Raw genomic sequence first — 55,908 nt, 5'->3', positions numbered from 1 at the left:
GTCTGCCGCCCTCACTTGGCACCCTGCCCGAGTTGCTGCGCAGCCTGCAGATGGCTGCGCAGCGTCACGAGCGTCTGCTCGGCGAACGCGCGGATGTCGGGGTCCTGCCCTTCCTTCGCCTCGCGCTCGAACAGCGCGATCGTCTTCTCGTGCGCGGACACGCCGAAGCGCTCGATGAACGCATGGTCGAATTCGGCGCCGGAGAGCTTCGCGAGGTCGTCGAGCTGCGTGCGCGCGTCTCCCTCGATCGTCTCCGCTGCGGTGATGCCCTTCGTGCTCGCGAGCTGCGCGAGCTTCATGTTTGTCGCGGAGTGGTCCTTCTGCAGTTGATCGCCGTACGCCTTCACCTGCGGATCGCCGGCCTTTTCGGCCGCCATCTTTCCGGCCTCGGCTTCGACGACGCCACTCGTCATCGCTTCGGCGACGAAGGAGCGGTCGGATCCCGCGACCGGCCCGGCCGTCGCGTCCATTGGCGGCGGCGTGGGGATCGTGCCGCCCGGCGCGGCGGTCCCGCCCGGGGGCGGAACGGATTCGGGAACCGCCGGCGACGGCAGCGTCGGGGTCTCGGTCGGCTGCGGAGGGGGCGTTTCTTCGTCGCGGCCGCAGCCGGCAATGCCGATGGCGATTGCGAGGGTCGCAGTCAGGACGGGAATGGGGCTTGTTCGCATGGGTGCTCCTTTTTCCAATTCGCGCCGCTCGGGGTCCGCTTGCACCCCGGAGACAAAGGATCGCCGCGGCTCCCCGCCTGCGCGGGTCCGACCTGCCGTTCGGGGGAAGCGCAACGCTTGCCGGAGCAGCAAACGCGGCAGGTTTTCGCGGCTTCGCCAGCCGGCCGTTCCGGCTTCCCGACACGGCACAGCAGGGCATCGACAAGCAGTCGACGTGCCCGCGCGGTGTGGAACGCTTCGGCGCCCGTCGCGCGGTTCCGCGCCGCCCCTCCGGTGTCCGTGCTTCGTCTTTCCCGTTTCGCGACCGAACCCCGCACGTTCGTCGCAATTTCGGCGAACGTTCGCAGCCGCCCACAGGCCTCGTTGCGCGCGCAATTCTTACTGACGCCCTGTAAAACGTTCCGGCAAAACCATCGCCGTCCGGACGTCAAAGCCTTTGGTCTACCGGCGACCGCGTGCTGGCACGGCTCTTGCGCAACGCCTCGACGGTACAGCAACCGATCGCGACGCCGGCCTCGGCCCGCTCCGCCCCTGCCGGTTTCGTGCCAAAGGAGATCTGATGACTGTCGGAATGGAGCTCAGGCTGCGCCAGCATCTGGCGATCACGCCGCAAATCCAGCAAGCGCTGCGCCTGCTGCAACTGTCCTCGCTGGAGTTCGCGCAGGAAGTCGAAGAGGCGGTATCGAAGAATCCCTTCCTCGAGGAAGACGGCGACGCCGCGCCGGCGCGCGCGGGGGCTCCGGAGTCGGAATCGGCCGCCGCGGAAATGCCCGAGCCGCCGCCCGGCGGCAACGACGAGCCCGGGCCGAGCCACATCTACGAGGACATCCGCGGCAGCGCGCCGCGCGACGGCGAGAGCGACTGGACCGAATGGACCGAAGCGCCGGTCAGCCTGCGCGAGAACCTGCGCGCGCAGTTGCGGCTGTCGCCGATGAGCGATCGCGACCGCACGCTCGCGCACATGATCGTCGATGAACTCACCGACGCCGGCTACCTCGAGACGCCGCTGTCCGAACTCGCGGCGCTGATCCTGCCCGAGGAAGGCGTCGAGGAACGCGAATTGAGCGCGGCGCTGAAGCTCGTGCAGCAGCTCGACCCGCCCGGCATCGGTGCGCGGAGCCTCCAGGAGTGCCTGATGCTGCAACTCGCGGTGCTGCCCGACGACACTGCCGGGCGCAGCGTCGCGCTCGCGATCGTCTCCGAGCATCTCGACGTGCTCGCGCGGCGCGAGTTCACGCGCCTGCAGCAGCTCGTCGGCTGCGACGAGCGCGGCCTGCACACCGCGCGCGCGCTAATCCGTACGCTCGACCCGCGGCCCGGCCGCTGCTTCGCGCCCGACAACACGCGCTACGTCGTCCCCGACATCATCGTGTCGTCGTTCCGCGGCAAATGGATCGCGACGCTGAACCCGGCGGTGCAGCCGCAGGTCCGCCTGAACCGCGCGTACGCCGACATCGCCGCCGGCCGGCACGGCTGCGATGCGTCGTTCACACGCCTGCTGCAGGAAGCGCGCTGGCTGCTGCGCAACGTCGAGCAGCGCTTCTCGACGATCCAGCGCGTCGCCGACGCGATCGTCAGCCACCAGCGCGTGTTCTTCAATTACGGCGAAGTCGCGATGAAGCCGCTCGCGCTGAAGGACATCGCGCGCGAGCTCGGCCTGCACGAGTCGACCGTGTGCCGCGTGACGAACGGCAAGTACATGGCGACGCCGCGCGGACTTTTCGAATTCAAGTATTTCTTCTCGCGCCAGCTCGCGACCGACGACGGCGGCACGTGTTCCGCGATGGCGATCCGCGCGCTGCTGAAGGAGCTGATCGGCGCCGAAGACCCGAAGAACCCGCTTTCCGACGCCGAACTCGCGCGCCTGCTCGCGGACCAGGGGCTGCGGCTCGCGCGCCGCACCGTGACGAAGTACCGGACCCTCATGCGCGTGCCGAGCGTCGAGCTGCGCCGGGTCGCGACCCGCCCGCTCGCGCCGAGGGCAACCGTCGGGCACGCGTGACCAAGGAGAACTGCCATGTCCACGATCATCGTCGGCCACTTCGAGCACGTCGAGCAACGCGACAGCGCCGTCGCCGCGCTGGCGCGCCACGGCTTTTCGGGCGATGAAGTCAGCGCCTTTTACCTGAACCCGCCGGGCCAGCACGGCTTGCTCCGCTTCGGCGGGGACACGTCGAGCGACGAGGGCGCGAGCACCGCCGGCAAGGGCGCGACGGCTGCGGCGGTGGTCGGCGGCGCGGCGGGGCTCGCGATCGGCAGCGTCGCCGGACCGATCGGCGCGCTCGCGGGCGCCGGCGTCGGGGCCTATGTCGGGTCGCTCGCCGGCGCACTCGGCAAGACGCACGAGCCGCACCTCGAGGACGCGACGGCCGAACATCCGGTCGTGCCGCCCAGCGGACCGGCAATCGCCGTCTGCGTCGATCGCAGCGGGTCCGAGGCGGGCGCGGTAGACGTGCTGAAGGACCACAACGCGCGCCAGATCGAGCGCGAGCATGGCACCTGGGCGGACGGCGAATGCATCGACTGCGAGGCGCGCACGCCCGCCGACATCCTGTTCTCGCGCGCGCCGGAGACGATTCCACGGCCGCGCGTCGAACCGTAGCGCCGCCTCGCAGTCGTATCGCCGATACCGCCCGACACCGGGCGCGTGCGACCGGCAACGGAGAGGGTTGATGCACGTATCGGATGTGACGATGTTCTACGCTTCGCAGAGCGGCGGCATTCGCCGCTACCTGCAGGAAAAACGCCGCTGGCTCGAGGCGCGGCCGCCGTACCGTCATACCCTCGTGCTGCCGCGGCTCGCGGTCGAACGCGGCGAATCCGCGGTCGAGCTGCCGAGCGTGCCGCTGCCGTTCTCCCAGGGCTACCGGCTGCCGCTCGCGCGCCGCCCGGCCGTGCGTGCGCTCGCCGGCCTCGCGCCCGACATCATCGAGGCCGGCGACCCCTACCATCTGGCGTGGGCCGCGATCGACGCGGGCCAGGTGCTCGGCGTTCCGGTCATCGGCTTCTACCACTCCGACCTGCCGCGCGTCGTGCGCAAGCTCTGCGGCCCGCGCGGCGAGAGGCTCGCGGAATCCTACGTGCGCCGCCTGTATTCGCAGTTCGACCTCGTCCTCGCGCCGAGCCAGTGCATGGCAGACCGCCTGCGGCGACTCGGCGTCGCGCGCGTCGCGCGGCAGGCGCTCGGCGTCGATACGCGGACTTTCTGCCCCGAGCGCCGCAGCCCGACGTGGCGGCTGAAACTCGGCGCGAAGCGCGAGGACCGGCTGCTGGTGTTCGTCGGCCGTTTCGCGCCGGAGAAGAATCTCCCCGACCTCTACGACGCGATGGACCGCCTCGGCCCCGGCTACCTGCTGGTCCTCGTCGGCGCCGGCAAGACGCTGCAGCGTCGCAGCGACGTGCGTGTCGTGCCGTACATCTCCGACGCCGAGCGGCTCGCGAGCCTGATCGCGAGCTGCGACTGCTTCGTCCACGCCGGCGACCAGGAGACCTTCGGGCTCGCCGCGCTCGAAGCGATGGCCTGCGGCGTGCCGGTCGTCGCCGCGCGCGCGGGCGGGCTCGCGGAGCTCGTCGATGACGAGGTCGGCGCCGCGGTGTGCGCCGAGCCCGGCCGCGGTCTGGGCGCCGCGCTCGCCGAAGCCGTGACCGGACTCTTCGCCCGCAACCTCGCCCCGGTCCGCGCCGCCGCGCGGCGCCGCGCGCGGCAGTACGACTGGGAACGCGTGCTGCCCGAGATCGTCGCCCGCTATGCGGCGCTGCGCGGCGGCGCGATGCCCACGCGGCCGAGCGGACCCGCGGTGGCGATGCCGGCGCCGTCCGCGCAAACCCGCCGTTGAAGCCCGCCGCTTTCCCACCGCCGGCCGTCTGCGTCGCGATGCACGACGTCGCGCCGGAGACGTGGCCGCGCTGCGAGCGCCTGCTCGAAGCGATCGCGCGCGTCGCACCGGTGCCGGTGACGCTGCTCGTCGTGCCGAACCATCACCTTCGCAACCCCGGCGTGCCGGCCTGGTACCGCGACGCGCTCGCCGCCCGCGTCGCCGCCGGCGACGAGCTCGCGCTGCACGGCTACTTCCACGTCGACGAAGGTCCGCCGCCGGCGACGCTCGCGGACTGGTTCCGACGCCGGATCCTGACCGCGAGCGAAGGCGAGTTCTCCGCGCTGCCCGCTCCGATCGCGCGAAGACGGCTGTACGGCGGACGCCAGTGGTTCGAGCGCCAGGGCTGGCCGGTGCACGGCTTCGTCGCGCCGGCCTGGCTGATCGGGCGCGGCGCGTGGCACGCGCTGTCGAGCTCGCCGTTCGTCTACACGACGACGGCGACGCACTTCCACCTGCTGCATCCGTGGCAGGGCATCCCGGCGCCAGCGCTCGCGTGGAGCACGCGCAGCCGCCTGCGCCGCGCGCTGTCGCTCTCGTGGCACGGCCTGCGCCCCGTTCCCCACGACCCGCCGCTCGTCCGGCTCGCGCTCCACCCGGACGACGCCCTCCACGCGGACGTCGTCCGCCAGGCGCTGCATCTGCTGGAACTGCTGCTGCGCGACCGCAAGGCGATGACGAAGCTCGCGTTCGCGACCGCGCTGCGCCCGCCGCAGGTCCTGGCCCGACCGCGCGTCACGCACGCGGGTCCGCCGCCCTCCCCGCCGTCCGCCTCGGCGCGCTCCTCGCGCGCCCCCACGCGAACCTCGACGGTCCCGCCGCTCGCATCGCGCGCGCGGCACAGCGCCGGGGTCGTTCAGGGCACCGGCAGCGCGACGAGCGACAGGCCGGCGATGCCGCTCCCGATCACGACCCCGGCGAGCACGTCGCTCGGGTAATGCAGCCCGAGCACGACGCGCACGACGCCGGTCAGCACCGCGAACGGCACGAGCAGCAGCGCGAGCGGCGGGAAATATGCCGAGACGATGATCGCGAACGCGACGGCGTGCTGCGTGTGACCGGACGGAAAACTGAACTCGTCGAGCGGCCGCGCGCAGAGTTGCAATTCCTTCAGATGCACGTAAGGCCGCGCCCGGCCGGCCCGCCGCTTGGTCGCGAGATAGACGAGCAGGCCGCCGCCCGCCGCCGCCGCGAGATGCAGCGCGCAGCGCGCGCCGGCGCCGTCGTGCAGCAGCGCGAGCACGAGGATCAGCCCGACCCACAGCTCGCCGTCGCCGAGCCGGCTGATCGCGCGCGCCAGCAGCAGGCAGGGCCGATGCGCGAGCGCGCGATTGAGCGCGACGACGCACGCGCGGTCGTACGCGAGCAGCCGCTCGACGCAGTCAGCCCGCCGTAGCGACATCGGTGGTCGCGAGCGGACGGCTCACCTGCAGCGCGAGCCGCGCTTCGAACTGCGCGAGGATCAGCGGCCACGCGAGCCGTTCGGCTTGCGCGCGCGCCGCCCGCCCGAACGACTGGCGCAGCGCTTCGTTGCCCGCGAGCGCGCACGCGGCGTCGATGAACGCGCGAGCACCCGGCGGCGTCACGACGCTCGCGCTGACGCCGTCGACGAGATGCGCGCGCGCCGCGCCGGCGTCGAACGCGACGAGCGGCAGGCCGCTCGCCATCGCCTCGACGACGACGTTGCCGAAAGTGTCGCTGAGGCTCGGGAACAGGAAAAGATCGGCCGACGCGTAATGCGCGGCGAGCGCTTCCCCGCGCTGCACGCCGGCGAACACCTGCCCGTCGGCGTCGCGCGCGAGCGTGTCGCGCAGCGGCCCGTCGCCGACCCAGACGAGCTTCGCGGCCGGGAAGTCCACCCGCAGCGCGCGGAACGCTTCGAGCACGACGTCCGGGCTCTTCTCGGGTGCGAGCCGCCCGACATAGAGCACCGCGAGGTCGCGCTCGCCGACGCCCCAGCGCTCGCGCAAAGCCGCGCTGCGCCGCGCGGGCGAGAACAGCTCCGCGTCGACGCCGCGGCCGACGCATGCGAGATTGCGGTAGCCGAGCGCCGCCATCTCGGCCGCGAGCGCGGGCGTCGCGACGAAGGTCGTGTCGGTGCGGTTGTGAAAACGGCGCAGCGCGCCGTTGATGACATCGGCGAACACGCCGAGCCGGTAGAACCCGCTGTACTTCTGGAAATGCGTGCGGTAATCGCTCGTCACCGGCACGCCGAGGTGCCGCGCCGCGACGAGCGCCGACCACCCGAGTGGCCCTTCGGTGACGATATGGACGACGTCCGGCCGCGCGCGGCGCCACTGCCGCACGAGTCGCAGCGGCGCCGGAAGCCCGAACTGCAGGCCGGGATAGTGCGGCAGCGGCAGGCCGCGCGTCAGCAGCAGGTCGCGCCGATCGACTGCGCCCGTGCCGTCGTCGACGTCGCCGGCCTGCCGCGGACGCACCAGCGACACGCGGTGTCCGCGCTCGCACAGGAAGCGGACGGCGCGCTCGACGGTCAGCGACACGCCGTTCAGCTCCGGCGGATAGGTTTCGGTGATGACGGCGACCGACAGCGGCAATGTCATGAGGGCTCCTTCACCGCGCTCCCGGTCCACGCAACGCGCGCGAAACCGGCCCGGCAGCGACGCGACGGGGCAAGGCACGTGCCCGGATGGAATAGTGTCGCCAACAAGTTGAACTATCCGTCTTGGAGCAAATGAATGGTCCGCTGGCCTCCGTCCCCGTCTCCATCGTCGCAATCCTGCCGCCGCTACCTCCACCCTTTTTCCCGCCGCTCGCGGCGTTCGTCTCGCTTCGTCGCAAGGGGGCAGGAACGCCGTTCGCATGCAGCTCGGCGGGGGCTCCGAAAGGAAGAGGATGGCCCGGCACCGAGGCATGCCGCATCCGCGCTGCGGGCGCGGTACGAGCCCGGCCCTCCTCCGGCCTTTCGGTCGCCCTTGATTCTTGTCTCCGTGTATCTCCCCCTTTGCGCCGGCCCCTCGCCGGCGCTCTTTTTTGTGCGCGCCGGCGCGAGGCGCCGCTTGCGCCGGAAGAACTTACACCGGGGTGTTAAAACTTCATCCGGATCGGCAGCGCAGGCAAAGCCCGCGCGCGGTCGGGAGCGGCACAGGGCTTGCTGTTCTCCGGAGACCCCATCGTCGGCAAGGAGCCGCTCATGACCATCCAGCCACAGCCGCCACAACCCCCCGTCACGCCGGGTCTGTCCGACGTCCGCACGCTGCGCGAACGGGCGCGGCGCCACATCGAGGAAGGCGCGCTGACTGAAAACTATTCGGCCGACCGCGAGACGATCCTGCGGCTGCTCAACGAAGCGCTCGCGACCGAGATCGTCTGCACGCTGCGCTACAAGCGTCACTACTTCACCGCCAAAGGCCTCGCGTCCGCGGGCATCGCCGCCGAATTCCTCGAGCACGCGCACGAGGAAGAGGAACACGCGGACCTCTTCGCCGAACGCATCTCGCAGCTCGGCGGCGAGCCGGACTTTTCGCCGGACACGCTGACGACGCGCAGCCATGCCGAGTACATCCCCGGCGAATCGCTGATCGAGATGATTAAGGAAGACCTCGTCGCCGAGCGGATCGCGATCGAGAGCTACCGCGAGTCGATCCAGTACATCGGCACGTCGGACTCGACGACGCGGCGGCTGTTCGAGAGCGTGCTCGCCGTCGAGGAAGAACACGCGGACGAGCTGCTGAGCCTGATCCAGCAGATCGGGGACCGCGACCGGGGGGTCTGATGGGTTCGTCGCTGCAGCCGACCGTGACCGTCGACCTCGACGAAGGCCACAGCGAGGAATGGGTCGGTCGCCCGAGCCTGTTCGACCCGGAGCGCAACTGCTGCACGGTCGCGAACGCGGGCCACGTCGCGCTCCTCGTCGATGGCGAGGCGTATTTCCTCGCCTTCATGGAGGCCGCCCAGCGCGCGACGCGCTCGATCGTCGTGCTCGCGTGGGACTACAACAGCAACGCGCGGCTGTGTTTCGACGCGCGTCAGCCGAACGGGCCGCCGGAGCGCCTCGGCGACTTCCTGAACTGGCTCGTGAAGCGCCGCCGCGGGCTCGAGATCCACATCCTCGACTGGGACTACCCGCTCGTGTTCGGCGCCGACCGCGAGCTGCCGCACCGCTTCGGGCTCGGCTGGAAGCCGCACCACCGCGTGCATGTCGCGTACGACAACACGCATCCGGTCAGCGGATCGCACCACCAGAAGATCGTCGTCATCGACGAGGCGATGGCCTTCATCGGCGGCTTCGACCTGACCGAGCGGCGCTGGGACACGTGCGCGCATCGCCCCGACGACGAACGGCGGCTGTGCGGCGACGTCCGCTATCCCCCCTTCCACGACCTGATGATGGCCGTCGACGGCGAAGCCGCACAGGCACTCGCCGGCATCGCCCGCAGCCGATGGCTGGCCGCGACCGGGCACAAGCTGCCGCCGGTTCCCGCGCTCGCCGGCGACCCGTGGCCGCCGCACCTGCGCTCCGACCTCACCGACGTCGATGTCGCGTTCGCACGCACCTTGCCAGAGTCGACGACCGCCCCCGGCGTCCACGAAGTCGAAGCGCTGTACCTCGACATGATCGCGGCCGCGAAACACCGCATCTACGTCGAAAACCAGTATTTCACCGCATACGGCATCGGCGAGGCGCTCGCGCGGCGGCTGGCCGAAGCGGACGGCCCGGAGATCGTCGTCATCGTCCGGCTGTTCAGCCATGGCTGGCTCGAAGAGCACACGATGCACGTGCTGCGCACGCGCCTGATCCAGCGCCTGCGCGAGGCCGACCGCTACGGTCACTTTCACATCTATTACCCGCACATCGACGGGCTCGCCGACAACATCTGCATCGACCTGCATTCGAAGCTGATGATCGTCGACGACGAGATCCTGCGCATCGGCTCGGCGAACCTGTGCAACCGCTCGATGGGCTTCGACAGCGAGTGCGACGCCGCAATCGAGGCGCGCGGCAATTCGCGCATCGCGGCGGCGATGCGCCACTTCCGCAACCGCCTGCTCGCCGAGCACCTCGACGCCGAGCCGCAGCAGGTGGAAGCGGCGGTGCAGCGCGCCGGCACGCTGCACGGCGCGATCGACGAGTTCGCCGGCAAGTGCCGCACGCTGAAGCGGATCGAGCAGTTGCCCGACTGGCCACAGGCCGTCATCGAACTCGCGAGCGTCGGCGACCCCAGCGGGCCGGTGCTCGTCGACCAATTGATCGAGGACTTCAGCCCGGAACTCGAGCACCAGGAAACCGGCTACGTCGAGCGGAAGGCCGGCCGGATGGCGCTCGTCCGCCGGGTCGCGGTGAAAATCGGCCTGTTCTTCCTGATCGTCGGCGCGCTGACCGCGCTGTGGCGCTACACGCCGCTCGCCGAATGGGTCGACGGCGAGGTCGTCACCGCGTGGGCGCGCGAATTCGCGAACCGCTGGTGGGCGCCGCTCGTGATCCTGCTCGCCTACACGCCGGCCTGCATCGTGATGTTTCCGCGCCCGCTGATCACGCTCGCGGCCGTCGTCGCGTTCGGCCCGTATCTCGGCTTCGCGTACGGGATGTCGGGCATCCTGCTCGCGGCCTTCCTGTCATACGTCGCCGGCTTGCGGCTGCCGCGACACCGCGTGCACAGCCTTGCCGGGCACAGCCTGCACCGGGTGCTCGAAACCTTGCGACGGCGGGGGCTGATCGCCATCACCGCGCTGCGGCTCGTGCCGCTCGCGCCGTTCGCGGTCGAAGGCCTGGTCGCCGCGGCGATCGGCATCCGGCTGTGGCATTTCATGCTCGGCACCTTCCTCGGCATGCTGCCCGGCACGCTCGCGACGACGATCTTCGGCGACCAGCTCGAAGCGGCGCTGCACGACCCGGCGCAGATCGACTACAAGCTGCTCGCCGCGGCGGTCCTGTCGGTCACCCTGCTGACGCTCGCGGTGCGGCGCTGGCTCGTCAATCAGCAAAGACAATACGTTCCCCATGGCCACACAGACCACCGGGCTGGCTAGCTGGCGCAACCTCGACCACGTGCTCGGCGCCGATTGCCTGCGGATCGCGTCGTACAACATCCATCGTTGCGTCGGCAACGATCGGCGCATGGACGCCTCGCGGGTCGCGCGCGTGATCGCCGAACTGAACTGCGACACCATCGGACTGCAGGAAGTCGACAACCGGCCCGAAGGCGGGCACGACTCGATGCAGCTCGACTTCATCGCCGCGGTGACCGGGATGACGCCGATCGCCGGCCACACGATCGTCCGCCACGAAGGCCATTACGGCAACGCGCTGCTCACGCGCCGGCCGGTCCTGTCGATGCGGCAGCACGACCTCAGCTATCGCCGCCGCGAGCCGCGCGGCGCGCTCGAGGTCGCGCTCGATGTCGAAGGCGAGACCGTGCGCGTGATCGTGATGCACCTCGGCCTGATGCCGGCCGAACGCCGCTACCAGGTGCAGAAGATGCTCACGCTGCTGCACGACCTCCCGGTCGAAGAGACCGTCGTCGTCCTCGGCGACATCAACGAATGGCTGCCGCTCGGCCGGCCGCTGCGCTGGCTGCACGGCATCTTCGGGCACGTGCCGGCGGAGCGCTCGTTCCCGGCGTGGCTGCCGATGTTCGCGCTGGACCGCGTCTGGGTGCGGCCGCGGCACAACCTGCTCGCGTTCGAAACCCACCGCACGGCCGACTCGCGCATCGCCTCCGACCACCTTCCGGTCAAGGCGATCATCGCCGCCGGACCGCACCCGACGCCGCACCAGCGCGCCGTCCACGACGCGATCGCGCACCCCGCCGCGAAACGCCGCGCCGCCGAACAACCTGCCGAGATCTGAGGCCCCATCATGCCGAGACGCCAGCAAGACAATCTGCCCGGAACGCTGAAGCGCTCGCCGCCGAAGGCGCAGCGGACCTACGCGAAAGTGCTCGAAAGCGCCGAAAAGGAATACGGCCCCGGCGAGCGCGCGAGCCGCACCGCGATCGCCGCGCTGAAGCACAGCTTCGAGAAGGTCGGCGACCACTGGGAAGCGAAAGCCCGCCCCGGCCCGTCGGACCCCCGCGCCCGGCAATCGACCGCCGACAAGCGCGGCGGCAAGGGCGAGACTTTCGGCGGCGTCGACATCCTCGGCCACACGCGGCAGGAGCTCTACGAGCGCGCGAAGGAACTCGACATCCGCGGCCGTTCGAGCATGAGCAAGGAAGAACTCGCGCGCGCGATCAGCAAGAAGCAGGACTGAGCCCGGCCGCGCGGGCGGCCTTCGCCTGCGGCTCACGCCGACCTACGCGCGCGCCGGGGGAGAACGCGTACTTTTTTCGGCGGCTTGCAAATCTTGCTCCCCATCCTGCGCGGACCGAAACATCAAGCCCGCGCAAACCTTTGCCCGATCCCGCGCCCCTCGCGGGATGCGGGGAAACACGTCCCTTCCGGCGGCGCGCTGGCCCCGATGTTGCTTCGCAGCAGAACCCCCACGCGGGGTTCCGAGGGTGCAAAAAGAGGCCTGCGACGATCCCGGAAACGACCGGGAAGCGGTCTTTTTTGCTTTTCAAATCTTCGTGACAGGAGTGGAACGATGGCACAAGGACGACAACCGAGCGAACGCAACGCTGAACAGGACACGCGCGGCATGGAACGGGCGGACGAGGTCCGCAGCCGGGCGCAGGGCCAATTCCAGGAACGCCCCGAGCAAGGGCCCCAGGCCGAGCCGCGCGCGCAGGGCAATCAGGCCGCTCAGCCAAACCAGGGTAACCAGCGCCAGCGCGCTTCCAGCCAGGGCCGGCCGACGCTGGGCGTCAACTTGACGGCGACGACGATGCGCAGTCTCAGCCAGCTGTACGACATGCAGGCGGCCGCCGCCCGGGTCGTCATGCGAGCGCAGGCGCGTGCCTACTCGGCATGGGGGTTGCCGGATTATTCGCAGCTGTTCGAAACCGCGGACGACCGCACGATGCGGATGTTCTCGACCGCCACCGAGACCGTGCTGCAGTCGATCGACCATGCGAGCCGGACCAACGGCGAGATCCAGCAACACCTCGGCCGCCTCTGGGAGCAGCAGTCGATGGACATCACCGACACTTGGCGCCAGGGGCTCGAAGAGCTGCAGGCGCAAGGGTCGGAGAGCCTCAACGAGCTCAAGGAGCTGGTGCGCCAGCAGGCCGACGAAATGGCGATGGCGACCGAGTCGCTGACCGACGTCACGCGCGAAACCTTGCGCGAAGGCGGCGAGCAGTTCCGCGCGACGGTGCGCCAGGGCTTCGAGCGCAGCCGCGACGTCGTCGGCCGCCAGACCGAAGCCGCGCGCCGCGAGGCGGAGCGCGTCGGCGAGGCGACGCGGCAGGCCGGCGAAGAGATGCGCGGCGCGGTGGCGGAAGGCGCCGACCGCACGCGTCCGAACCGGGCGGCGTGAGTTTCCGCGGAGGACCGGAGGTCCGCGGATGAGGCGGACCCGCGGCGGGACGCGACGAAAAGCCCGATCGCAGCCGGGAAAAGGAACAAGGCCCGGCTGCGATCGGGTCGACAAGGAGCAACGGTAAAGGGCCGGGCGTGGCGGACATCGCTGCGCCCGACCCGACTTACGGGGCCGCAGTTTGGGAGTGCCCGACACGCAAAATTGCGTAGGTCGGCGTCAGCAGAGCGAAGGCCGACGCTGAGGCTGAGGCTGAGGCTGCGCAAAGCTTAAGATGTCGAACATTCGCCTCAGCTCGCAGGGCGGCGCAGGCGTCGGGCTTCGAATACCGTGGAAGGGACGACGACGCTCGAGCGTCGTTTTTTTTGTGCAGTCGTCGTCGGCGCGCCGAACCCGACCGACGCGAGCGCCCACCACAGCGACAGCGACGTGAACGGGCCGGACCACACCGACGGGGAAGCGAGGAAGGAGACTTCGCGCGCGTCGCGAGCGAGCCACGAGTCGCCTGCGCGGAAGATCACGGTCACTTCCTCGTTCGGCACGCCGGCTGCCGCGAGCCTCTCCATCGCGCGCTGCACCTCCTCGGCACGGCTGACGAGACAGTAAACAGAACAGGGCATGACAGTCCTCGCGGCTCGCGCCCGGCGCAACCGGGCTCCGGTGTCGACTTCCCGCCTCCCGCTTTCCGGCCGATCCACCCTTCGGCGATCGCCGTTTCGAGTTGCGGCGACATTTCCACCGGGACTATAAGCAGGAATCGATCCACCCGTTTTTTCATGTTGCGGGCAAGCGACAGAAATGACCGTCGACGATCGGGAACTCCAACGGTGGCGCGGCTTTTCGCCAGAGCCCAGGCACCGTCCGGCAGAATTCTGGCCGCCGCGCACCTCCGCTCCATGTGTCGTATTTCCGTCACATCGACCAGCAGATTGAAAAATTTTCCCGCGCCCCGAGGCAGGAATGGCGTTTGCCCCGTCAGCGCAACGCAGTGCCACGACGGGGAAAAAGCGGTGACGATGACTGTCGGAGACTTCCTGCTCGATCGACTCGCCGGCTGGGGCGTACGCCGCATCTACGGCTACCCGGGCGACGGCATCAACGGGATCATGGGCGCATTCGGCCGCTTGAACGGACGCATCGACTTCGTCCAGGCGCGGCACGAGGAACTCGCGGCTTTCATGGCCTGTGCGCACGCGAAATTTACCGGCGAAGTCGGCGTCTGCCTCGCAACCTCGGGTCCCGGCGCGATTCACCTGCTCAACGGGCTGTACGACGCGAAGCTCGACCATCAGCCCGTCGTCGCGATCGTCGGCCAGCAGGCGCGCGCGGCACTGGGCGGCGATTACCAGCAGGAAGTCGACCTGTTGTCGCTGTTCAAGGACGTCGCGCACGAGTTCGTCCATATGGCGACGACGCCCGAACAGGTGCGCCACCTCGTCGACCGGGCGATGCGGATCGCGCGCGACCGGCGCACCGTCACCTGCATCATCTTTCCCAACGACATCCAGGACATGCCGGCGGCGGAACCGCCGCGCGAGCACGGCACCGTGCATACCAGCATCGGCTACCCGTCGCTGCGCAGCGTGCCGCCGGCGGACGAACTCGGCCGCGCGGCGCAGATACTGAACCGTGGCGAGCGCGTCGCGATGCTGGTGGGCGCAGGCGCGCTGCACGCGACCGACGAAGTCATCGAAGTGGCCGAGCTGCTCGGCGCCGGCGTCGCGAAGGCGCTGCTCGGCAAGGCGGCGGTGCCCGACGACCTGCCGTTCGTGACCGGCGCGATCGGGCTCCTCGGCACGAAGCCGAGCTGGGACCTGATGGAGCGCTGCGACACGCTGCTGATCGTCGGCTCGGGCTTCCCATACTCCGAGTTCCTGCCGCGCGAAGGCCAGGCGCACGCGGTGCAGATCGACATCGACGGGCGCATGCTCGGCCTCCGCTATCCGGTCGAACTCGGGTTGATCGGCGACAGCAAGGCGACGCTCGCGGCGCTGATTCCGCTGCTCGTGCAGAAGGCGGAGCGAGGCTGGCGCGAGGTCATCGAGAGCGACGTCGACCGCTGGTGGCGCGTGCTCGAGAGCCGCGCGATGAACCGCGCCGATCCGATCAACCCGCAGCACGTGTTCTGGGAGCTGTCGCCGCGCCTGCCGGCCGACTGCATCCTGACCTGCGACTCCGGGTCGGCGGCGAACTGGTATGCGCGCGACCTGAAGGTGCGCCGCGGGATGATGGCGTCGCTGTCCGGCGGGCTCGCGACGATGGGGCCGGCAGTGCCTTACGCGGTGGCGGCGAAGTTCGCGCATCCGGACCGGCCGGTCATCGCGCTCCTCGGCGACGGCGCGATGCAGATGACCGGCATCAACTCGCTGATCACGATCGCGCGCGAATGGCGCCGCTGGCGCGACCCGCGGCTCGTCGTCATGGTGCTGAACAACGGCGATCTCAACCAGGTCACGTGGGAGCAGCGCGCGATGGAAGGCGACCCGAAGTTCTCGACCGCGCAGGACGTCCCGGATTTCCCGTACGCCGAGTACGGCCGGATGCTCGGCCTCGGCGGCATCCGCGTCGCCGATCCGGCCGAAGTCGGACGCGCGTGGGACGCGGCGCTCGCGGCCGACCGGCCGACGGTGCTCGAAATGGTGACCGACCCGAACGTGCCGCCGCTGCCGCCGCACATCACCACGAAGCAAGCGCGCGCGTACCTGTCGGCGATGCTTCATGGCGACCCGGACGCGGCGAAAGTCGTCATCGCGTCGGTGAAGGAAACCTGGGACAGCCTGTTCCCGGTCGGAAACGGTTGAACGCGACCGCGGCAGGACTCGCGAAAGGGGGCATTTTCGATGCAAACGGAATTCATGAACTTCGGGGCGATCCCCCTGCTGCGCCAGCCCCGGCAGCCGCCCGCGCCGCTGATGCACTTTCTCGGCACGGCCGGCGACGACAACCTGCCCGAGGACGAGGAGCACGACGGCAAGTCGACGTCCGACCTAGCGCCGGCCGGCGCGACCGCGAGCGCCGCGCTGCCCCGCATCCTGATCGTGGGCGGCGGCGCCGGCGGGCTCGAGCTGGCCGCCCGCCTCGGCAATACGGCCGGGCGCCGGCGCGAAGCGGAGATCGTGTTGGTCGATGTCGTCGCGACCCATCTGTGGAAGCCGCTGCTGCACGAAGTGGCCGCCGGGACGCTGGCGCCGCGCGACAACGAGCTCGACTTCCTGCAGCAGGCGCGGCAGCACCATTTCCGCTTTCATCTCGGCCGGCTGCAGGACGTCGACCGGCGCGCGAAGCAGATCTGGCTCGCCCCGCTCGTCGACGACGACGGGCTCGAAATCGCGCCGCGGCGGCCGCTGACGTACGACACGCTGGTCATCGCGATCGGCGGCACCGACAACGACTTCGGCACTCCCGGCGTGCGCGAACATGCGATCTCGCTGAACAGCCCGGCCGAAGCCGAGCATTTCCACCGCCGCCTGCTGTCGCTGTGCACCCGCGCCGAGCTGACGACCGGGGTTCCGGTCAACATCGTCATCGTCGGCGGCGGCGCGACCGGCGTCGAACTTGCGGCCGAGCTGACCGAGGCGGTGGAGGAGATCGCATCCTACGGCTCGCAGCTGCAGCAAATGAAGCGTCCGGTGCGGATCTGCGTCGTCGAAGCCGGCAAGCGGCTGCTCGGCGGACTGCCGCACGAGCTTGCCGCGCGCGTCCACGACGACCTCGTCGGTCGCGGCGTGGACGTGCGCCTCAATCACAGCGTCGCCAAAGTCGAACGCGGCCGGGTCATCCTGCGCAGCGGAGACGTCATCGGCGCAGACGTGACGGTGTGGGCCGCGGGTGTTCAGGGCCCGGAAGTGCTGAACGGCCTCGGAGGCCTCGAGACGAACCGGCAGCGCCAGCTCGTCTTGCGGCCGACGCTGCAGACGACGCGCGACGCCGACATCTTCGCGATCGGCGACTGCGCGAGCTTCACGCCCGAGGGCGGCAAGCCCGTTCCCCCGAAAGCCCAGGCCGCGCAGCAGGAAGCGAAGCTCCTCGCCCGCTCGCTGCGCCGCCGCCTCGCCGGCAAGCCGCCGATCGAGTTCAGCTACAAGGAGCGCGGCGCGCTGATCCCGCTCGGCCAGGACGAAGCCGTCGGCAGCCTCAACACGCCGGCGGGCGGCAAGCGCCTGAGCGTGGGCGGCAGCCTCGCACGCTTCAGCTACTGGGCGCTGTACCACCGCCACCTCGCGGTGCTGCTCGGGGGGCTGCGCACCCTGCTGATCACCTTCGGCCAGTGGCTGACCCACCGCTCCCAGCCGCGCGTGAAGCTGCACTGATCACGCCCCCCACGCCGAATTTTGCCGGCGAGGGGAGCGCGACTCGTAGTAATCCGCAGGTCGGACCGAGCGCAGCGATGTCCGACGTCCACGCTTCCGGAGCCTCCGCGTCGGCCTTCGCCTGCGCCTCACGCCGACCTACGTTGGATCCGCCCAGGGAACACACCCGAATCGCATTCAACCGACGAGCAGCAAGCCCGGCAGCAGGCCGAAGACGACGATGAACAGCGCGAGTCCGACGTAGAACAGAAAGTCGGACATCGCCGCTAGAACACCATCACGCCGAGCAGGACACCGAACACGAGGACGATCAGGAAGATCGCGAGCGCGATGAAGAACAGCACCTTCGCGATGCCGCGCGCGCCGGAGGCGACGCCGGTAAAACCGAAAATCCCGGCGATCACGGAAATGACGAAAAAGATGATTGCCCACTTGAGCATGGTTTCGACTCCATTTGCGTGAACGACCGGTGAAATCGGGAGGAATTACCGCAGGCTGGAAGTTTTTCAATGCCCGGGGGCCGAGTCTGCACCAACGCGGGGGCCGGACCCACAGAACCGACACCGCCACCGCGACCTGCGGTTTCGATGACCCTCACGTCCTGACCCTCACTTGCGTAACCGTCACTTCCGCGGCCTCACTACCATCTCGTTCTTGACGTCGCGCACGCCGTCGATCTGCCGCACCGCGATCATCGCCTCTTCGTTCGCCGACTGCGAAGCGACGAAGCCGGTGATGTGCACGAGGCCGTCCCGCGTTTCGACCTTGATGTCGGCGGGCTCGATGCCGTTCACGTTCGCGAGCGCGGTCGTCACGCGGGCGTTGATGATCGTGTCGTTGATGTACTCGCCCTGCCGTCCGGCATCGCGATGCGCCTGCCCCTCGGGCTGGCCCTCGCTCGGGCCGCCTTCCGCGGCGTTCGCGGGGAACGGAAGAACGAGCGCAACCGCGCCTGCCAGCAGCGTCACGTGCAGGAATCGCCGTGTTTTCATGCTGCACCTCCTGTCGATCGTCGAAGAATGCCGAGGCCGCCAATCAGTAGGCGTGCCATCGGCATAAGCGCGGCCCGTCCCTATCGGGGCCGCCGCATTCCACCAGCAAAACCACCAGCAAAACGCATTCCCGTCGACAACCGGGCGCTTGGGCACGGCGCTTGCAACGCAGATATCCGAGTGGGGTTGAATGGGAGACGTTGTCATGAACGCACTGTCCGCCACGACCGTCGCCGGCGCGATGTCTGCCGCCGCGTTCGCGGGCGCGCTCCTCGTCGCGATGCTGTCGCGCCCCGCGCCGCTGCTCCCGGAATCCGAACGACATTCCCCGCGGCTCGCGCCGCTCGGCGCCGTGACCCTCCTGCCCGCAGCGCCGATGCTCGACGAGTGCGCGCCGTTCGCGCCTGCGCCGCTCGCGCCCGCCATGTCGCGGCGCCCCACCCTGCTCGCGTCCGCAAGCGGCGACGCCTCGAGCCCGCCGGGGGACGCGGCGGCGCCCAACGACCGGAGCGACCTGGACGACGGGGGGTGCGACCCGGAGGGCGGAATAGGTTCGGGACTCGGCGCCGACATCGGCGGACTCGGATCGGGCTGGATCATCAGCGCGGACGGCGTGATGCGGATGAACCCGTACAGCCTCTCCGACGCGCATTCGATCGCGGTGCGCCCCACGGAGCCGCTGCTGGAATTCAAGGGCCGGGTCATCGGCCTCGGTGGCGCAGCCACCATGCCGCAGGCCGCGCAGGGGGCGAAGCCCGCCCAGGAAGGAAACGAGCGCCGGCCGCTGCTCGTCATCCGCGATCACGTCGTCCATACGACCGGCGCGCAAGCCAGTGTCGTCGGCGTCCGGGGCGCCGGGGACGCGGACGCGCATCCCGCCGGCTTGGCGGCGACGTTCGCCTTCGCCCCGGTCGGGGCGGACGCCGCCACTTTCCGACAGGATCGCGTTTGATCCCGCGCCCGGCCCCACAGCCCCGCCCGCGGCGGTTTGCGCGCGGGCGTGACGTCCATTCCGCGGCCGGTAGACGGAAGCCCGACGACGACGCGCAACGCCACCGGCGCTCGCTCGCGACGATGGCGACCGTGTTCCTGCTGATCGCGGTCGGCCTTCTCGTCTGGGCGTTCGCGAACGTGCTGCTTGTGATCTTCGCCGGGGGCCTGGTCGCCGCGTTCCTCACCGGCCTGTCGGGCGGCGTCCAGCGTTACCTCGGTCTCGGCGAAAAGACGTCGTATGTCGTGGTCGTCGCGGCGCTCGCGGCGATCCTCGGGTTCGGCGGCTACTTCCTCGGCGCCGAGATCGCGACGCAGTTCGACCTGCTCGGCCCGCGGATGCATCAGGCATGGGAAAAGATGCTCGACGAGGTGTACCGCTACGAGTGGGGCCGGATCGTGTTTTCGGAGACCAACCTGAGCGCGCTGCTCCCCGAGGACAGCAAGTGGGTCGAGCGCGTCACCGGCGCGTTCACGATGACGATCGGCGCGATCGCAGGCTTCCTGATCGCCATCTTCATCGGCCTGTATGGCGCGGCGACGCCGCACGTCTACCGTCGCGGCTTCCTGCTGCTGTTGCCACCCGAAGTGCGGCCCCGCACCGGCGCCGTGCTCAACGCGATCGGCACGACGATGCGCTGGTGGCTCATCGGCACTTTCGCGCGGATGAGCGTCGTCGGGGTGCTCGTGACCTTCGGCCTGTGGCTGCTGGACATCCCGCTCGCGCTCGCGCTCGGCCTGATCGCGTTCGTGCTGGACTTCGTCCCGTACTTCGGCCCGCTCCTCGCCGTCCTCCCGGCGCTGCTCGTCGCGCTGACCGGCGGGACGGCCGAGGTGTTTTCGGTGCTGCTGCTGTACCTCGCGGTGCAGTCCGCGGAGAACTACATCGTGACGCCGCTGATCGACCAGTACAGCGTGAGCTTGCCGCCCGCGTTGACGATCAGCGCGCAGGTTCTGCTCGGCGCGATGCTCGGTGCCCTCGGCGTGGTCTTCGCGACGCCGCTGACCGCTATCGCCCTGGTGATGGTGCAGACGCTTCGCGCGGACGAGGAGTCGCTGCCAGCAATCTCCACACGAGCCATACCCCCGCTGCCAGATAAAAACCGCCCCCCGGCACCCACATGACGAGCCCCGCGAGCTGCTGGTTCTGCAGCCCGGCTTCGCCGTAGAGCGGCACGCGCGCGAAGCTGAGCAGCGCGCCGAGGAGACCCGTGTGGATCAGCGTCGAGAGCAGCGCGAGCAGCGCCTGCGGCACGCGCTCCCGCCCGGCGTGCAGCACCGCCCACCAGAAAAGCCAGCCGCTCGCGACGAAGCTCGCGTGCTCGAGCCAGTGCCACCACGCATTGTCGAGCGCGAGCCGGTACGGGCCCGGCGCGTGCCACAGCCAGATCGCGACGCCGTGAACGACCGCCATCGCGAGCGGCCGCCGCCCGCAAGCCGCGAGCGCGTTCCACACGCGCCGCCAGCGGTCCGGCAGCGCCGCGCGGAACTGCGGCAGCGGACCCGCGAATGCGCCGAGCGGCGCGACGACGACGATCAGCAGCATGTGCTGCACCATGTGCAGCCCGCTGTTCGTTTCCGCCCAGCGATCGAGCGGCCCGAACACCGCGGCGACCGTCAGCAGCATCGCCGCATGGAACGCGGCCTGCGCCGCGCGCGAGGCGCGCACGCGACCGAGCCCGCGCAGATACAGCCCCCACCCGCACGCAAGCACGAGCGCGCCGAACAGCGCCGGCGCGAGCGCGGCGGACCCCGCTTCGGCGAGCGCGGCGATTTCGTGCGCGGCCGCCGGGCCGGCGATCGGCAGCAGCGCGGCCGCCGAAAATCGGCCCACGACGGCCGGTTTCACACCGGTTTTCATACGCATGGCGGCAGCCCCAGCAGCGGCACACCAATGAAAAGCGTCGCCGCGAGCGCGATCAGGTGGACCGCCGCGCCGACGCGCGCGACGAAGCGCTCGCGCGGCGGGCGCTCCGGCTCGCGGCGCAGAGCCCGCAGGCAGGCGGTCGCGGACAGCGCGAGCAGCCCCGCGGTCGCGAGGGTGAAGAGGCCGAAGCCGACGTTCAGCGCAATCGGCCCGCCCGCGCCGGGTGCCTGCGGCGCGCGCTCGCACGCGACCGCGAGGCCGGCGTAGAGCGCGACGAACCAGACGCTCCAGACGACGAGCCCGAGCGAAATCTGCACCGGATGGAATGGCGACGGCTTCACGTCGCACGCCACGCCGTCGGAAACAGCCCCAGCGCCGCGTAACTGCTCCACGCGACCGCGGCGGCGTAATACCAGAGCCGCGCGACGACGAGCGGCTCGTACGGCATCCCTGCACCGACGTAGCCCGCCCGCACGCGCGCCACCTGCAGCGCGGTCGCGAGCGCGGCGAGCGCGCAGTGGAACAGGTTGTAGCCGAGGATGAACACCACCAGCGCGTCGTGCGCGGTGGCCGTCGGCGCGAGCCGCGGATCGCGCAGCGCGAAGACCAGCAGGCCGGCCGATGCGACACCCGCCGCCGTGACCGCGGCGAGCCCTCCCGCCGTCCCCGCCCCAATCCCTTGGCGCAGCCGCAGCACGAGCCGACGCAGCGTGATCGACGCGACGGTCAGCAGCACCGCGCTCGCGAGCAGCAGGCCGCCCCCCCGCGCGGCACCGCCCGCCGGCAGCTGCCACGCCGGCGCGACCGTCCACAGGTAGAACCAGCTGAACAGCAGCGAAAGGTAGAGCGCGCCGTCGGCGAGCAGCGTCAGGTTCATGCCCCACAGGCCCGGCCCGTCGCAGGTCCGCGAATGCAGCGGCGGATGGTCGGGCGGGGTCGTCGCGTCGGGCGCGGCGCGGGGATGGGCGCCGTTCTCCCACGACCAGCGCAGCATGCCGACCGTCGCGGCGAGCGCGAACGCCGCCGCGGGCAGGTAAGCCTTCGCGAGCAGGCCGATGCACACCGCGGCGAGCAACACCGCGACGACGAGCGGCAGCAGGGTGTTGCCCGGCAGATGGACGATCTCGCGCACGCGCCCGCTCAGCGGTTCGACGCCCCAGGTCTCGCGCCGGCCGTGCGCGATGCCCGGCAGGCCGTGCTTGCCGTGCGCGATCTCGTCGGCGAGGCCGTCGCGCTCCCACAGCGGGTGGCGCGAATCGATCTCGGGCAGGCTCGCGAAGTTGTACGCACCGGGCGGCAGCGACGTCGCCCATTCGAGGGTATCGGCGTGCCATGGATTCGGGGTCGCGCGCCGGCCGAAGCGGAAGTGCAGCGCAATGTCGACGAGCACCGTCGCGACGCCGATCGCCATCACGAAACTGCCGACCGACGACACGAGGTTCGGCAGGTCCCAGCCGAGGCCTTCTTCGTACGTATAGACCCGCCGCGGCATCCCGAGGAGCCCGGTCCAGTGCATCACGAGGAAGGTCAGGTTGAAGCCGACGAACACGAGCCAGAAACCGTAGCGGCCGAGCCGCGCCGACGGCATCCGTCCGGAGAAATGCGGCAGCCAGTAATACACGCCGGCGACGAGCGGAAAGAACATCCCGCCGACGAGCACGTAGTGCAGATGCGCGACGACGAACTGCGTGTCGTGCACCTGCCAGTTGAACGGCACGAGCGCGAGCATCACGCCGGTGAGGCCGCCGGCGACGAACACGAACAGGAAGCCCGCAAGCCACAGCATCGGCACCTTCCACAGCGGCCGCCCGAGCCACAGCGTCGCGAGCCACGCGAACACCTGCACGCCGGTCGGCACCGCGACGAGCATGCTCGCCGCCGAGAAGAACGCCTGCGCGAGCTGCGGAATGCCGACGGTGAACATGTGGTGCACCCACAGCGCGAAGCTGATGAAGCCGGTCGCCAGCACCGCGAGCACGACCGGCGTGTAGGCGACGAGCGGGCGCTGCGCGAACACCGGCAGCAGCGTCGAGACGATGCCCGCCGCAGGCAGGAAGATGATGTAGACCTCGGGGTGGCCGAACAGCCAGAAGAGGTGCTGCCACAACACGGGATCGCCGCCGCGCGTGACGTCGAAGAACGCGAAGTCGGCCGCGCGTTCGAGCTCGAGCAGGATGCTGCCGAGGATCAGCGGCGGAAAGCCGACCACGATCATCATCGCCATCACGAGGATGTACCAGGCGTAGAGCGGCATCCGGTCGAGGGACATGCCGGGCGCGCGCGTGCGCAGGACCGCGACGACGAGCTCGACGCCCGCCGACACCGCCGAAATCTCCGCGAACGTGATGCCGATCAGCCAGAAGTCGGGGTTCGGACCGGGCGAATGCGGCACCGAGGACAGCGGCGTGTACATGAACCAGCCGGTATCCGGCGCGACGCCGAGCACGACGCTCGACAGCAGGATCAGGCCGCCGAAGAGATAGCACCAGTAGCCGAACGCCGACAGCCGCGGGTACACGAGGTCGCGCGCGCCGAGCATTTTCGGCAACAGGTACACCGCGAGCCCTTCCATGACCGGCACCGCGAACAGGAACATCATCACCGTGCCGTGCATCGTGAACGCCTGGTTGTAGAGTTCCGGCGTCAGCACGTCGAGCCCCGGCAGCGCGAGCTGCACGCGCACGAGCATCGCGAAGAGGCCGCCGACGAGGAAGAACGCGAGCCCGGTCAGCATGAAGCGCAGGCCGATCGTCGTGTGGTTGACGACCGTCAGCGTCCGCCAGCCCGGCGGCGTTCCCCACACCGCGTCGAAGTCGGCGTGGACGCGATCGGCCTCGGGCGTGTGCGGCCGCGTCACCGGGAAGCGGCCTCGAGCCAGCCGGCGAACGCGCCCGCTTCCATCGCGGTGACGTGCAGCACCATCAGCGCGTGTCGCGTGCCGCAGAACTCCGCGCACTGGCCGCGGTACTCGCCCGCCTCGTCGGCCTGGAGGCGCACGACGTTGGTTCGGCCGGGGATCGCGTCGATCTTGCCGCCGAGCCGCGGCACCCAGAACGCGTGAATCACGTCGAGGCTCCGCACATGCACGTCCACCGGCCGGCCCGCCGGCAGCCGCAGCTCGTTGATCAACGCCGCGCCGCCGCCATAGCGGACTTCCCAGCGCCACTGGCGCGCGAGGACGTCGACCCGCAGCGGCGCCTCGCCCGCGAGCGGCAGCGGCAGCATCCGGTGTCCCGCGGCGATACCGAACGCGAGCAGCACCGCGATGCAGGTCGAGGGCAGCAGCACGCCGCCGAGCACGATCCAGCGACGCACGACGCGCTTCTCGCGCGCGTCGTCGAGCGTCGGCGGCCGCCGCCCCATCCCGACGAGCCACGTCGCGGTGACGCCGAGCAGCACGACGACGGCGACGACGAACATCCCCCACCACAAGCCCGCGACGTCCCGCGCTGCCGGGCCCGCCGGATCGAGCATCGACTGCGGCCCGGTACAGGCGCCGAGCCCGGGAACTGCGAACACGAGCGCGGTCCACGATGAAAGGAACGATCTCGACGGGCGCGCCCCGCGCCCCGATCTGCGCCGGAGGAGTTTTCGATGCAGCCAGCCGTCTCCGAACCGATTGCGAGCCGCGCGTCGATCGGCGGCCACCCGATCCACCCGATGATCATCCATTTCCCGGTCGCCGCGCTGCTCGGCCTCGTCGCGACCGACGCCGCCTACTGGGTCACCGCGGACCCCTTCTGGGCGCGCGCCGGGCTGTGGCTTGCCGGCATCGGCTCGATCGGCGGCTGGGTCGCGAGCATCGCGGGCCTCGTCGACCTGCTGACGGTGCCGCGCATCCGCCAGAAGATCACCGCGTGGTGCCACAGCATCCTCGCGGTGATGATGCTGTCGATCGCGACGCTGAACTGGCTCGTGCGCTATGTCGACCATGTCACCGAATTCTCCGCCGGCGGCCCGCTGCTGTCGGTGCTGACCGCCGTGCTGATCGCGCTGACAGCGCTGATCGGCGGGCAGCTGGTGTACGAGCACGCCGTCGGCGTGCGCGCGACGAAGTGAGCCCATTTTCCTAAACGCCCGGCTTCGCCAGCACCAGCCATAGCGCCGCTCCGATGAAGGCCGCCGAGACGATTCCGGTGAAGACGCTCAGCCAGATGCCCGCGGGCGGCTGGTCGAGTTCGAGGTGGCGTTCGATGCGCAGGATCAGCCCGCCGCAGCCGATGTGGCAAACCGTCATCCCCGCGACCGCGACGAGCTTGAGCACCAGCCACGGTGCAACGATGCCGTCGCGCAGGAACAGCGCGGTGCCGGTGCCGATCGCGATCAATGCCGCCGGCGTCGCGAACGCGATGAAGAGCTGCCGCGCCATCCACGCGCGATCGACGCGGTACTGCGAGTTCTCGTCGCCGGCGGCGGCGACCAGCGCCGGGAGATAGAGCAGCGCGCCGCACCAGCAGATCAGCCCGGCGAAGTGGAGGAGTTTCAGCAGCGGCATCGCCGGCCGGCGCGTCGGCTCACAGCAGATATTCCCAGCGGCGCGCGAGCCATTCGAGCACGCGCGCCTTCAGGCCGCGGTTCTTCCACTCGACCATTCGCACCTCGTGCGACGCTTCCTCGTCCATGCGAAACAGCGCCTCCATCTCGCGGGCGAAATCGCCGTCGAGCACGAGGATGTCGGCTTCGTAGTTATGGACGAAGCTGCGCCAGTCGAGGTTCGTCGACCCGACGCTCGACCAGACGCTGTCGATGACCGCGGTCTTCGCGTGCAGCAGCGCGTCGCGTCGCTCGAACACGCGCACGCCGGCGCGCAGCAGCGCGTCGTAATGCGAGCGGCCGGCGTGGAACGGCGCCCAGAAATCGCTGAAGCCGGGCAGCACGAGGCGCACGTCGACGCCCCGCGTCGCGGCCTCCTGCAGGGAATTCAACACGCGGTCGTCGGGCACGAAGTAGCCGTAGGTGAGCCACACCCGCTCCTTCGCGTGTTCGACCGCCGACAGCAGCGCGACATAGAGCTCGCTGCGCTGCGACGCCGGGTCGGACACGACGACGCGCATCGCCATGTCGCCGGCCGGCGCCCCGCGCGCCGCCGCCGGCAGCGCGACGTCGTCGTCGCACGCCTGCCCGTTCCACGAATTTGCGAAGAGTTCGTCGAACTGCCGGACGATCGGCCCGCGCATCATCACGTGCGTGTCGCGCCAGCCTTCCTCGCGCGACGGCGCCTTGCGGCTGCGGCCGAAGGATCCGGCGCTGTAGACGCCGCTGATGTTGATCCCGCCGGTGAAGGCGACGCGGCCGTCGACGACGAGGATCTTGCGGTGGTCGCGATTGTTGATGCCGAGGTCGGCGTCGCCGTCGAGCTTCAGCGGATTGATCGGGTTGAACTCACAGACCGCGATGCCGGCGGCGCGCAGCCGCTCGAAATACTCGGGCGGCGTCGGGCGCGACCCGACACTGTCGTACAGCACCCGCACCTCGACGCCGCGCGCGCGCTTCGTGGCGAGCAACTCCGCGAGGTCGCCGCCGATCTTGCCGGCTTCGATGATGTAGGTCTCGAGGTACACGCGGCGCTTCGCGCGGTCGATCGCCTCGAACATCGCGCTGTGCGTCTGGGGCCCGTCGACGAGCAGGTGGGCGTCGTTCCCGAGCACGAGCGGCGACTCGATCGCCCCTTCGACCTGCCGGAGATGATGGGCGAGCAGATCGGTCGGCCCTTCCCGCTCGATCCGGCGCGCGGCCTTCGTCGACACCGCGCCGTGCTCGTTGACGACGCGGATGTGGCCGTCAGGCGAACGGCTCGCGGCGACCGGCACATGCACGACGCCGCCGGTCGCACACGCAGCGAGGAGCAGCGAACCGGCGAGGCCCGGCAACGCCCTGATCGAGCGCGCGACCATCATGCACCTGTCCAGCTCCGGAAGCCGCAGCCCGAACGCGCGGGGATCATGATGGCGGCTGATTCAGCGGTTCGGCGGGCGTCAGCGCATTGATCACCTCGGAGACGCCTTGCACGCTTCGCGCGATCGCATCGGCTTTCGTGATCTGCGCCGCCGGCACGGTGCCGCTCAGCGTGACCTCGCCCCCGGACGAGCTGACCGAAATGTCGCCGCCGTTGACGCTCGCATCGCCGACGAGGGCCGACTTCACCCGCGTCGTCAGCGCGGCGTCATCGACGGCGCGGGCGAACTTGCTCGACGGCCGGCTCTGCGCTTTCGGGTCGGTCGTGGTCGCCGCGTCGGCGGCCGGATCGTTCGCCCGCTCGGGCGTCGTCCCCGCCGTCGGCTCCGGAGAGCACGCGACGAGGGCGAAGCCGATCGCGATCGGGACGAGTAGCCGCGGGAAATCCATCATCGGAACTCCCGCTACCTCTGTATTAGCCCGAGGACCAGGGACACGAGCGCGACGACGATGAAGATGTAGAACAGGATCTTCGCGATACCGACGGCACCGCTGGCGATCCCGCCGAATCCGAAAAGCGCGGCGACCAGTGCGATCACCAGGAATATTGCTGCGTAATACAACATGGCACACCTCCATGGCGGGATGAATGGAACAGCCCTTCGTAGCGCTTTCCTCGCTGCAATCGTCGTGCCGCCCTTAATTGCTGGGGTTTCGCGCCCCATCGGCCAGAGCGCCTACCGATGCCATGACGAAAACGGGCGGAAGCGGTAAATATTTCACCCTCCTGCCCGTGCGTCTGTCCCCGCGTCCGGGCACGAAAGCTGCCGATGAGGCGGTACCGCGGCGATGCCGCATCCCGAAGGACGACCATCATGGCGCTATCGACGATCCTCATCATCCTGCTGGTGCTGCTGCTGATCGGCGCGCTTCCGTCGTGGCCGTACAGCAGCTCGTGGGGGTACCGCCCGAGCGGCCTGCTCGGCCTCGTACTGGTCATCGTTCTCGTGTTGCTGCTGGTCGGATACCTGTAGCGCGTCGACGAATGGCCCCGTCGCTCAAGCCCGCCTGCGACGCGAGCGGACCAGAGCGCGCCGCCGCGACACCGGGCGGAAGAAATGAAAACCGGGCGAACGCCCGGTTTTCTTGTGGAAGCCGGTACGGGCGTGCCACCTCCCGCACCGCGGCGGTTTGCACCGATCAGTGCGTGCGCGAACCCGCCGGTTCGGAAATGCCGCAGACCGCCTCGCCCGCGGGGTCGGCCCCTTCGGTGTTCGCGATGTCGGCCAGCGCGACGATGCCCACGAGCTGCTTGTTGCGATCGAGGACCACCAGGCGATGCACCTGGATGTCGCCCATGTTCCGCGCGACGTGCGCGATGTCCTCATCCTCGAAACAGTACTTAACGTCCTTCGTCATGATGTCGCGCACGTGGGTGTCCGGGGACTTGCCCTGCGCGACGGCGCGGATCGTGATGTCGCGGTCGGTCACCATGCCGACGAGGCGCCCGCCTTCGTCGATCGGCAGCGAACCGACGTCGCATTCAGCCATCAGTCGGGCGGCCTCCTGCAGCGTCTGGTCCGGGTCGAGCGTTCGTACGTCGGTCGTCATTGCTTCGCGTACTTGCATGATTCACCTCCTTCGAGTCACAGGGTCATCCTGCGTCAGCTCACCGGTGCAAGAGCGATGCCCGCGCGAGTCCGCCTCGCGTCTCGCGCGCCGCGCCGTCTGCGGCGGGCCGTCGGGCGGCAGCGCTTGGGCCGCGCGACGCGCGCCTCGTAAAGATTTCCGATGCTGGTAAGAACTGCCCGCCGCGCACAGCCCCGCGGAAGCGGCGCGGTCCCGATCTCCAAGCGCGCCAAGCGGCACGCGCTTTGCTGAAACCTCGATCGGGTCAATACGGAAAAGCGGAGGACAGAATGAAATCTGCATTGTTCGCGCTCGGCGCGCTCGCCCTCGGGGCGAGCGCTTACTACTACCTCGATCCGAAGCGCGCGCGCGTGCCGGCAGGCGGCAGTCGTCGCGGCTCCTGGCGCCCGCCGGCGCTCGGTGCGAACGAGGCCAACGTCGAACCGGGCGAGATCGAGGAGATCGCCGGCAGTCCGGCCATCGCGCCGACCGCCCGGACGGCATCGAGCGAGTTTGCGCCGGGAACGTCCGGCCTCAGCACGCCCGGCGCGCCGACCTCCGGCACCGGCGCGTACGGCCTCGCCGCGAGCGAGCCGGGCCACGCCCCGTCGGGCGGGGGCTTCTCCACACCGCCGCAAAGCCGCTGACGCAATAACGGAGCATCGATGCTGCCGGCTTCGCTGCGACTGAACGTCGACATGCTCCCGCAGCCGACCGAAACGACGTGCGGGCCGACGTGCCTCCACGCGGTCTATCGCTACTGGTCGGAGGACCTTTCGCTCGACAGCGTGATCGGCCGCACACGCGCGATGGCGCACGGCGGCACGATCGCGGTGTTCCTCGCATGCGACGCGCTCGCGCACGGATACGAGGCGACGATCTATACGTACAACCTCACGATGTTCGACCCGACGTGGTTCCGGCGCCGGATGGACATCGCCGAGCGGCTGCACGCGCAACGAGAAGTCAAGGACGACCCGCGACTGCATCACGCGACCGAGGGCTACCTCGACTTCCTGCGCCTCGGCGGGCGCCTGCGCTTCAGCGACCTGTCGCCGCCGCTCGTGCGCGGGTTGCTGCGCCGACGCTACCCGATCCTCACCGGCCTCAGCTCGACCTTCCTGTACCGTGCGGCGCGCGAACACGGCCCGTCGGACATCCCGGACGACGTGCGCGGCACGCCGTCGGGGCATTTCGTGATCATCTCCGGCTACGACCGCAAGGCGCGCCAGCTCCTCGTCGCCGACCCATACAGCCCGCACCCGTACGGCGGCACGCGCGAGTACTGGATCCGCATGGACCGCGTCGTCAACGCGATCCTGCTCGGCATCGTCACGCACGACGCGAACCTGCTGGTCATTTCGCCCCGCAAGGGACCCCGGGTGGCCGATCCGCCATGAACACGATGATCGTCGTCGAAGACCCGGGGGACTGGCCGTTGGGCGGGCTCGGCCTTCCCGTCGTGCCCGCCCGCAGCTATCTGACCGATTCGACTTACGGCGAGGACCGCGCCGCGCGCGTCCTTAACCTGTGCCGGTCGTTCGAATACCAGAGTCTCGGCTACTACGTCTCGCTGCTCGCCGAGGCGCGCGGCCACTCGCCGCGCCCGCGCGCCGGCACGATCGAGGACCTGCAGTCGCGCACGCTGGTGCAGGTGCTCACGAGCGAACTGTCGCAGCTCGTCGAGCAGACGCTCGCACCGCTGAAGTCGAAGCACTTCGAGCTCTCGGTGTATTTCGGCCTCAACGTCGCGCAGCGCTACAACGTGCTCGCCGGACAGCTTTTCAAGCTGCTCGAAGCGCCGCTCCTGCGCGTGCAGTTCGAGCGCGAGCAGGGCCAGTGGCAGATGCGCGCAATCGACCTGATCGGCCTGCGCGAAGTCCCCGAAGAGCACCGCAGCTTCGCGTTCGACGCCGCGAACAGCTACCTCGCCGGCCGTGCCCGGCCGAAAAGTGGCGACCAGCACTACGACATCGCGATCCTGCACAACCCCGATGACGAGGATCAGCCGTCGAACGCCGGCGCGCTCGAGAAGTTCGCTGCCGCGGCGAGCGCGCTCGGGATGCGGCCGCATTTCATCCGGCCGTCCGACTACGAGCGGCTGCCCGAATTCGATGCACTGTTCATCCGCGACACGACCTTCGTGCACCACTACACCTACCGCTTCGCGCGGCGCGCGAAAGCCGAAGGCCTCGTCGTCATCGACGACCCCGATTCGATCCTGAAGTGCAACAACAAGGTCTATCTCGCCGAACTCCTCGCGCACCACAATCTGCCCGCGCCGCGGACGCTGCTGATCCACCGCGACAACATCGACCAGATCGTCCCGCTGCTCGCGCTGCCGTGCGTGCTCAAGCAGCCCGACAGCTCGTTCTCGATCGGTGTCGACAAGGTCGAGGACGAGCGGGAGCTGCGCGCGAAAGTCGCCGAGCTGCTGCAGAAATCCGACCTGATCATCGCGCAGGAATGGCTGCCGACCGAGTTCGACTGGCGCGTCGGCATCCTCGACGGCCGCGTGATCTTCGTCTGCAAGTACTACATGGCGACCGGCCACTGGCAGGTCATCGACCACCATAGCGAGCACGGCCGCTGCGAAGGGCCGACCGAGGCGCTCGCGGTCGGCGAAGCGCCGGAGGAAGTCGTCGCCGTCGCGCTCGAAGCGGCCAAGCTGATTGGCGACGGCTTCTACGGCGTCGACATCAAGCAGACCGGCAACCGCTACTGCATCATCGAGATCAACGACAACCCCAACGTCGATGCCGGCAACGAGGACGGCGTGCTGAAGGACGCGCTGTACCGCGAAGTCATGGGCGTGTTCCATCGCCGACTCGAACGGCGCCGCGCAGGAGGCAATCCCGCATGACCGATACAGTCGTCCTGCCGGCGTTCGCAGGCTACGGGTTGGAAATCGAATACATGATCGTCGACCGCAAAACGCTCGACGTGCGCCCGCTCGCCGACCAGGTGCTGTGCCAGGCCGCGGGCCACCCGGCGAACGACGTCGAGCGCGGGCGGATGGGCTGGTCGAACGAGCTCGCGCTGCATCTGCTGGAGATCAAGAACCGGATGCCGGACCCGTCGCTCGACGGCCTGCCGCACGCATTCCGCGAAGAGGTCGCGGCGATCGACGCGCTGCTCGAACCGATGGGCGCCCGGCTGATGCCCGGCGGGATGCACCCGTGGATGGACCCGACGACGGAGACGCGGCTGTGGACGCATGAAAACAGCTCGATCTACCGCGCCTACGACCGCATCTTCGACTGCCGTCGCCATGGCTGGGGCAACCTGCAAAGCATCCACCTGAACCTGCCGTTCGGCGACGACGCCGAGTTCGCGCGCCTGCACGCGGCGATCCGGCTCGTGCTGCCGCTGCTGCCGGCGCTCGCGGCGAGTTCCCCGTTCGCCGAAGGTCGCGCGACCGGCTTCATGGACTACCGGCTCGAGGCCTATCGCGAGCACCAGAACCTGCTGCCGTCGTCGGTCGGCGAGTGCATTCCGCGGCCGAGCGCGTCTCCCGCCGAATACCGCGCGCAGATCCTCGCGCCGATGTACCGCGAGATCGCCGAGTACGGCGACGGCGGCGTGCTGCAGCACGAATGGCTGAACGTGCGCGCGGCGATCCCGCGCTTCGAACGCAACGCGATCGAGATCCGCATCCTCGATGTGCAGGAATGCCCGACCGCGGACATCGCGATCGCCGCGGCGGTCGTCGCGCTCGTGCGCCGGCTCTACGACGAAATGCCGGACGAGCCGGACGTCGACGCGACGAACCACACCGCGACGCTCGCGCGCATCTTCCGCAACTGCATCCGCGACGGCGAGCGCGCGATCATCGAAGACGACCGCTACCTGTCGCAGCTCGGGCTTGACGGCGGACGCTGGCGCGCCGACGAGGTGTGGACGGACCTCATCGACCCGCTCGCCGCGACCGGCGCGCTCGCCGCGACCTGGGAGGCGCCGCTGCGCCTGATCCTCGAGCGCGGCCCGCTCGCGCGTCGCCTCGCCGCCGCGGTCGGGGACACGCCCGACCCGCACCGGCTGCGCGACGTCTACCGGGAGCTCGCACAGTGCCTGCACGACGACAGGGCATTTCCGGGACCGGGCTGATCCGGCCGCCGCCCGCGCCGTCCGCCGACGGCCGCGCGCTCGACATCGTCGTCACCTGCGAACATGGCGGCAACGACGTCCCCGAGCGCTACCGCGAACGCTTCGCGGGCCGCGAAGACCTGCTGCAGACCCACCGCGGCTATGACGCGGGGGCGCTGCAACTCGGCCGCGAAATCGCCGACGCCGTCGGCGCACCGCTCTTCGCGAGCACGACGACGCGGCTGCTGATCGACCTCAACCGCTCGATCGGCAACCGCGGCCTGTTTTCGGAATTCACCGCCGACTTGCCGCACGAGGCCCGGGAGGAACTCCTCGCCGGGCACTACCGGCCGTACCGGCAACCTGTCGAAGCCTTCGTCGAGCGCTCGCTCGCGGCAGGCCGCCGGGTGTTCCACCTTTCGAGCCACAGCTTCACGCCGGTCCTGGACGGTGAAGTGCGCACCGCCGACATCGGACTGCTGTACGACCCGCGCCGGCCGCGCGAACTGGAACTGGCGATGCGCTGGTACGCGGCGCTGCGATGTGCGGCGCCGCAACTGACGGTGCGCCGCAATTACCCGTACACCGGCCGGTCGGACGGTTTCTGCGCCGGTCTGCGCCGGCGCCTGCGTACGGACGACTACATCGGGCTCGAACTGGAAGTGAACCAGCGCCACGTCCAGCAGGGCGGGCCGACGTGGCACGCGTTGCGCGCCGCCGTCGTCGCCTCGCTGAAACGAGCGCTGGAGGACGACTCCGCGCGGACCGATCAGCCCGCGGTCGGAACCTGACGCCGCACGACGCGCGTCGTGTCGCCGGTGTGACGGCGCTGCAGGTGAGGCGTCGCGCGGCGCTGCGCACCATGCGCGCCCATCAGCCCGCCACCGGCCGCCGCGAGCAGCGACAGCAGGATCGCGGCGCTGAGCCACACGCTTGCCGCGGTCGCGGCCTGCGCGGTGTCGGTCACTGCCGCCGACTCGGTGCCTTCCGGCGCCCTGGTGCGTCCGATCATCGTCGCCGCCTGGTCGGCTGCGCGGTTGGCCTGCTCGGCCGTCATGCCGAAGCGCTCCTGCAGCATCTGCACCGTCGTGGCGCGATCGCCGCGCTGAATGCTCGACAGCAGTTCGGGGATGCTCGCCTCGGGGCCGCCCGGCGTCGCGGCCGCCTGCGTCGCGGCGGTCGTCGTGAACCCGAACAGGCTGCCGAGCGCATTTCCCGTGACCGAGCCGGTGATGAACGCGAACGCCATCACCGTCGCGCCCCACGACACGACCCCGTGCAGCATGCCGTCGGAATTGCGCCGCAGCCCCGACGCGCGCGACGCGACGTAGCCGCCGATCAGCGCGGACAACAGCATGCTGAACGTGTTCCAGACCGCCGCGGCGATCGACAGCGTGCCGCCGCCGGGCCGCTCGCCGGCGCCGAACACCGCGAATCCCGCGGCGACGCCGATCAGCATCAGCAGCAGGTGGATGCCGAGGCCGACGGCGAGGCCGGCGAAGATCGCGCTCCAGCGGATGCTGTACAGCGGATTGCTCTCCATTTCGATCCCGGGAGCGTGCGTGACTCGGGTTTCCGATACGGTTTCCATGGTTCATTTCCTCCAGCAAAGGTGACGAGCCGTTGCAAGTTGTGTTCCGCGCCCCGCCGGCCGTCCCACCGGCGCCTGCCGGGCGGGGGACTTCCGGCCGCTGCGGAACTTGTTACGAATGGCTGTACTTCCTGCCGCAAACGGCGACGTGCGGCTGCCGGGCGCCGAGCCGGTGCATCCGCCGCCAGCGCCGGTCGCCGGTCGCCCGCGACCTTGCCCGCGCGTCGAATGCGCGCCGGACAGCGACCCAGGAAGAATTCGGAAATACGAGGCGTGGACTGGCGGTCGATGCGCGCATGCTGCGTCACACCGCCGTCATCGCTTCGCAACTGTTCTTGCAGCGCTCGCACGCGAACACGCATTCCTCCATCTCGTCGAGGTCGCGGCAGCTTGCGATGCAGGCGTCGCAGACGTCCGCGCACACGGCACACATCTGCCGGTGCGGCCCGGAGCCGGTGATCATCACGTTCGCCGCCGTCTGGCAGATCTCGGCGCAGACGACCATCGTCTTCAGGTGTTCGGGCTCGACGTGCCGCCCGCCCTTCTCGAGGCAGTGTCCCGTCGCCATGTTGAGGCACACGAGATGGCAGCGTCGGCATAACTCGATGCACCCGAGCATTTCCTGCGACAGCGCAACCTGGGTCATTCTGAAACCTCCGTGAATGCGGCGCCAACGCGGCCGCGGCAGGCTCACGCTGCAAGCGCCGTTCCGCGCGGGGTCTCAGGCGGCCTTCACTCCCGGGGCGAGGATTTCCTCGAACCGCGCGATCACCGCGCGCAAGACCGGCCGGTCGAGAACGTCCTCCGGCAACACCGAGCGCAGGATATGCAGCGCGTCACGGCGTTGTTCGGAGGTCGCGAGCAGCTTCTCCAGCGTCTGCAGCGCGGCCTCGGGCTCATACGCAACGACGACGCTCTGCGTGGCGACGATCGCGCGCAGCGCCTGCGCGTCGGTGTCCTCGAACGCGTCCGCCTCGGCAAGCCTCGCCCGCACCGAATCGAGTGTCTCGCGCCGCACCGATCCGCTGGCCTTCATCAGCAACAGCAGCATGCGGATCACGGCCTCGCGCACGCCCCCCTCCGTCATGTCGGCGAGCGCGCGCGCGGCGGGCTCCTCGCCCGGCACGGCGACCTCCCGGACCGGACGCGCAAGCCTTTCGCCGACATGGGCGGCATCGAGCAGGCCGTAGACGAAGTGGAATGCGTTCTCGAGCGCCGCGTCCCGCACGTCGCGCGCGCTGTCGAACAGTCCTTCGATGGATTCGGAGAACAGCTCCTGCAGCCAACGCATCGGATTGTCGGCGGGGACCGGCCGCGTCACCTCCGCGATCTGCTTCGCGACGACCGGCAGCGCCCAGGTCAATGGATTGAGGTCGCTCCACAGGTAGCGCTGCAGCCGCAGCGGGTGGAACTGGCGCATCAGGCTCGCCGACCAGTCGCTCGAGAGCGCCCGCACCCACGGTGACACGAGCGTCTCGTACATCCGCGCATTGAACTCCGACACGCCGGCGACGATGCGGAACGGCCGCTCGTCCTCGCGCCGGTCGTCGTGCGCGAGGATGTCCTCGATCTCGCGCTCGTGCAGGCTCACCGCGTACTGCGGCAGCCCGCGCCGGTCGACCTGCGCGTCCTCGATCGACAGCTCGTACAGCCCCGGCGGCAGCGCCTCGATCGACGCGAGGGTGCCGGCGATCTGCGAGAATTCGCGGCGCGCGACCGCGCCCGACACGAAGATTCCGAGGTGGCCCGCGTCAGCGTGGATGATGTAGACGATCGTCTGCCCGTACGCCTTGATCTCCCGCGCCGACAGATACGTGTCCGCGATCCAGTTCAGCGCCTGCTGCGGCGGCGTGATGTCGTCGCCGTGCGAGCAGAACACGACGATCGGCGAGCGCACCCGGCGCAGGTCGAGCGTCGTGCCGCGATCGAGCGAAATCGCGCCGGTGGCGAGCTTGTTGCCGACGAAGAGGTCATCGACGATGGCGCGCATCTCCTCGCCGGTCAGCTGCACGAAGCCGCCCCACCACTTTTCGAACTCGAGGAAGCGCTCGACCTCGGTGTCGATGTTCGCGAACAGCTGGTAGTACTTCGTCCAGTACGTGTTCGCCGGGTTGAGGCTCTCGAAGTTCCGCACCAGCCACGCGCCGTCGAAGCGCCCGTTGCCGAGGTCGCTGAAGAAGTAGGCCGGCCAGCTTCCGCCGGCGAGTCCGCCGAGGTAGCGCATCGGGTTCTTGCCGTGCACGCCGGCCCAGTACGACAGCGGCGCGCCATTGAGCACGAGCGGCCCGGTGATCTCGGGGTCGATCGCGGCGAGGCCCATCACCGCCCAGCCGCCCTGGCAGTTGCCGATCAGCGCGGGTTTCGGGCTCTTCGGGTGCCGGCCGACGACTTCGCGCACGAAGCGCAGCTCGGCCGCGGTCACCCCGGCGAGCGTCTGCCCGGGCTCGGGCTTCGGATAGAAGACCGTGAAATACACCGGGTTGCCTTCGCGCAGCGCGACGCCGACCTGCGATTCCTGCTTGAAACCGCCGATGCCGGCGCCGTGGCCGGCGCGCGGATCGACGATCAGGTACGGCCGCTTCGTCGGATCGACGGTGATGCCGGCCGGCGGAATGATGCGCACGAGGCAGTAATTGACCGGCTCGGGCAAGTCGCGGCCGTCGATCAGCACTTCGTAGTCGAATGCGAGCAGCGGCGGCTGGCCCGTCCGCTCGTATTCGAGGAACTCGTTGCCGCGGCGCCTCAGGACGTCGAGCGTCATCACCCAGCGCCGCAGCGAATCGCGCAGGTAGTCGCGAATTTCGTTGACCAGGGGCGGGCGCTTCGGCGCCGCGCGCGACAGCGCGTTGAACCGCTCCTGCCAGCGCCGGTGCTGCAGCCGGTGCAGCATTTCCATGCGGCGGCGGTAGTTGTCGCCGAGCGCGCCGAGCCGCTCGCGGATCGCGTCGGGGCGCACGACTTCGGGCGCGAGGTTCGGGTGGACGGGCAGGAACATTCTCGACTTCTCCTGGTGGGCCGGACCCGCGGGCCTGCCTCGCGGGTACGACGGGTCGCCTTCAGCCGTTGACGATCTCGCCGCCGTTCGGGTGCAGCACCTGCCCGGTGAAATAGCTCGAATCGCCGCTCGCGAGAAAGATGTAGGACGGCGCGATCTCGTCCGGCTGGCCCGCGCGCCCGAGCGGCTGCTTCTCGCCGAATTTGCCGACCTCCTCGGCGTCGAACGTCGACGGGATCAGCGGCGTCCAGATCGGGCCCGGCGCGACCGCGTTGACGCGGATCCGCTTCGGCGCGAGCGCCGTCGACAGCGAGCGGGTGAACGAGACGATCGCGCCCTTCGTCGCCGAATAGTCGATCAGGTGCGCGCTGCCGCGATACGCGGTGACGGAGGTGGAATTGACGATGCGCGCGCCCTCCTTCAGGTGCGGCAGCGCATGGCGCGTCAGGTCGAACATCGCGAACAGGTTCGTGCGGAAAGTGCGTTCGAGCTGCTCGCGGGTGACGGCCGAAAAATCGTCCTGGGGGTGCTGCTCGGCGGCGTTGTTCACGAGGATGTCGATCCGGCCGAAGGTCTCCAGCGTGCGCGCGACGACGCTCTTCGTGAAACTCTCGTCGCCGACGTCGCCGGCGAGGAGCAGGCACTTGCGGCCCTGCTTCCCGATCTCCTCGCCCGTGCGCCGCGCGTCGTCGTGCTCTTCAAGATAGACGACGACCACGTCGGCCCCCTCCTTCGCGAAGCCGATCGCGACCGCCCGGCCGATGCCGCTGTCGCCGCCGGTGACGATCGCGACCTCGCCGTCGAGCTTGCCGGTGCCGCGATAGCCGCCCATGAAGTCCTCGGGCTGCGGTCTCATCGGCGCTTCGCGCCCGGGCTGCCTGTCCTGGTGCTGCGGCGGGATCTGCTCGATGTGTTGCGGGTCAGTCATGCTCGGTCTCCTTTTCAGTCGTCCGGGTCGTGCCGGGAGGCACGCGCCGGCGCGGCCTCAGGTCGTCGACCGGGCCTACCCGCCTTCTCCGAGCACGACGCTGCGCAACCAGCCGCGCACTTTCAAGAGATGCGCGTTCTCATTGCGCATCGCGCGGCGGAAGTCCGGCATCAGCGAGTCCTGCCCGGCCTGCTCGGTCAGGGCAATGAGCAGATCCCAGCTGTCGCTGTCGGTGAGTTCCGCGATCAGGATCGCTTCGAGGCCGTGCGCGATCGTCGTCCGCGGGTCGGTCAGGACCTGCATCACGCCCATCGACGCGACCGCCGAGATGTCGGCCGACGGCGTCTGCGCGGTCGGGTCGGCGCCGAGCGAATCGAGCGCCGACGCGACGATGTGCATGTGCTCGTGTTCCTCGTCGCGAATGCGCTGCAGGTCGGCGATCGTGAACGGCAGCGTCTCGAGGCCGCCGAGCGCGTTCGCCTTGTCGATCAGGGCCTGGTAGAGGCGCACGCCGGTGCGCTCGAATGCGAGCCGCTCGCCGAGCTTGTCGACGAGGACTTCAGGGTTGCGGCCGCGCAGGTGGGACAGCACGGTGTTGAACGCGCCGGTGACGGTCCCGGGCATCGGCACGGAGCCGACCCGGTCGGCCTCGGCGACGTACAGCGAGCGCACCGACGCGATCGCCTTGCCGTCGGGCATCCCATCGGGCGTCGGCGCGGCGTGCGGCGACTGCTCGTCAGCATAGATCTGCATGCTGTGCACCGACAGCGGGGACGACTGCGCGCCGGTGCGGTTGAAGCCGAGTTCGGTCGTGTTTTCCATGGACGGAGCCCTGTTCGGTTCGGGTCGGTCGGGTTGCGGCTCACGCCGCGCGGCGGATCGAGCGGTTGAGTTCGGTCCCGGAAGTCCAGTGGTACGCGGCCGCGACCTGCGTCGACGGCGAGCCATCGGCGTTGACGTGGTAGCGGTACGCGAGCGTCGCGTCGCTTTCGCGTTCGCGCGGCACGAAGTCGTAACCGTTTGCGCGCAGATTCACTTCGGCCTCGAAGACGTCGCGGACGAAGTCGCGCTGGCTCTTGAATTCGAGCGGCGCCGGCAGCGCGCCGTCGAGGACTTCGGCCGGATCGCGCCGCTCGTACTTGCGAATGAGGTCGCCGACGACGTGCAGATGCCCGAGCTCGTAGTCGCAGAACTGCTCCCACAGCGCCCGCAGCCGCGGGTTGCTCTCCGACTGCGCGCAGCTGTAATAGCCGTAAACCTCGGTCGCCTCGTGCAGCAGCATCAGTTCGAGGAAGCTCAGGCGCGGATTCAGCAGCGATGCGTATTGGGTGACGTGCTGCTCCTCGATCGACGCGATCTCGGCGTACAACTGGCGCGCGATCGGATCGGCGAAGGTCGGCCCGATCGTCATGTAGTAGTCATGGGTCTGGTACTCGGCCGCGGTGATCAGCGTCGCGAAAAGCTTCGACGCGAGCGGAGCGTTGGCGTCACACGGCCGGCGCACGTCGTCGATCGGCGCGCGGTGCCCGTCGGCCGTCGGGCGGCCGGGCACGATGTCGGTGTGTCCCTGCAGGATGTTGTTCGAATCCTTGCCTTCGAGCCGGTCGAGCAGCGCGGAGTAACGGTAGAGATGGTCGACGTCCTCCAGCAGCCCGAAACGGTACACCTGCGCGAGATAGGCGTCCGGCTCGCGCTGCGCGACTTCGGCGGTCACCTCGACGGCCACCTGCTCGTAAGCGATCGTCGTTTCGAGCGGCGAATGGTCGGCCGACAGGAGCCAGTTCACGGTCGTCGCCTGGTGCTGCTCGGCACGCCGGATCTCGGCCAGCGGGCGCCGCAACTCGCCGTTCATTCGGGCGGCGAGGTGGGACAGCCGCAGCGCGTCGAGTTCCAGGCTGTTCATGAGGATGACGCGCACCCGCGTGAAGGCTTCGTCGTCGAGCTTGCTGATCGGCTTGCCGACGAGGTCCTTCCACGTGAACAACTGCTTTTGGAGCGGCACGCCCCTGTTGCCGAATAGGTCCATCACTGCTGTCCCCGGAGGAAAAATTCGCGTCGAGGACTCGCAAGACCACGTCACGCGACCCTCCCCCCCTTGGCAAGGCAACTCGCGTGCCCAGGGGAGGTTCGTCGCACTGCAACATCGACTGCTGCGCCACAACGCGAGTGGTTGTGGGAAAAATCGCCACGCGACGAAACGCGGTGGGGCGCGAGCAGCCCGCGCGCGACGCCGGCTGCGTCCCGAAACGACGGTAGGAATTACAGCAAGTCGTAAGAAATACTTCGGCCGACGGGTCGTCGCATTCGGGAACCTGCGGCGCCGCGGGATGCGTCGCGGCAATCCGGTTGCTAGAGTGAAACTTCGTCATTGCTTTCGCAGCAGCACCGAAAAAAAACAGTCCCGAACCGGAGACCCTGCCATGAAAGCTCCTCGAACCTCCGCCTGCCTGATCGGCCGTCCTCTCGCGGTTGCACCGCACCGTCCTGTCCCCGCCGGCGGGGGTTCGAGCCCCGGCGCCGACCCGAGTGGCGTCAGACGTCGTCACGCCCGGACGCTGTCCGGCATGCGCGCCCTCGCCGGCGTGTTCATCGCCGGCGCCGCGTCGAGCTGCGCCGCCGAGCCCGGCGTCGCGATCCAGGGCGGCAGATACGAAAGTATCGAAACGATCGGCCTGCAAGTCACCCTCGACGACTGGTTTCGCGCCGAACGCAGCGGCTGGCGCGTCGTCGGCTATCCCGAACTGCAGGTGAACCGGCATGAACAAAGCGGCGACGAGCTCGTGCAGGGCGGCGTGTTCGCGACCTTCCGCGTCGACCCGGCGCACGCGCGGATGCGGCCCTACCTCGAAGCGGGCCTCGGCGCAAACGTGTTCTCGCGCGGCAACATCGGCTCGAAGGACTTCGGCACGCGCTTCCAGTTCGGCGAGCTCATCGGCATCGGCATCGCGTGGGGCGGCAACACCGGCGGCGCGAACGAAACCTGGATCGGCGTGCGCTTCACCCATTACTCGAACGCCGGCATCAAGAAACCGAACCCGGGTCTCGAAGCGCTGCAGTTGGTGATAGGACACCGCTTCTGACCGGATCACCCGTCACGCCCCCTTCGGGCGCACGGCTCGCGCTTACTCGGGCATCGCGACGGGCAGCGCCGGTTGCGCGAACTCGAGCAGTGCCGCGAGCGGCACGCGAGCCCAGTCCGGACGGTTGTCGAGCTCGTAGCGCAGTTCGTAGAGCAGTTTTTCGAGCACGAAGAGCGTCAGGAAGTCGCCCGCGACCGCGCCATCGGCGGGCACCGACCGCAGCCCCGCGGCGGCCGCGCCGTACGCGTTCATGAACGCGCCGACGACACGCTCCTTCCATTCGGCGAGCGCCGCGGCCGCCGCGGCCGCGTGCTCCGGGTGCGCGAGCCCGTGGCGGTTCGCGACCATGCGGGCGGCGTAGTCGAAGGAACGCAGCATCCCGGCGACGTCGCGCAGCGGCGAGTGCTTGGCCCGGCGTTCGTCGATCGGACGCGCCGGCTCGCCTTCGAAATCGACGATCACGACGTCGTTCGGCACGATCAGCACCTGCCCGAGGTGCAGGTCCCCGTGCAGGCGCGTCTTCACGACGCCGCGCGGGTCGAGGTTCAGCGCCTCGATCGCGCCGACGATCGCGTCGCGCCCGGCGAGCGCCAGCCCCGCCTCTTCGCGGAAGTGCGCGTCGAGGCGCGGCTCGTCGGACCGTGCCGCCGCGGCGTCGAGCCTGCTGAACGTCGTGTCGATGTCGGCGATGACGCGCGCGCGCCACCCCGCGACCTCATGTGGCCCCAGCGGCTCCGGCTTGAACGCCGGGTTGTCGCCGCCGTCGGCAAAGGCCGCGTGCATCTCGCCGACGCGCCGGCCGAGCGTCTCCATCTGCGTCAGATAGACGCGATCCATGTTTTCGGCATCGGCGTCGTCGGCGACCGTGGGCTCGATGTCCTGCGGGAACAGGCGGTTGAGGTGGTCGAGCGTGTATTCCCAGCCGTTGCCCTGGTTGTCGACGTACTCCTGCAGCAGCGCCAGCGCCGCCGGCGTGCCATCGGACGCGACGTACTCGATCGCGCCGACCATCGCCGCGACGTGCGACGACTGCCCGCGCGCGGCGAAGAAATAGCCGATCTCGAGTTCCGGGTTGATGCCGTACTGCAGGCGGCGATAGCCCTTGAGGTAGAGCCGCGAGCCGAAGAACACGCCGGTGTTCGTCTGTTCCAGCGACGGCTGGCGCACGTCCTCGTCGAGCGCGTCGGCGAGCCGCTCGTAGCCGGGCGCCGACGAGAAGCGCAGGCTTCCGCTGCCGAGCGGATACGTGCGGTTCTCGCGCATCGCGCGGCCCAGCGCGCGGCAGAACGCGGGGTCGATGAACGCGTCGTAGAGGATGCCCATCCGCGCCTTCTCGCGCACGCGCGCGAGCGCGGCGGCGCCGAAGCGGACGGCCGGATCGTCGCCCGGCCCTTCCCACGCGATTGCGAGCGGCAGGAAATAGGTCTGCGACGCCGGCGGCGCCGCGCTCGTGACATCGGTCAACGGCTGATGCGGGGCGCCGCGCGCAAGGCCGACTTCGAGCAGCGCGAGCAGCCACGTGCCGCCGCCGGCCGCCCATTCCTGCTCGTCGACGACCTCGACACGGGTGATCGTCTCGCCCTTCGCGGCGAACCACCGTCGGCCCTGCAGGTAAGGCAGCAGCACCTCGTTCTGCAACTGGTCGCGGCTGCGGGTTGCGATCGCGCGGCGTACCGCGCTGCCGTCCTGATGGCCGCGGAAGAACGTGCGCCAGCCCTCGGTCAGCACGAGGATCGGCAGTTCCGACTGCGGCAGCCGTTCCTCGTGCCAGTTCGGCGGGGGCGCCGTCGTCGACAGTTCGAACCCGAAGAAGCCGTGCCCGGCGAGCGTCAGCAGGTAGGGCAGCTTGCCGACCGGCGGAAACGACACTTGGCCGACCATCTCGACCGGCACGCGGCCTTCGAAACGCGACAGATCGAGCTCGACTGCCTGCGGCGAGCGCGCGAGGTTAGCGACGCACAGCACGCTCTGGTCGCGATACTCGCGCAGATAAGCGAGCACTTTGCGGTTGCCCGGTTCGAGGAATCGTAGCGTGCCACGGCCGAACGCCTTCGAGCCGTTTCGCATCGTGATCAGCCGCCGCGTGAAGTTCAGCAGCGAATGAGGGTTGCGCGCCTGCGACTCGACGTTGATCGCCTGGAAGCCGTAGACCGGGTCCATGATCAGCGGCAGGTAGAGCTGCTGCGGGTCGGCGCGCGAAAAGCCGGCATTGCGGTCCCAGCTCCATTGCATCGGCGTGCGCACGCCGTCGCGGTCGCCGAGAAACACGTTGTCGCCCATGCCGAGCTCGTCGCCGTAATAGACGATCGGCGAGCCGGGCATCGTCAGGAGCAGGAAGCTCATCAGCTCGATGCGGTCGCGGCTGTTTTCGAGTAAGGGCGCGAGCCGCCGGCGGATGCCGACGTTGATCCGCATCCGCGGGTCCCTTGCGAAGAACTGCCACATGTAGTCGCGCTCGCGGTCGGTGACCATCTCGAGCGTCAGCTCGTCGTGGTTGCGCAGGAAGATCGCCCATTGGCTGTTCTCGGGGATGTCCGGCGTCTGCCGCATGATGTCGACGACCGGGAAGCGGTCTTCCTGCGCGACCGCCATGAAGAGCCGCGGCATCAGCGGGAAGTGGTAGCACATGTGGCATTCGTCGCCGTCGCCGAAGTACTCGCGCACGTCCTCGGGCCACTGGTTCGCTTCGGCGAGCAGCACGCGCCCGCGGTAATGCTGGTCGATCACCTTGCGGATCTCGCGGATCACCTCGTGCGTCTCGGGTAGGTTCTCGTTGTTCGTGCCTTCGCGCTCGCGCAGGTAGGGGATCGCGTCGAGCCGGAAGCCGTCGACGCCCATGTCGAGCCAGAAGCGCATCGTGCGCAGCACCGCGCGCAGCACGCGCGGGTTCTCGAAGTTCAGGTCCGGCTGGTGACTGAAGAAGCGGTGCCAGAAATACGCGCCCGCGACCGGGTCCCACGTCCAGTTCGACGTCTCGGTGTCGGTGAAGATGATGCGCGTGCCGCTGTAGCGCGTGGGGTCGTCGCTCCAGACGTAGTAGTCGCGCTTGACGGAACCGGGCGGCGCGCGCCGCGCGGCCTGGAACCACGCGTGCTGGTCCGACGTGTGGTTCACGACGAGCTCGGTGATCACCCGCAAGCCGCGCCGGTGCGCCTCGCGGACGAAATGCCGGAAGTCGGCGCGCGTGCCGTAAGCCGGCAACACACCGTGGTAGTCGGCGACGTCGTAGCCGTCGTCCTTCAGCGGCGACGGGTAGAACGGCAAGAGCCAGATCGTGTTGACGCCGAGGTCGCGGATGTAGTCGAGCTTGCGCGTCAGCCCGTTGAAATCGCCGATACCGTCGTCGTTGCCGTCGAAGAACGCCTTGACGTGGAGCTCGTAGACCACTGCGTCCTTGTACCAGAGCCCGTCGTCGGTCTCCTTGTCCGGCGCGGCGGAAGCGGGAAGGAGGTCCATGGTCGGCAGCCTCAGAGGAAGTAGTCGAAATCGCGCTCGGAGCGCACCCGGCGGCGCACGCGAAAGATGTGCGCCGGCATGCGCTGCGGGTCGAGCATCACGTAGTTGCGCGGTGCGCTCCACAGGTAGCGCGCATCCGACAGCAGGTCGTGCATCTGGAAGCTCGTGCCGGGCTCGACGCCGAGCGCGTCGAGGTCGAGTTCGAGCCACCCCGAATGCGGGTTGTGCGGGTCGAGGTTCACGACGACGACGATCTGGTTGTCGAGCGACGGCGTCGTCTTCGTGTAGGCGATCAGGTTGTCGTTGTCGATCGGCAGGAAGCGCAGCGAAACGTTGTCGTGCAGCGCGGGGTTGTCGCGGCGCAGGCGGTTCACGCGCCCGATCAGCCGCGCGAGGCTGTCGGCGCGGCCGTGGTCCCAGTGGCGCAGCTGGTACTTCTCGGAGTCGAGGTATTCCTCGCTGCCGGGCTCGCGCGGCACGTATTCCATGAGCTCGAACGCCGGCCCATAGATGCCGTAGGTCGCCGCGAGCGTCGCCGCGAGCACGAGCCGCGCGACGAACGCCGGCCGGCCGCCGACCTGCAGGTATTCCGGCAGGATGTCGGGGGTGTTCGGCCAGACGTTTGGGCGGAAATAGTCCGCGCCGGGGCCGTGCGCGAGCTCCATGAAATACTCGGTCAGCTCGTGGCGCGTGTTGCGCCACGTGAAGTAGGTGTAGGACTGCGTGTAGCCGAGCTTCGCGAGCCGGTGCATCACGCGCGGCCGCGTGAAGGCTTCGGCGAGGAAGATCACGTCGGGGTGGTCGCGGCGGATGTCGGCGATCACCCATTCCCAGAACGGAAACGCCTTCGTGTGCGGGTTATCGACGCGGAACACGCGCACGCCCTCGCCGATCCAGTGGCGGAAGATGCCGGCGAGCGCCGCCCACATCCCCTGCCAGTCGCTGGTCTCGAAGTCGAACGGGTAGATGTCCTGATACTTCTTCGGCGGGTTCTCGGCGTACTGCACGGTGCCGTCGGGCCGCCGCCGGAACCACTCGGGGTGCTCCTCGACCCACGGATGGTCCGGCGCGCACTGCAGCGCGATGTCGAGCGCGATCTCGAGGTGGGCGTCCTTCGCGCGCGCGATCAGTTCGCGCAGGTCGTCGGCGTCGCCGAGCAGCGGATGGATCGCCAGATGGCCGCCCTCGGCCGCCCCGATCGCCCATGGGCTGCCGACGTCATCGGGCCCGGCGACGAGCGCGTTGTTCGGCCCCTTGCGGCGCTCGCGCCCGACCGGGTGGATCGGCGGCAGGTACAGCACGTCGAAACCCATCGCGGCGATTTCGGGCAGGCGGTCGATGACGTTGCGGAACGTGCCGTGCGCGCCCTGCACCGGTCCGACCGAACGCGGGAACAGCTCGTACCATGCGCCGAAGCGCGCGAGCGGCCGGTCGACGTCAAGCGGCAGCGCGGCGTGGCTCGTCGCGAAGCGGCGATCGGGGCGGCGCGCCGCGATCTCGCCCAGTTCGGCGTCGAGCCCGTGGGCCTTCAGCGTCTCGGGGTCCGCGTCGGCTTGCGCCGCGTCGGCGCGCAGACGCTGCGCCCACGCGACGAGCGCCTCGCGGTCGCCGCCGTCGGTGCGCGCGGCGGCTTCGTCGATCAGCGTCGCGCCGACGAGCGCGGCGATGCGGATGTCCTCGGGGTCGACGCGCCGCGCGAGATCGCGCCGCCACGACTGGAAGTTGTCGACCCACGCGCTGACCGTGTACCACCAGCGGCCGATTTCGCCGACTTTGAACTGGCCCCGCCAGCGGTCGTTGCCGAGCGGCACCATCGCCGCCGCGTGCCAGCTCTCCACGCCGTCGCGCCGCCAGCAGACCACCGCGACGACCGCGTCATGGCCGTCGGCAAAGCAATCCGCTTCGACGACGACCTCGTCGCCGATCACGCGCTTGGCGGCGAACCGGCCGCCGTCGACCTGCGGCATCACCGATTCGATGACCGCGCGCACGCGTCCTTCGGCGGGCCGCTCAGAGGCCTGCATCGCCGTCTTCCGGAACCAGGAACAGCACGCCGAGCGGCGGCAACGTCAGCGTCAGCGAATGGAAATGGCCGTGCGCCGACACCGGCGTCGCCTCGACGACGCCGAGGTTGCCGGCGCCGCTGCCGCCGTAGACCGTCGCGTCGCTGTTGAGCACTTCGTGCCACGCACCGGGCCGCGGCACGCCGAGGATGTAGTTCGCGCGCAGCACCGGCGTGAAATTGCAGACGACGAGCAACGTCCGGCCGTCACGCGACTTGCGCAGGAAGGACAGCACGCTGTCGTCGCTGTCGTCGGCGTCGACCCACTGGAAGCCGCCGCCCTCGAAGTCGAGTTCGTGCAGCGCCGGCTCGTTGCGGTAGAAGCGGTTCAGGTCGGCAACCCAGCGCCGCAGCCCGTCATGTTCCGGCTGCATCGTCACCCACCATTCGAGCTCACCTTCGTGCGTCCATTCGCGCCGCTGGCCGAACTCCCCGCCCATGAACAGCAGCTTTTTGCCCGGATGCGCCCACATGTAGCCGAACAGGCTGCGCATACCGGCGAACTGCACCCAGCTGTCGCCCGGCATCTTGCCGATCAGCGAGCCCTTGCCGTACACCACTTCGTCGTGCGACAGCGGCAGCACGAAGTTCTCGTGGAACGCGTAGACCAGCGAGAACGTGATGCGTCCGTGGTGGTGCCTGCGGTACAGCGGATCGTGGCGCAGGTAGTCGAGCGTGTCGTGCATCCAGCCCATGTTCCACTTCATGCCGAAGCCGAGCCCGCCGAGCCAGGTCGGGCGCGACACCATCGGCCACGCCGTCGACTCCTCGGCGATCGTCTGCACGTCGGGATGGTCGCGGTACACCGCCTCGTTCAACCGGCGCAGGAACGCGACCGCTTCGAGGTTCTCGCGACCGCCGTGCGGGTTCGGGATCCATTCGCCGTGCTTGCGGCCGTAGTCGAGGTACAGCATCGACGCGACCGCATCGACACGCAGGCCGTCGACGTGGTAGCGGTCGAGCCAGAACAGCGCCGACGACAGCAGGAACGCGCACACCTCGTGCCGGCCGTAATTGAAGATGCACGAGTGCCATTCCGGGTGGTAACCCTGGCGCGGGTCGGCGTGCTCGTAGAGATAGGTGCCGTCGAACTCGGCGAGGCCGTGCGCGTCGCTCGGAAAATGCGACGGCACCCAGTCGAGGATCACGCCGATGCCGGCTAGGTGGAGCGTGTCGACGAGGAACATGAAGTCCTCGGGCGTGCCGTAGCGCGACGTCGGCGCGAAGTAGCCGGTCGTCTGGTAACCCCACGAGCCGTAGAACGGGTGCTCCGTCACCGGCATGAATTCGACGTGCGTGAAGCCGCACTCGGCGACGTACTGCGCGAGCAGCGGCGCGATCTCGCGGTAACCGGGCAGCCTGCCGTCCGGCCGGCGCCACGACCCGAGATGCACTTCGTAGATGCTCGTCGGCGCGTCGAGCGCGTTCGCCCGCGCGCGCCGCTCCATCCACTCGCCATCGTTCCAGCGATATTCCATCCGCCATGCGCGCGATCCGGTCGACGGCGGCAGCTCGGCGAAATACGCGAACGGGTCGGCCTTGTCGATCACCGAGCCGTCGTTGCGCACGACGCGGTATTTGTAGATGTCGCCGTGCGCGGCGCCTTCGACGTCGCCTTCCCAGATGCCGGAGTGGTCGTCGCGCGGCTGCAGCGCGTTGGCATCGCCGCGCCATGAATTGAACTCGCCGATCACCGCCACGGCCCGCGCGTTCGGCGCCCACACGGCAAAATGCGCGCCGTCGGCGTCGAGCCGGCAGCCGAGCTTGTCGTACAGCCGCCCGTGCGAACCTTCGCGGAACAAGTAGATGTCGTGTTCGGTCAGCGGACTGCGCGTCCCGATCTTGGTGTTAGGCATCGTCCCGCACACCTCGCCGGCTCAACTCGGACGGACCGCCGCGCCGCGGTCGGCAGGCCGGATGTGAAAGGTCGCGAGCTGCGCCTGCATCGCCTTCAACGCGCGGCGCTCTTCCTCGATCTCCACCGCGCTGGGTGCGCCGATTGACATGCGCCGCGGCGTGCTGCGGCACGCGGTGCACCGTCGATGACAACATGACTGGCCCTCCATCCGGTTTCCGTCGCGGTCGTCCGCCGCAGGTCTGCGCCCAGCAATCGGCATACCTCCCGAAAAGCGGACATGCGCGTGCCGACGACGGTGACGCGGGCAATGAGGACGCCACCCGCCCGCCGCCGCGCGGCGTTACAGCGATTCGAGCCAGTGCAGGCTGAAGAGCCCCTGCGGATCGCTCCACACCGCGGCCGGCACGAAGCCGGCGCGCATCGCGAGCGCGCGAAAGCCGTCGACGGTGTACTTGTACGAATCTTCGGTGTGCAGCGCTTCGCCTGCGGCGAAAACGAATTTCTCGCCCGCCGCGCGGACATGCTGGTGCTCGAGGCTCACGAGATGCATTTCGATGCGCTGCGCGAGCGGGTGATAGAACGCGTAATGCGCGAAGCGGTCGAGGTCGAAATCCGCGTCGAGCTCGCGGTTCGCACGGCCGAGCAGGTTGCGGTTGAACGCCGCGGTGACGCCCGCGCTGTCGTTGTAGGCCGCATGCAGCACGGCCGGGTCCTTGACGAGATCGACGCCGACGAGCAGCCCGCCGCCCTTCAACAGGCGCATCGCCATCACCAGAAAGCGGACCGCTTCGTCGGGCGCGAAATTGCCGATCGTCGACCCCGGAAAGAAACCCACGCGCCGGCGCGCGCCGGCCCCCATCGCCGGCAGCCGGAACGGACGCGTGTAGTCCGCGACGACCGGTCGGACCGCGAGGCCCAGGTAATCCGAGGCGAGCCGGCCGGCGGCGGCACGGACGTGCGGCCCCGAGATGTCGATCGGCACGTAGACGCGCGGCCGGGCCAGCGCGTCGAGCAGCAGCCGGACCTTGACGCCCGAGCCCGCGCCGAACTCCACCAATTCAGCGTCGTCGCCAATGTGGCGTGCGATCTCGTCGGCATGACGTTCGAGCAGGCCGAGTTCGGTGCGCGTCGGGTAGTACTCCGGCAGGTCGCAGATGCGCTCGAACAGCGCGGACCCTTCGGCGTCGTACAGGAACTTGCACGGCACGCGCTTCGGCACGGTCCGCAGGCCGTCGACGACGGCGCGCGCGAACTCCGCAACCCCGGGCTCGAAGGGCGGCTCGCTCGACGCGACCGACAGGATGCTTTCGGGATCGAGATTCAAGGGGCGTCCTCCTCCAGGCGGGGTTCTTCGACCAGCGGGGCGAGTGCCTCGCTGAGGGCGTCTTCGACGGTGTCGAGCCACACGAAGCGCAGCTTTCGCTTGGCGTCCTCCGGAATTTCCTCCAGCGCCCGCCGGTTGCGCGCGGGCAGCATCACCGTCGTGATTCCCGCCTGCAGCGCCGCGAGCACTTTCTCGCGAATCCCTCCGACCGGCAGCACCAGCCCGCGCAGGCTGATTTCGCCGGTCATCGCGCGATCCGCCCGCACCGGTGTGTCCCGCACGAGCGACACGAGCGCGACGAACATCGCGACGCCGGCGCTCGGACCATCCTTCGGGATCGAACCGGCCGGGACGTGGACATGGACGTCGCTCCTGTCGAAGTTCTCGCACCGCGCCGGAACCTTCGCGGCCTCGGCCTTCACCAGCGTCAGCGCCGCCTGCGCGCTTTCCTTCATCACGTCGCCGAGCTGCCCGGTGAGGATCAGCTTGCCGCTCCCCGCTGTCATGCTCGCTTCGATGAACAGGATGTCGCCGCCGGTCGGCGTCCACGCGAGGCCGGTCGCGACCCCGGGCAGGTCGTTGCGCATCGCGATGTCGCTCTCGTACGCGATCGGCCCGAGGATCGCCTCGAGGTCGCCCGCGCCGATCTCGACGCGCGTCGCGCTGCCTTCGGCGACCTGCATTGCCGCGTGACGGAAGACCCGCCCGATCTCGCGCTCGAGGTTGCGCACGCCGGCTTCGCGCGTATAGCCGTGGATCAGCGCCTTCACGGTCCCCTCGCGAAGCGCGCATTGCGCCTCGGACAACCCGTTCGCAGCGAGTTCGCGCGGCACGAGGAAACGACTGGCGATCCGGTCCTTTTCGTCCTCAGTGTAGCCGGGCAACTGGATGACCTCCACCCGATCACGCAGCGCCGCCGGCACGCTGTCGATGAGGTTCACGGTCGCGAGAAACATCACTTCGGACAGGTCGAACGGCACGCCGAGATAGTTGTCGGTGAAATTCGCGTTCTGCTCGGGGTCGAGCACTTCGAGCAGCGCCGCGGCCGGATCGCCCTGGATGCCGCTGCCGAGCTTGTCGAGCTCGTCGAGCATCAGCACGCAGTTGCGCGCGCCGGCCTTGTGAATCGCCCGGATGATGTTCCCCGGCAGCGCCCCGACGTAGGTCCTGCGGTGGCCGCGGATCTCCGCCTCGCCGTGCACACCGCCCAGGCTGACGCGCGCGAACTTGCGCCCGGTCGCGCGCGCAATGCTCTGCCCCAGCGACGTCTTGCCGACGCCCGGCGGGCCGGCGAAACACAGGATCGGGCTCTTGCCGGAAGGCTTGAGCTTGCGTACCGCGAGATATTCGAGGATGCGCCGCTTCACCTTGTCGAGGCCGCAGTGGTCCTCGTCGAGAATCCGCCTCGCCTCGGCGATGTCGATCCGGTCCTGGGTCCGGACCGACCACGGCAGCTCGGTGAGCCATTCGACGTAAGTGCGCAGCATCGAATAGTCCGCCGCCGCTTCGCTCATCCGCGCGAGCCGGCGCAGCTCCTTGCGCGCGTGACGCTCGACATCCTCGGACATCCGCGCTTGCGTGATCGCGGTTTCAAGCGCCGTGAGGCCATCGTCATCGTCCGCCTCGCCGAGTTCGTTCCGGATCGTCTTCAGCTGCTCGCGCAGCAGCAGCTCGCGCTGCTGGTCGTCGATGCGGTCGCGGGTCTGGCGGTTCAGGTCCTCCGACAGCCGCACCACCTCGACGCGTCGCGCCAAAGCGTCGACGACCTTGTCGAGCCGCGGCTCGAGCTCGATCGTCGCGAGGATGTCCTGTTTTTCCCGCAGATCCAGATCCATCAGCGCCGCGACGAAGTCCGCGAGCAAGGACGGCGACGCCATCGTCTCGACGACGGACGCGATCTCGGCGGGCGTTTGCGGAAGCAGTTCGAGGATCTCGCCGGCTAGCGCCTTCAGCCGTGCGACCCGCGCGTCGATCGCCGGCGAGGTGACGTCCGGCTCGACGAGCCACTCGACCCGCGCCGCGTAGAACGGGTAGCCGTCGAGCAATTCGAGCAGCCGGAAGCGCTGCCGGCCCTCGCAGACGACGTGGTGCGCGCCGTCGGGCGTGGTCAAGTAGCGCACGACGGCAGCCACGGTGCCGACCGGTTCGAGGTCGGACAGCGACGGGACCTCGCACTTCTCGTCGCGTTGCAGCAGCACGCCGACGAGGCGCTCGGAGCGGACGGCAACCTGTGCGCCGAGCACGGAGAAATGACGCCGCACGACGATCGGCGTGACGAGCCCCGGAAAGAGCACGAGGTCCCGGACGGGCAGGAGGATGAGCGCGTCTTCGGGAAGGTCCGTTTCAAGGGAGAGCGCGTCGAAATGCGCCTTCAGATCCTGCTGCTCGGCGGGCCCGTTACCGGTTTCCGCCCGCTTCGGCGCCTCGCCTCCGGAACGCCGCGGCGCAGCGATCCGGACGACGCTCCGCGCCGAGATGATGCCGAAATGCTTCTCAACCGCCCGTTCGGAAGCCATATCCTCGCACCGGCAATCCAGCTATCGATAAACGGGCGACTAAGCCTTGTCCGGCCGGGAGCGAGGGACCCGCCTTCGCTCCCGGCCGGCGTCGGAAGGTCAATCCGCCCCTCACATGCGACCGCTGCCGCGATACAGCGACTCGTGGTCCCGCTGATAGGCGGAGTCGTTGAAGTCCGGCCATTTGTTGTCGTCGAAGCCGTACTTCATCTCGAGCTTCTCGCGCGACACGGCGAGCAGCGCCTTGTCCTTGCCCTCGGCCGAGAAGGTCAGCGAGGACGGGGACACCGGCAGCAGCTTGTCGTCCGGACTCCACGCCTTGTCGAAGTCGATCACGATGAACGGCACGCGTCCGTCGCCGAGGCTGACGATGACGTCCTCGATCTCGCCGACGTTGCGTTTTTCGTTGTCCTCGACGTCCATGCCGATCAGCTTCGACGCGCGTATCAGGCTCGGCTGCGTCCCGGCCTTTGCCCCGCGATCGACACCGAAATACTTGTCGACGCCCCGGCGGTACGAGTCGGTGCCCCAGTCGGGCCAGTTGTTCCCTTCGAAACCGGGCGCCTTCTCGAGCCGCGCCCGGTCGACGTCGAGCACCAGCTCGTCCTTGTCGGCGGCACGTCGCAACATCTCGACCGGATAGGCAAACAGCTTGTCGCCGATGCCCGCGATGCCGCCGAACGAAAGGATCGCGTAGTGCGCCGTCTGGCTCTTCGTATCGACGATCAGGTCTTCGATCTTGCCGAGCTTCTCCTTTTGCGGGTTGTGGACTTCGGTGCCGATCAGCTTGCTCGCGCGCGCGAAGTAACGCGCTTGCGCGGCAGCCGTTTTGCCGGACGTCGCGGCCGGGGCCTTGCCCGATTCGCCGGTCGGGGTGCTCGCGGCGTGCGCGACAAAGCCCGGCAAGCCGACGACGGACACCGCGATCGCGGCAAGCAGTTTGCGTTTGGTCTTGATATTCATGGCGATCTCCTGTTGCTGCGGGTACGACGGATTCGTCCCCCTTGCCCCGCTGTCAGCAAATGAAAGACCCGCCCCCGGTGCTCCGACGCATCCGCCGCGGCTGCGCGGGGATGAAACGGATACAAGAGCGTTGTAAGAAACGCGCATACGACCGTCATTGCCGCCTTGCTGCCCCGCCCCGCGATGGCGGCGTTCCCGGTCCCGCGTTTGCTGCGATCCGGGCCGTACCCCTTGCCGGTGACGCCGATGGAAAAACCCTTGCTCCCGACCCTGCAGTCCAAAAGCATCGCGATTTTCCGCGCGCTGCAACTGGGCGACATGCTGTGCGCGACCCCCGCCCTGCGCGCGTTGCGCGCCGCCTGTCCCCACGCCCGGATCACGCTGATCGGCCTGCCCTGGGCGAAAGTTCTTGTCGCGCGGTATCCGCGCTATCTCGACGACTTCATCGCCTTCCCGGGCTTTCCGGGGATGCCGGAACAGGCCGCGGACACGGCGGCGTTTCCCGCATTCCTCGCGGACGTCCGCGCGCGCAGCTTCGATCTCGCGATCCAGATGCACGGCGACGGGCGCATCACGAACGGCCTCGTGCGGGAGTTCGGCGTCCGCTGCACGGCCGGGTTCGGGATCGCGCCGGTCAGCGGCCTGCCCGGCTTCCTGCCCTATCCGGAGCACGGCGCCGAAATCCGTCGCCTGCTCGCGCTGACGGACTTCCTCGGCGCACCGGCACAGGGCGATCACCTCGAATTTCCGCTGAACCCGTCCGACGAAGCCGAACTGCTCGACAGCGGCGTCGCCACGGGGCTCGCCCCCGGGCGATACATCTGCCTGCACGCCGGCGCCCGCTCCGAAGCCCGGCGCTGGCCGCCGGAGCACTTCGCCGCGGTCGGCGACCGGCTGTACGAAGCGCACGGGCTGCCGCTGGTGCTCACCGGGTCGCAGTTCGAAACCGGGCTGACCGCGGCGGTGAGGAAGGCGATGCGCGCCCCCGCGGTCGACGCGGCGGCGCCGATTTCGGCCGGCGCGCTCGCCGCGCTGCTGCGCGGTGCGCGGCTCCTCGTCTGCAACGACACCGGCGTCGCGCACATCGCGGCCGCACTGCATCTGCCGTCGGTGATCGTTTTCCGCGCATCCGACATCTCGCGCTGGGCCCCGCTCGACCGCACTCTGCACCGGCCCGTGTGGGCGCCCGGGGACCGCGGGCTCAGCGAAGTATTGCGGGAAGCTCGGACGCTGCTGAAGCGCTCTCCTCCTGGTTCCACAGATCGAGCGCGAGTTCGGTCACCTCTTCCGTGCTGACGTCCTCGACGAAGGACGGGTCGTGCTCGCAGCGCGACCGCAGGTTGTCGCGCCCGCACACCGGGCACGCGCGCATCAGCGACGCGGCGCAGCGGTTGCGATGCGACGTCAGCGGGCCGGAGATCAGCAGGTTGACGAACCAGAAGATGCCGACGGCCGGCGTGCCGAGCGCCTGCGCAAGTTGCAGCGGGCCGCTGTCGCTCGCGATGACGAGGCGTGCGCGCTGAAGCAGCGCCGCGAGGCCGTCGAGCGACAGCAACCCGCCCGAGTCGATCGCCGGTTCGCGCATTGCGGCGACGATCGCCGCGGTGAGTTCGAGTTCGTCCGGACCGCCGCCCTGCACGACGACGCGGGCCCCCTTACGGGCGAACACGTCGGCGACGGCGGCGAACTTCTCGACCGGCCAGCGCCGGCGCGGGTCGCTCGCGCCCGGGCTCAGCACGACGATCGGCCGGTCGCCCGGCAGCCGTAGCTTCGCGGCGAGTTCGTCGCGGTCGCGCGGCAGAACCGGGAGCAGCGGCTGCAGGTCGGCAGTGCGCGCGCCGATCAGGCCGACCGCTTCGAGCAGGCGCAGTCGCTCGTTGTGCCACGGCACGTAAGGGAGCCAGCGGTCGAGCGGTTCGGCGTCGGCCGAGCGCACGCCGACCGTCATCCGCGCGCCGATCCGGCGGATGAAGGGATTCGAGTGGCGTCCGCCGCCGTAGAATTGGCACGCGATATCGAACCGGCGCTCACGCAGCGCCGCACACGCGGCCTCGATCAGCTCGTCGTCGACGGCGATGTCGGGAGGCGCGCCGACGCCTGGCACCGGCGGCAGCACGACGACCTCGTCGACGAGCGGGGTGCGCCGGTCGAGAAACGCCTTGTGCCACGCGCGCCCGAGATAGACGATGCGCGTGGCCGGATAGGTTTCGCGCAGCGCCGCGAGCGCCGGCAGCGCGAACACGAAATCCCCGATCTGGTTCGGTCGCAGCACCGCGATCGATGCGACGTCCGAAACCGGTTCGCGCACGCCGCTGCCGGTACGCCCGGTCACGTCGCCGCACCTCCGCGCAGCAGCGCGAACGGCGCGTCGACGTCGCGGTGCGGGATCGTCGTCGACAGCTCCTGGTGGTACGCGCCCGACGGGATCACGCCACAGCCGCCG

The 55,908-nt window shown here is 69.4% G+C and carries 51 protein-coding genes; 22 read left to right on the top strand and 29 right to left on the bottom strand.

Annotation, left to right across the window (positions count from 1 at the left end; all coding sequences use genetic code 11):
* Window positions 1–11: 11 nt before the first annotated feature.
* Window positions 12–668 carry a DUF4142 domain-containing protein gene (locus tag V6M37_RS16610; RefSeq protein ID WP_332675184.1) on the bottom strand — a complete coding sequence of 219 codons (657 nt, stop codon included), beginning with the start codon at window positions 666–668 and terminating at the stop codon, window positions 12–14.
* Window positions 669–1,227: 559 nt separating this feature from the next.
* On the opposite strand from V6M37_RS16610, the gene V6M37_RS16605 reads away from it, so the two are divergent.
* From V6M37_RS16605 to V6M37_RS16590, 4 genes are all read left to right on the top strand, one after another.
* A complete protein-coding gene (locus V6M37_RS16605) occupies window positions 1,228–2,670 on the top strand; it encodes an RNA polymerase factor sigma-54 (RefSeq protein WP_332675182.1) in 1,443 nt (480 codons plus the stop codon).
* 15 nt (window positions 2,671–2,685) lie between these two features.
* Window positions 2,686–3,270, top strand: coding sequence for a hypothetical protein (locus tag V6M37_RS16600; protein WP_332675181.1), 585 nt, complete (start codon window positions 2,686–2,688; stop codon window positions 3,268–3,270).
* 70 nt (window positions 3,271–3,340) lie between these two features.
* Window positions 3,341–4,504 (top strand): glycosyltransferase, encoded by a 1,164-nt coding sequence (locus V6M37_RS16595; protein ID WP_332675179.1) that lies wholly within the window; start codon window positions 3,341–3,343, stop codon window positions 4,502–4,504.
* Window positions 4,501–5,481, top strand: coding sequence for a polysaccharide deacetylase family protein (locus V6M37_RS16590; RefSeq protein ID WP_332675177.1), 981 nt, complete (start codon window positions 4,501–4,503; stop codon window positions 5,479–5,481). Before V6M37_RS16595 ends, V6M37_RS16590 begins: the two co-directional genes overlap by 4 nt.
* On the opposite strand, the gene V6M37_RS16585 is transcribed toward V6M37_RS16590, so the two are convergent.
* Together V6M37_RS16585 and V6M37_RS16580 are read right to left on the bottom strand one after the other, a co-directional pair.
* Window positions 5,400–5,945: a phosphatase PAP2 family protein gene (locus V6M37_RS16585; protein WP_332675175.1), complete on the bottom strand. Its 546-nt coding sequence runs from the start codon at window positions 5,943–5,945 to the stop codon at window positions 5,400–5,402. The two genes, V6M37_RS16590 and V6M37_RS16585, sit on opposite strands and share 82 nt — an antisense overlap.
* On the bottom strand, window positions 5,926–7,107 hold the full coding sequence (locus V6M37_RS16580; RefSeq protein ID WP_332675173.1) for a glycosyltransferase family 4 protein: 1,182 nt from the start codon (window positions 7,105–7,107) through the stop codon (window positions 5,926–5,928). The genes V6M37_RS16585 and V6M37_RS16580 overlap by 20 nt, the downstream gene beginning before the upstream one ends.
* 590 nt (window positions 7,108–7,697) lie before the next feature.
* Here V6M37_RS16580 and V6M37_RS16575 point away from each other — a divergent pair.
* The 5 genes from V6M37_RS16575 (at window position 7,698) to V6M37_RS16555 (ending at window position 12,923) form a co-directional block, all read left to right on the top strand.
* A complete protein-coding gene (locus tag V6M37_RS16575) occupies window positions 7,698–8,279 on the top strand; it encodes a ferritin-like domain-containing protein (protein ID WP_332675172.1) in 582 nt (193 codons plus the stop codon).
* Entirely contained in the window at window positions 8,279–10,534 is a 2,256-nt protein-coding gene (locus V6M37_RS16570) for a VTT domain-containing protein (RefSeq protein WP_332675170.1), read from the top strand. Before V6M37_RS16575 ends, V6M37_RS16570 begins: the two co-directional genes overlap by 1 nt.
* On the top strand, window positions 10,506–11,354 hold the full coding sequence (locus V6M37_RS16565; RefSeq protein WP_332675169.1) for an endonuclease/exonuclease/phosphatase family protein: 849 nt from the start codon (window positions 10,506–10,508) through the stop codon (window positions 11,352–11,354). Before V6M37_RS16570 ends, V6M37_RS16565 begins: the two co-directional genes overlap by 29 nt.
* Window positions 11,355–11,363: 9 nt before the next feature.
* The gene (locus tag V6M37_RS16560; protein ID WP_332675167.1) at window positions 11,364–11,756 is read left to right on the top strand and encodes a ChaB family protein; all 393 of its coding nucleotides are present in this window, start codon (window positions 11,364–11,366) and stop codon (window positions 11,754–11,756) included.
* Window positions 11,757–12,089: 333 nt separating this feature from the next.
* Window positions 12,090–12,923 (top strand): hypothetical protein, encoded by an 834-nt coding sequence (locus V6M37_RS16555; RefSeq protein WP_332675165.1) that lies wholly within the window; start codon window positions 12,090–12,092, stop codon window positions 12,921–12,923.
* 290 nt (window positions 12,924–13,213) lie between these two features.
* On the opposite strand, the gene V6M37_RS16550 is transcribed toward V6M37_RS16555, so the two are convergent.
* Window positions 13,214–13,543, bottom strand: coding sequence for a hypothetical protein (locus tag V6M37_RS16550; protein WP_332675163.1), 330 nt, complete (start codon window positions 13,541–13,543; stop codon window positions 13,214–13,216).
* A 396-nt stretch (window positions 13,544–13,939) separates the two neighbouring features.
* Here V6M37_RS16550 and V6M37_RS16545 point away from each other — a divergent pair, with 396 nt between their 5' ends.
* The gene (locus V6M37_RS16545) at window positions 13,940–15,724 is read left to right on the top strand and encodes a thiamine pyrophosphate-requiring protein (protein WP_332675395.1); all 1,785 of its coding nucleotides are present in this window, start codon (window positions 13,940–13,942) and stop codon (window positions 15,722–15,724) included.
* A 39-nt stretch (window positions 15,725–15,763) separates the two neighbouring features.
* A complete protein-coding gene (locus V6M37_RS16540; protein WP_332675161.1) occupies window positions 15,764–17,233 on the top strand; it encodes an NAD(P)/FAD-dependent oxidoreductase in 1,470 nt (489 codons plus the stop codon).
* A 266-nt stretch (window positions 17,234–17,499) separates the two neighbouring features.
* Here V6M37_RS16540 and V6M37_RS16535 read toward each other — a convergent pair whose 3' ends face one another.
* Together V6M37_RS16535 and V6M37_RS16530 are read right to left on the bottom strand one after the other, a co-directional pair.
* Entirely contained in the window at window positions 17,500–17,673 is a 174-nt protein-coding gene (locus V6M37_RS16535; protein WP_332675159.1) for a DUF1328 domain-containing protein, read from the bottom strand.
* Window positions 17,674–17,856: 183 nt separating this feature from the next.
* Entirely contained in the window at window positions 17,857–18,225 is a 369-nt protein-coding gene (locus V6M37_RS16530) for a BON domain-containing protein (protein ID WP_332675157.1), read from the bottom strand.
* 205 nt (window positions 18,226–18,430) lie between these two features.
* On the opposite strand from V6M37_RS16530, the gene V6M37_RS16525 reads away from it, so the two are divergent.
* Together V6M37_RS16525 and V6M37_RS16520 are read left to right on the top strand one after the other, a co-directional pair.
* A complete protein-coding gene (locus tag V6M37_RS16525; protein WP_332675155.1) occupies window positions 18,431–19,177 on the top strand; it encodes a hypothetical protein in 747 nt (248 codons plus the stop codon).
* Window positions 19,178–19,299: 122 nt separating this feature from the next.
* The gene (locus V6M37_RS16520; protein ID WP_332675154.1) at window positions 19,300–20,340 is read left to right on the top strand and encodes an AI-2E family transporter; all 1,041 of its coding nucleotides are present in this window, start codon (window positions 19,300–19,302) and stop codon (window positions 20,338–20,340) included.
* Here the strand turns inward: V6M37_RS16520 and V6M37_RS16515 are convergent.
* From V6M37_RS16515 to coxB, 4 genes are read right to left on the bottom strand one after another with little or no spacing between them, the layout of a single operon-like run.
* Window positions 20,225–21,082, bottom strand: a complete 858-nt coding sequence (locus tag V6M37_RS16515) for a cytochrome c oxidase assembly protein (RefSeq protein WP_332675152.1) — start codon at window positions 21,080–21,082, stop codon at window positions 20,225–20,227. The genes V6M37_RS16520 and V6M37_RS16515 overlap by 116 nt on opposite strands.
* Entirely contained in the window at window positions 21,073–21,423 is a 351-nt protein-coding gene (locus tag V6M37_RS16510; protein ID WP_332675150.1) for a hypothetical protein, read from the bottom strand. The genes V6M37_RS16515 and V6M37_RS16510 overlap by 10 nt, the downstream gene beginning before the upstream one ends.
* A complete protein-coding gene (ctaD, locus tag V6M37_RS16505; protein WP_332675149.1) occupies window positions 21,420–23,939 on the bottom strand; it encodes a cytochrome c oxidase subunit I in 2,520 nt (839 codons plus the stop codon). The genes V6M37_RS16510 and ctaD overlap by 4 nt, the downstream gene beginning before the upstream one ends.
* Window positions 23,936–24,601, bottom strand: coding sequence for a cytochrome c oxidase subunit II (gene coxB / locus V6M37_RS16500; RefSeq protein ID WP_332675147.1), 666 nt, complete (start codon window positions 24,599–24,601; stop codon window positions 23,936–23,938). The genes ctaD and coxB overlap by 4 nt, the downstream gene beginning before the upstream one ends.
* 75 nt (window positions 24,602–24,676) lie before the next feature.
* On the opposite strand from coxB, the gene V6M37_RS16495 reads away from it, so the two are divergent.
* The gene (locus V6M37_RS16495) at window positions 24,677–25,141 is read left to right on the top strand and encodes a DUF2231 domain-containing protein (RefSeq protein WP_332675145.1); all 465 of its coding nucleotides are present in this window, start codon (window positions 24,677–24,679) and stop codon (window positions 25,139–25,141) included.
* A gap of 10 nt (window positions 25,142–25,151) precedes the next feature.
* Here V6M37_RS16495 and V6M37_RS16490 read toward each other — a convergent pair whose 3' ends face one another.
* The 4 genes from V6M37_RS16490 to V6M37_RS16475 are packed head-to-tail and all read right to left on the bottom strand — an operon-like array spanning window position 25,152 to window position 27,603.
* On the bottom strand, window positions 25,152–25,577 hold the full coding sequence (locus tag V6M37_RS16490; protein WP_332675143.1) for a CopD family protein: 426 nt from the start codon (window positions 25,575–25,577) through the stop codon (window positions 25,152–25,154).
* Window positions 25,578–25,596: 19 nt separating this feature from the next.
* Window positions 25,597–26,979 (bottom strand): phospholipase D-like domain-containing protein, encoded by a 1,383-nt coding sequence (locus V6M37_RS16485; RefSeq protein ID WP_332675142.1) that lies wholly within the window; start codon window positions 26,977–26,979, stop codon window positions 25,597–25,599.
* A gap of 43 nt (window positions 26,980–27,022) precedes the next feature.
* Window positions 27,023–27,430 (bottom strand): BON domain-containing protein, encoded by a 408-nt coding sequence (locus tag V6M37_RS16480; RefSeq protein ID WP_332675140.1) that lies wholly within the window; start codon window positions 27,428–27,430, stop codon window positions 27,023–27,025.
* Window positions 27,431–27,441: 11 nt separating this feature from the next.
* A complete protein-coding gene (locus V6M37_RS16475; protein ID WP_312659738.1) occupies window positions 27,442–27,603 on the bottom strand; it encodes a DUF1328 domain-containing protein in 162 nt (53 codons plus the stop codon).
* 249 nt (window positions 27,604–27,852) lie between these two features.
* Here V6M37_RS16475 and V6M37_RS16470 point away from each other — a divergent pair, with 249 nt between their 5' ends.
* Entirely contained in the window at window positions 27,853–28,011 is a 159-nt protein-coding gene (locus V6M37_RS16470; protein WP_332675137.1) for a DUF3309 family protein, read from the top strand.
* 166 nt (window positions 28,012–28,177) lie between these two features.
* On the opposite strand, the gene V6M37_RS16465 is transcribed toward V6M37_RS16470, so the two are convergent.
* Window positions 28,178–28,606 (bottom strand): CBS domain-containing protein, encoded by a 429-nt coding sequence (locus V6M37_RS16465; RefSeq protein ID WP_332675136.1) that lies wholly within the window; start codon window positions 28,604–28,606, stop codon window positions 28,178–28,180.
* Window positions 28,607–28,896: 290 nt separating this feature from the next.
* Between V6M37_RS16465 and V6M37_RS16460 the strand changes: the two genes are divergently transcribed.
* Genes V6M37_RS16460 through V6M37_RS16440 form a run of 5 tightly spaced genes read left to right on the top strand, consistent with a single transcriptional unit; the run spans window position 28,897 to window position 33,483 of the window.
* Window positions 28,897–29,253: a hypothetical protein gene (locus tag V6M37_RS16460; protein WP_332675135.1), complete on the top strand. Its 357-nt coding sequence runs from the start codon at window positions 28,897–28,899 to the stop codon at window positions 29,251–29,253.
* Window positions 29,254–29,271: 18 nt separating this feature from the next.
* On the top strand, window positions 29,272–30,006 hold the full coding sequence (locus V6M37_RS16455) for a hypothetical protein (RefSeq protein WP_332675133.1): 735 nt from the start codon (window positions 29,272–29,274) through the stop codon (window positions 30,004–30,006).
* Window positions 30,003–31,469 carry a RimK family protein gene (locus V6M37_RS16450; RefSeq protein WP_332675131.1) on the top strand — a complete coding sequence of 489 codons (1,467 nt, stop codon included), beginning with the start codon at window positions 30,003–30,005 and terminating at the stop codon, window positions 31,467–31,469. Before V6M37_RS16455 ends, V6M37_RS16450 begins: the two co-directional genes overlap by 4 nt.
* The gene (locus V6M37_RS16445) at window positions 31,466–32,713 is read left to right on the top strand and encodes a carboxylate-amine ligase (protein WP_332675129.1); all 1,248 of its coding nucleotides are present in this window, start codon (window positions 31,466–31,468) and stop codon (window positions 32,711–32,713) included. The genes V6M37_RS16450 and V6M37_RS16445 overlap by 4 nt, the downstream gene beginning before the upstream one ends.
* Window positions 32,674–33,483: an N-formylglutamate amidohydrolase gene (locus tag V6M37_RS16440; protein WP_332675127.1), complete on the top strand. Its 810-nt coding sequence runs from the start codon at window positions 32,674–32,676 to the stop codon at window positions 33,481–33,483. Before V6M37_RS16445 ends, V6M37_RS16440 begins: the two co-directional genes overlap by 40 nt.
* Here the strand turns inward: V6M37_RS16440 and V6M37_RS16435 are convergent.
* The 6 genes from V6M37_RS16435 to V6M37_RS16410 all read right to left on the bottom strand — a co-directional run bounded on the left by V6M37_RS16435 (window position 33,462) and on the right by V6M37_RS16410 (window position 40,232).
* Window positions 33,462–34,283 (bottom strand): hypothetical protein, encoded by an 822-nt coding sequence (locus V6M37_RS16435; protein WP_332675126.1) that lies wholly within the window; start codon window positions 34,281–34,283, stop codon window positions 33,462–33,464. The genes V6M37_RS16440 and V6M37_RS16435 overlap by 22 nt on opposite strands.
* A gap of 304 nt (window positions 34,284–34,587) precedes the next feature.
* Entirely contained in the window at window positions 34,588–34,929 is a 342-nt protein-coding gene (locus tag V6M37_RS16430; RefSeq protein WP_332675124.1) for a four-helix bundle copper-binding protein, read from the bottom strand.
* A 75-nt stretch (window positions 34,930–35,004) separates the two neighbouring features.
* Window positions 35,005–37,278, bottom strand: coding sequence for a DUF3141 domain-containing protein (locus V6M37_RS16425; protein WP_332675122.1), 2,274 nt, complete (start codon window positions 37,276–37,278; stop codon window positions 35,005–35,007).
* Between the two features lie 61 nt (window positions 37,279–37,339).
* Window positions 37,340–38,206, bottom strand: a complete 867-nt coding sequence (locus tag V6M37_RS16420; RefSeq protein ID WP_332675120.1) for an SDR family oxidoreductase — start codon at window positions 38,204–38,206, stop codon at window positions 37,340–37,342.
* 75 nt (window positions 38,207–38,281) lie between these two features.
* Window positions 38,282–39,028 carry a ferritin-like domain-containing protein gene (locus V6M37_RS16415; RefSeq protein ID WP_332675118.1) on the bottom strand — a complete coding sequence of 249 codons (747 nt, stop codon included), beginning with the start codon at window positions 39,026–39,028 and terminating at the stop codon, window positions 38,282–38,284.
* Window positions 39,029–39,068: 40 nt separating this feature from the next.
* Entirely contained in the window at window positions 39,069–40,232 is a 1,164-nt protein-coding gene (locus V6M37_RS16410; protein ID WP_332675393.1) for a hypothetical protein, read from the bottom strand.
* Between the two features lie 538 nt (window positions 40,233–40,770).
* On the opposite strand from V6M37_RS16410, the gene V6M37_RS16405 reads away from it, so the two are divergent.
* Complete coding sequence (locus V6M37_RS16405) at window positions 40,771–41,286, top strand: acyloxyacyl hydrolase (protein WP_332675116.1); 516 nt, start codon at window positions 40,771–40,773, stop codon at window positions 41,284–41,286.
* Between the two features lie 42 nt (window positions 41,287–41,328).
* On the opposite strand, the gene treS is transcribed toward V6M37_RS16405, so the two are convergent.
* The 7 genes from treS to V6M37_RS16370 all read right to left on the bottom strand — a co-directional run bounded on the left by treS (window position 41,329) and on the right by V6M37_RS16370 (window position 53,465).
* On the bottom strand, window positions 41,329–44,742 hold the full coding sequence (gene treS, locus V6M37_RS16400) for a maltose alpha-D-glucosyltransferase (protein ID WP_332675115.1): 3,414 nt from the start codon (window positions 44,740–44,742) through the stop codon (window positions 41,329–41,331).
* A gap of 11 nt (window positions 44,743–44,753) precedes the next feature.
* Complete coding sequence (locus tag V6M37_RS16395) at window positions 44,754–46,766, bottom strand: alpha-1,4-glucan--maltose-1-phosphate maltosyltransferase (RefSeq protein WP_332675113.1); 2,013 nt, start codon at window positions 46,764–46,766, stop codon at window positions 44,754–44,756.
* A complete protein-coding gene (gene glgB / locus V6M37_RS16390) occupies window positions 46,753–48,660 on the bottom strand; it encodes a 1,4-alpha-glucan branching protein GlgB (RefSeq protein WP_332675111.1) in 1,908 nt (635 codons plus the stop codon). Before glgB ends, V6M37_RS16395 begins: the two co-directional genes overlap by 14 nt.
* 21 nt (window positions 48,661–48,681) lie before the next feature.
* Window positions 48,682–48,810, bottom strand: a complete 129-nt coding sequence (locus V6M37_RS16385) for a hypothetical protein (RefSeq protein ID WP_332675110.1) — start codon at window positions 48,808–48,810, stop codon at window positions 48,682–48,684.
* Between the two features lie 192 nt (window positions 48,811–49,002).
* The gene (gene egtD, locus V6M37_RS16380; RefSeq protein WP_332675108.1) at window positions 49,003–49,986 is read right to left on the bottom strand and encodes an L-histidine N(alpha)-methyltransferase; all 984 of its coding nucleotides are present in this window, start codon (window positions 49,984–49,986) and stop codon (window positions 49,003–49,005) included.
* Window positions 49,983–52,502, bottom strand: a complete 2,520-nt coding sequence (gene lon / locus V6M37_RS16375; protein ID WP_332675107.1) for an endopeptidase La — start codon at window positions 52,500–52,502, stop codon at window positions 49,983–49,985. Before lon ends, egtD begins: the two co-directional genes overlap by 4 nt.
* 111 nt (window positions 52,503–52,613) lie before the next feature.
* Window positions 52,614–53,465, bottom strand: a complete 852-nt coding sequence (locus tag V6M37_RS16370) for a PRC-barrel domain-containing protein (protein ID WP_332675105.1) — start codon at window positions 53,463–53,465, stop codon at window positions 52,614–52,616.
* A 246-nt stretch (window positions 53,466–53,711) separates the two neighbouring features.
* Between V6M37_RS16370 and V6M37_RS16365 the strand changes: the two genes are divergently transcribed.
* A complete protein-coding gene (locus tag V6M37_RS16365) occupies window positions 53,712–54,761 on the top strand; it encodes a glycosyltransferase family 9 protein (RefSeq protein ID WP_332675103.1) in 1,050 nt (349 codons plus the stop codon).
* On the opposite strand, the gene V6M37_RS16360 is transcribed toward V6M37_RS16365, so the two are convergent.
* Window positions 54,667–55,797, bottom strand: a complete 1,131-nt coding sequence (locus V6M37_RS16360; RefSeq protein WP_332675101.1) for a glycosyltransferase family 9 protein — start codon at window positions 55,795–55,797, stop codon at window positions 54,667–54,669. The two genes, V6M37_RS16365 and V6M37_RS16360, sit on opposite strands and share 95 nt — an antisense overlap.
* Between the last annotated feature and the right edge of the window lie 111 nt (window positions 55,798–55,908).

This window comes from Aromatoleum sp. (assembly GCF_036675785.1).
GTDB lineage: Bacteria > Pseudomonadota > Gammaproteobacteria > Burkholderiales > Rhodocyclaceae > Aromatoleum.
Note: the sequence above shows the minus strand (reverse complement) of the source record. Positions and strands in the feature narration are given on the sequence as shown.

What these genes read in the sequence shown, in the direction of transcription:
- V6M37_RS16610 (WP_332675184.1), bottom strand. Translation starts at nt 668, where the DNA reads ATGCGAACAAGCCCCATTCCCGTCCTGACTGCGACCCTCGCAATCGCC.
- V6M37_RS16605 (WP_332675182.1), top strand. Translation starts at nt 1,228, where the DNA reads ATGACTGTCGGAATGGAGCTCAGGCTGCGCCAGCATCTGGCGATCACG.
- V6M37_RS16600 (WP_332675181.1), top strand. Translation starts at nt 2,686, where the DNA reads ATGTCCACGATCATCGTCGGCCACTTCGAGCACGTCGAGCAACGCGAC.
- V6M37_RS16595 (WP_332675179.1), top strand. Translation starts at nt 3,341, where the DNA reads ATGCACGTATCGGATGTGACGATGTTCTACGCTTCGCAGAGCGGCGGC.
- V6M37_RS16585 (WP_332675175.1), bottom strand. Translation starts at nt 5,945, where the DNA reads ATGTCGCTACGGCGGGCTGACTGCGTCGAGCGGCTGCTCGCGTACGAC.
- V6M37_RS16580 (WP_332675173.1), bottom strand. Translation starts at nt 7,107, where the DNA reads ATGACATTGCCGCTGTCGGTCGCCGTCATCACCGAAACCTATCCGCCG.
- V6M37_RS16575 (WP_332675172.1), top strand. Translation starts at nt 7,698, where the DNA reads ATGACCATCCAGCCACAGCCGCCACAACCCCCCGTCACGCCGGGTCTG.
- V6M37_RS16570 (WP_332675170.1), top strand. Translation starts at nt 8,279, where the DNA reads ATGGGTTCGTCGCTGCAGCCGACCGTGACCGTCGACCTCGACGAAGGC.
- V6M37_RS16565 (WP_332675169.1), top strand. Translation starts at nt 10,506, where the DNA reads ATGGCCACACAGACCACCGGGCTGGCTAGCTGGCGCAACCTCGACCAC.
- V6M37_RS16560 (WP_332675167.1), top strand. Translation starts at nt 11,364, where the DNA reads ATGCCGAGACGCCAGCAAGACAATCTGCCCGGAACGCTGAAGCGCTCG.
- V6M37_RS16555 (WP_332675165.1), top strand. Translation starts at nt 12,090, where the DNA reads ATGGCACAAGGACGACAACCGAGCGAACGCAACGCTGAACAGGACACG.
- V6M37_RS16550 (WP_332675163.1), bottom strand. Translation starts at nt 13,543, where the DNA reads ATGCCCTGTTCTGTTTACTGTCTCGTCAGCCGTGCCGAGGAGGTGCAG.
- V6M37_RS16545 (WP_332675395.1), top strand. Translation starts at nt 13,940, where the DNA reads ATGACTGTCGGAGACTTCCTGCTCGATCGACTCGCCGGCTGGGGCGTA.
- V6M37_RS16540 (WP_332675161.1), top strand. Translation starts at nt 15,764, where the DNA reads ATGCAAACGGAATTCATGAACTTCGGGGCGATCCCCCTGCTGCGCCAG.
- V6M37_RS16535 (WP_332675159.1), bottom strand. Translation starts at nt 17,673, where the DNA reads ATGCTCAAGTGGGCAATCATCTTTTTCGTCATTTCCGTGATCGCCGGG.
- V6M37_RS16530 (WP_332675157.1), bottom strand. Translation starts at nt 18,225, where the DNA reads ATGAAAACACGGCGATTCCTGCACGTGACGCTGCTGGCAGGCGCGGTT.
- V6M37_RS16525 (WP_332675155.1), top strand. Translation starts at nt 18,431, where the DNA reads ATGAACGCACTGTCCGCCACGACCGTCGCCGGCGCGATGTCTGCCGCC.
- V6M37_RS16520 (WP_332675154.1), top strand. Translation starts at nt 19,300, where the DNA reads ATGGCGACCGTGTTCCTGCTGATCGCGGTCGGCCTTCTCGTCTGGGCG.
- V6M37_RS16515 (WP_332675152.1), bottom strand. Translation starts at nt 21,082, where the DNA reads ATGCGTATGAAAACCGGTGTGAAACCGGCCGTCGTGGGCCGATTTTCG.
- V6M37_RS16495 (WP_332675145.1), top strand. Translation starts at nt 24,677, where the DNA reads ATGCAGCCAGCCGTCTCCGAACCGATTGCGAGCCGCGCGTCGATCGGC.
- V6M37_RS16490 (WP_332675143.1), bottom strand. Translation starts at nt 25,577, where the DNA reads ATGCCGCTGCTGAAACTCCTCCACTTCGCCGGGCTGATCTGCTGGTGC.
- V6M37_RS16485 (WP_332675142.1), bottom strand. Translation starts at nt 26,979, where the DNA reads ATGATGGTCGCGCGCTCGATCAGGGCGTTGCCGGGCCTCGCCGGTTCG.
- V6M37_RS16480 (WP_332675140.1), bottom strand. Translation starts at nt 27,430, where the DNA reads ATGATGGATTTCCCGCGGCTACTCGTCCCGATCGCGATCGGCTTCGCC.
- V6M37_RS16475 (WP_312659738.1), bottom strand. Translation starts at nt 27,603, where the DNA reads ATGTTGTATTACGCAGCAATATTCCTGGTGATCGCACTGGTCGCCGCG.
- V6M37_RS16470 (WP_332675137.1), top strand. Translation starts at nt 27,853, where the DNA reads ATGGCGCTATCGACGATCCTCATCATCCTGCTGGTGCTGCTGCTGATC.
- V6M37_RS16465 (WP_332675136.1), bottom strand. Translation starts at nt 28,606, where the DNA reads ATGCAAGTACGCGAAGCAATGACGACCGACGTACGAACGCTCGACCCG.
- V6M37_RS16460 (WP_332675135.1), top strand. Translation starts at nt 28,897, where the DNA reads ATGAAATCTGCATTGTTCGCGCTCGGCGCGCTCGCCCTCGGGGCGAGC.
- V6M37_RS16455 (WP_332675133.1), top strand. Translation starts at nt 29,272, where the DNA reads ATGCTGCCGGCTTCGCTGCGACTGAACGTCGACATGCTCCCGCAGCCG.
- V6M37_RS16450 (WP_332675131.1), top strand. Translation starts at nt 30,003, where the DNA reads ATGAACACGATGATCGTCGTCGAAGACCCGGGGGACTGGCCGTTGGGC.
- V6M37_RS16445 (WP_332675129.1), top strand. Translation starts at nt 31,466, where the DNA reads ATGACCGATACAGTCGTCCTGCCGGCGTTCGCAGGCTACGGGTTGGAA.
- V6M37_RS16435 (WP_332675126.1), bottom strand. Translation starts at nt 34,283, where the DNA reads ATGGAAACCGTATCGGAAACCCGAGTCACGCACGCTCCCGGGATCGAA.
- V6M37_RS16430 (WP_332675124.1), bottom strand. Translation starts at nt 34,929, where the DNA reads ATGACCCAGGTTGCGCTGTCGCAGGAAATGCTCGGGTGCATCGAGTTA.
- V6M37_RS16425 (WP_332675122.1), bottom strand. Translation starts at nt 37,278, where the DNA reads ATGTTCCTGCCCGTCCACCCGAACCTCGCGCCCGAAGTCGTGCGCCCC.
- V6M37_RS16420 (WP_332675120.1), bottom strand. Translation starts at nt 38,206, where the DNA reads ATGACTGACCCGCAACACATCGAGCAGATCCCGCCGCAGCACCAGGAC.
- V6M37_RS16415 (WP_332675118.1), bottom strand. Translation starts at nt 39,028, where the DNA reads ATGGAAAACACGACCGAACTCGGCTTCAACCGCACCGGCGCGCAGTCG.
- V6M37_RS16410 (WP_332675393.1), bottom strand. Translation starts at nt 40,232, where the DNA reads ATGGACCTATTCGGCAACAGGGGCGTGCCGCTCCAAAAGCAGTTGTTC.
- V6M37_RS16405 (WP_332675116.1), top strand. Translation starts at nt 40,771, where the DNA reads ATGCGCGCCCTCGCCGGCGTGTTCATCGCCGGCGCCGCGTCGAGCTGC.
- treS (WP_332675115.1), bottom strand. Translation starts at nt 44,742, where the DNA reads ATGGACCTCCTTCCCGCTTCCGCCGCGCCGGACAAGGAGACCGACGAC.
- V6M37_RS16395 (WP_332675113.1), bottom strand. Translation starts at nt 46,766, where the DNA reads ATGCAGGCCTCTGAGCGGCCCGCCGAAGGACGCGTGCGCGCGGTCATC.
- glgB (WP_332675111.1), bottom strand. Translation starts at nt 48,660, where the DNA reads ATGCCTAACACCAAGATCGGGACGCGCAGTCCGCTGACCGAACACGAC.
- V6M37_RS16385 (WP_332675110.1), bottom strand. Translation starts at nt 48,810, where the DNA reads ATGTCAATCGGCGCACCCAGCGCGGTGGAGATCGAGGAAGAGCGCCGC.
- lon (WP_332675107.1), bottom strand. Translation starts at nt 52,502, where the DNA reads ATGGCTTCCGAACGGGCGGTTGAGAAGCATTTCGGCATCATCTCGGCG.
- V6M37_RS16370 (WP_332675105.1), bottom strand. Translation starts at nt 53,465, where the DNA reads ATGAATATCAAGACCAAACGCAAACTGCTTGCCGCGATCGCGGTGTCC.
- V6M37_RS16365 (WP_332675103.1), top strand. Translation starts at nt 53,712, where the DNA reads ATGGAAAAACCCTTGCTCCCGACCCTGCAGTCCAAAAGCATCGCGATT.